Origin of the sequence: uncultured Bifidobacterium sp., assembly GCF_945269915.1 — a bacterium.
GTDB lineage: Bacteria > Actinomycetota > Actinomycetes > Actinomycetales > Bifidobacteriaceae > Bombiscardovia > Bombiscardovia indica.
Genome location: NZ_CALYOY010000009.1, coordinates 1 through 55590, shown reverse-complemented (window position 1 = coordinate 55590; position 55590 = coordinate 1). Strand labels below are relative to the sequence as shown.

Sequence of the window (55590 nt, the reverse complement as noted above, 5' to 3'; positions counted from 1 at the left end):
CCCGCGACCCCTTGACCCCCAGTCAAGTGCGCTACCAAACTGCGCTACGGCCCGAAGTGCATGAGCACCGAGGAGAAATATTAGCACATTGCCGCGGTCCTTCCAAGCGTGGCGAGTCTCGCCCCACTTTGGCCGCCTTCTGCACCTCGAGTGGGGGAGCACGGGCGCGGTTGCTATCATGGAATGTCATATGGAATTACTCCGGAACGGTGTTTCCGAGTAGCACGATAAGCCCGAAAGGGGATTCATGAGCGAACAAGGGTTTGATCTCTCAGCCGCGAAGATGCGTGCCGGGGGTATGAGCGACCTCTCCATTCAACAGTTCAGGCACCTGTACGAAACATGGAGCAGTGGCGATTTCGGGGGCAAGGTCCGTGAATCCGATGTGGTACCACTCAAGAACGTCCCGCGCATCAAGGAGATTCATGACACCATGGACATGGATATGGCCCTGGAAGCCTTCTCCCGGACGGCATTCCTCAAACTCAACGGAGGCCTGGGGACCTCCATGGGGTTGGAGAAGGCCAAGTCCCTGCTGCCGATTCGACGCCACAAGGCACGGCAGATGCGATTCCTGGACATCATCCTGGGGCAGGTCCTGACCGCCCGCAAACGCCTGGGCGTTCCCCTTCCCCTGATCTTCATGAATTCCTTCAGGACATCCAAGGACACCATGCGGGTGATCAACCAGGACAAGCGGTTCACCCCGGACACGGTCCCCACGGAGATCATCCAGCACATCGAACCCAAGATCATCGTCGAGACCGGCGAACCCGTCTCCTACCCGGACCAGCCCGAACTGGAATGGTGCCCCCCGGGTCATGGCGACATCTTCTCGACCATCTGGGAGTCCGGCCTGCTCGACACACTTCAGGACCAGGGCATCGAATATCTTTTCATCTCCAACTCCGACAACCTGGGCGCCAGGCCGTCCAGGACCCTGGCCGGCCACTTCGCCCAGTCCGGTTCCCCCTTCATGATCGAAGTGGCCATGCGGACCAAGGCCGATCGCAAGGGTGGCCACATCGTCATAGACAGGAAGACCGGTCACCTGATCCTGCGTGAGATGACCCAGGTCGACCCCCGCGACAGGGCCTCGGCCATGTCCATCCACAAGCACCCCTACTTCAACACCAACAGCATCTGGGTGAGGGTGGACGCTCTCAAGGAAAAGCTGGAGGAGCATCAAGGGGTGCTCCCGCTGCCGATCATCGAAAACCGGAAGACCGTCGACCCGACCGACCCATCGACCACCCCCGTGGTCCAACTGGAGACGGCCATGGGGTCCGCGGCGACGCTCTTCGAGGGGGCCACCTGTGTCCAGGTGGACAGGATGCGCTTCCTGCCCGTCAAAACCACCAACGACCTCTTCATCATGCGATCCGACCGGTTCCACCTGACGGACTCCTATGAGATGGAGGACGGGAACTACGACTTCCCCGATGTGAAGCTGGACGAACGGTACTACAAGTACATCTCGGACTTCGATGATCGCTTCCCCTACGGGGTTCCCGATCTGGCCGCCGCCAGCTCCGTCACCATCGAGGGGGATTGGACCTTCGGCAGGGATGTCACCCTCTACTCGGACGCCCACCTGAAAGACCCGGAAAGGTCCTCCTACATACCCAATGGGCAGTACGTGGGACCCCAGGGTGTCGAGCCCGACGAGTGGGTCTGAGCCAGGGCCCGGGCAGGGGGGTTCAGCCTGTCAAGAAATGGTACCGTATTTCAGTGTTTGGTACCCACCGGCAGCAAAAAGAATCTATGATAGTGAGAAGTGCGTTTTAGGGCGCACTGGTGTACGAACCATAACGATACGCGAGGACTGATGGCAGAAGGCACGAACGGAAGACGGCGATTCTCGGACAAGTGGGGCAAGCACGAACTTGATGTCCTGGCCGTTTTATCCTCCGCCTTCCCGCAATGGCTGACCTCCCGGCAGATTGCCCAACGGGTCAAGGCCTATGCGGATTCATACGGTGAACTGGCCGACCAGGCCGCCAAGGCCGCCTTCGCCAAGCAGTTCCAGAGGGACCGGGCCAAGCTGGCCGCCATGGGCATCGCCATCGAATCCCGGCAACCCGAATACTCCTCCAAGTCGGAGGGGCAGGATTTCGCCTCCTACCGCCTGCAGCTGGGAGATGAGCCCCGCATCCGTGTGCACTTCGCCCAGGAGGAGATGCCCGTCCTGGCCGCCGCAAACTACCTGGCCCGTTCCATTGCCATGTCCCAGGAGGCCTGCGAGGAACCGGTGCGGCCCCTGTCACGCACCACCCCGCGCGTGCCCCAGGTGCCCATCCCGGGCCTGGGGCTGGACTCCATCGCCCCCGGCCTGGGAACCCAACACCTGCCCGATGACCTCGTCAAGGTCATCGACTCACGCCGGTTCGCCGCCACTATCGACGTGGACGGGGAGAACCTGAACGTGGCCTATGCCGACTCGGATGACCTGGCCATGTTCGTCCTGGAGCACCCGGATGCCTCCATCGTGAGCCCTCAGGAGGCCGTCGACGCCTTCCACCGCAGGCTGGACGCCGCCACCAGGTTCCAACTGGCCGACGAATCCATCAGTCCAGGTGCCGCCACCGTGGTCCCCCCGGAGATCGCACGCTCCAACAAGACCGATCACATCGCCATCGACATGGATGATGATGATATGGACCTGCCCCACGCAAGGCGGGCCAGTGCCTCCTCCTTCCAGACCGGGTCGGAGGTCGACCGCCGCCTCAGGCTCATGCTCTTCCTCTCCGCCCACTTGGGTGAGGAGTTCTCCTTGAGCGAGTTGGCCGAGCGCTTCGTCGGCACTCCCCGGAGCGCCGACGAACTGCGTAAATTCGTCAACATCATCCGCAAGGACATCAACACCCTGACCACGGTCTCGGATGACGGCGAGATGGCCGGCAGCCAGTTCTTCGACATCGACTGGTCCCTCCTGGATGAAAGCGGCATCGTCTCCGCCACCAACTCCCTGGGTCTGGAACGCCTGGCTGGCATATCGCCCCAGTACCTGAGCATGCTGACCGCCTCGCTCAACTACCTGGCCCATTCGCCCCTCCTGCCGGAGGATTCCCGCACCCAGGCCGAATCCCTCTATGAGCGTCTGCGCACCCACGTGGGGCCGGGGGAGACCCCCTGGCTGAGCCTGACCGGGTATGAGACCGAGCCCAAGAGCTTCTCGGTGGTCCGCAGGGCCATCAAGACCGATTCCCTCCTGGACATGGAGTACACCGACGCCGCCGGCAGAACCAGGCGGAAGGTGGTGGCCCCGGCCAAGATCTTCGTGGATGAGGGTGTCTACTATGCCGCCGTCTGGACCGATATCGGCGACGCAGCCAAGGGCACGTCAGCCGAGGATGCCCCCTCCGACTCGGGTTCGGGATCCAAGGGAACGCATCACCTGAAACAGGGGACAGGCAGGAACCGGCAGTGGCAGGTGCTCCGCATCGCCAGAATCGAGCATGCGGATATCGTCAAACCCAGTCACAAGGTCGAGTTTCCCGATGTGCCGGTCAGCGAGCTGCGCAAGTGGAGTTTCGACAACGGCACGGCCGCGGTTTTCATCACCGACAGGCCGGACCTGCCCTACATCAAGTCCCTGCCGGGGGCATCGGTCGAACCGTGCGGCACCGGCCAGAAGGTCCACCTGACCGTCTCCTCGGACTCCTGGTTCGTGGCCTTCTGCATCGCCCACGCCAAGCACATCACCGCCGTGGCGCCCAAGACCATGCGTACAATGATCCTGGCGCGGGCCCAACGGGAGATCACCATCAACGACTTTGCCGGGGACGACCACGGCGACGAGTAGGCACTCGGCGCTTTCAGGCTGCAAAAGGAGCTGATTATGCCGGGATGGGTTTGGATACCGTTGACCCTGTTCATGATTGCCATGCTGGTCATTGGGGCGATCTATGCCATACTCCACGCCATCCGGGCCGGAAAGGCCATCGGTCAGGTTGGGGCAACAATCAGTCGGCACATGCCCCAGCCGCCTGCCGGTGAGGCCGGGCGTCAGGACCAGGCGGAAGGCCCTTTCTTCGCCCAGCCCCTGAGCAAGGCATCCGGCCGATACTCCCAGGCCCATGCGGACCTGCTCAGGCGCAAGGACTCCAGGCGGAGGAACCATGAGGTAGCCTGGGCACGCTGGAAGCACTTCAATCGGTAAGGATGGCCGATCCCGTCCAAGCCATTCAGGGGCAGGCAGTCAATCCGGCTCCATCATCGGAGGAATATGTCAGGTCATCATCATCAGGATAGTCAGGAATCGGACCAGACGCTCAGTCCCTCGCAACGATATGCCAGGTTCAACAAGCAGCGCAGGCGCATGACGGGGGCCTCCGGACGCTTCCAGAACATGCAGCCCTTCCCCCTGGACAGGTTCCAGGTGGAGGCCATCGAGGCCTTGGAGGACGGCCAGAACGTCCTGGTGGCGGCACCCACCGGGGCCGGCAAGACCATCGTGGCAGACTTCGCGGTCTTCCTGGCCCAGGAACAGAACGTCAAGACCTTCTACACCACCCCCATCAAGGCCCTGAGCAACCAGAAGTACCACGACCTGGTGGCCCGGTACGGGGAGGACCATGTCGGCCTGCTGACCGGTGACACCTCGATCAACTCCGAGGCCGATATCGTGGTCATGACCACCGAGGTGCTGCGCAACATGCTCTATGAGCGCTCGTCCACCCTCTCGGCCCTCCGGTATGTGGTATTGGACGAAGTCCACTATTTGGCGGACAGGTTCCGGGGGCCGGTCTGGGAGGAGGTCATCATCCACCTTCCCCGGTCCACCCGCATCGTCGGGCTCTCGGCAACGGTCTCCAATGTGGAGGACTTCTCGGACTGGATCGCATCCGTTCGGGGCAAGACCAAGCTGGTGGTCTCCGAGCGTAGGCCGGTACCCCTGGAACAGCATGTTCTGGTCCAGGCCGACAGGCATACCGAGCCGGAGATCATCGACCTGTACAGGCATGACGGCTCCGGTCGGCAGACCAGCAGGATCAACCCCGGTCTGGCCAACCGACTGGCACAGCTCAACAGGCAAGGCGAGGCCAGGAGGAGCGCACGGGGACAGGATGGCGACCGCCATCGCCGGAACCGCCACGGACGCGGGGGAGCCGGGCGTCAGGACCGCCGTCAGGGGGAGCGCTACCGCCCCAGCCGGGCCGACGTCGTGGATGAGCTGGATTTCATGGGCATGCTGCCCGGCATCTACTTCATCTTCTCCAGGACAGGCTGCGACCAGGCCGTCCAACAGTGCACCCGGGCGGGTCTCCAGCTGACCACCGACAAGGAAGCGTACCGAATCCACCAGATCGTGGACTCCATGGCCGAGGGCCAGCTGAGCCATGAGGACCTGAAGGCCCTGGGGTTCACCCAGTTCAGGTTCGCCCTGGAGCAGGGCTTCGCGGCCCACCATGCCGGGGTGGTCACCCTCTTCAGACAGATAGTCGAACATCTGTTCGAACTTGGGCTGATCAAGGTGGTCTTCGCCACCGAGACCCTGGCCCTGGGCATCAACATGCCGGCACGGTGCGTGGTGGTCGAGAAGCTGGAGAAGTTCGACGGGACCGGCCACGTGGGCCTGACACCGGGGGAGTTCACCCAGCTGACCGGGCGGGCCGGCCGACGCGGCATCGACGAAATCGGACATGTGGTGGTGGTTGACCATCGCGACTTCAGCCCCGAGACCATGGCCGCCCTGTCGAGCAAGCGCGTCTATCCCTTGCATTCCAGCTTCAAACCGACCTTCAACATGGCCGTCAACCTGCTCAATTCCAGTACCTACAGCATGGCCCGCGACACCCTGGACCACTCCTTTGCCCAGTGGGAGGCCAACCAGTCGGCCTCTGAACTGGAGGCCAGAATCCGGACCCTGACCGAGGCCCTGGATGGCTACAGCGAGGCGGCCCAGTGCAGCCACGGCGACCTGATCGAGTTTATGAAGATCAGGGCCGATCTCTCCTCGGCCCAGAAGAACGATCGACGACAACTCAAGAAGCAGCGCTTCCGCAATGAACGTGAGCGCAACCGCGCCTTCAGGAGGCTCGACGAGCACATCGAGCACCTCAAAAAGAAGGAGCGCAACCACCCCTGCCGTCAGTGCCCGGATCTCCCCAAGCACATGCGGTGGGGAAACCGTTGGATTCGCGAGAACAAGGAACTCCAACAGGCCGAGGACAGGTACGAGTCTCGCACCGGCTCGGTCTCCAGGCAGTTCGACAGGATCTGCACCATCCTGACCGACCTGGGGTACATCCGCCAGGTCGACGATGAGAACTATCAACTGACCAGACGGGGGCAGCTCCTGCGGCGGATATACAGCGAACAGGACCTGACCCTGGCCCAGATTCTCGACAAGGGCATCCTGGATGACCTGGAACCCGAGGAACTGGCCGCAGCCATGTCGGGAATGGTCTATGAATCGCGCAGGGGAGTGGGGGACCAGGGTGATCCCGGTCGCCGGTCCTCCCCCCTGGCCGGAGCCATTGCCACCATGAACAGGCAGTGGGAGCTGGTCCGGGACGAGTGCGAGGATGCCGGGCTGGATCTGCCCGACGACCTGGACTTCGGCCTGGGACGGACGGTCTACGACTGGGCCTGTGGAGATTCACTCGCAACCATCCTGAAGGACACGGAGCTGACCGCCGGGGACTTTGTCCGGAACGCCAAGCGCCTTTCGGACGTGCTCACCCAGATCGTCCAGGTCGAACCCTTCCTGGGGTCGGGCGGACACCGTCTGGCACTCCGGGCCGGCATCGCCGCCGACCAGGTCAACCGTGGCATCGTGGCATATACCGGCGTGGAGTGAGGCCCAGGGCCAAGCCCCGGAATAAAAGGCAAGTCAAAGCTGTTCTGTAGCTTGGAAGCACAGGACCTGAACGTAATGGAGGAAGTATGGCAGAGCGCAGCCTTCGCGGCATGAGCATCGGGGCAAAGTCACTGGAATCGGACCAGAACGTGGACTTCGCGGCCCGCAGTGAGGTCGCCTATGTCTGCCCCAAGGGCCATCGGACCATCCTGCCCCTGGCCGAGGGCGCCGAGGTTCCCCAGGACTGGGAGTGCCGTTGCGGTCAGATTGCCCACCTGGAGGGCAACGAGGACGAGGGGATCGGCAAGAACGGGAAGCCGACCAGGACCCACTGGGACATGCTCCTGGAACGCCGTTCCGAGGAGGAACTGCAGACCGTGCTTGACAAACGGCTCAAGATGCACCATGAAGGCTGGTTCCCGGACTATGAGTGAGTCCGCGTATCGCTCTTCATACATTTTTTGACCTGCAGATGAGGTGAAACCGGAATTTGAATACGATGACCCAAACAGCCCGTAAGGTAGTGCTGCTGGATCTGGATGGCACGCTGACCTCATCCCATCCAGGCATACTGGCATCGGTGGTCAAGGTGTTCGAGGAACTGGACCTTCCCATACCTGATGAGGCCGCACTGCGCAGGTTCATCGGCCCGTCCATCGCGGTTTCCCTGAGGCGGAACCATGTTCCTGAAAGCCGGATCCAGCACGGCGTACAGATTTACCGACACTACTATGCCGCTGTGGACGCCTTCCCCGATCCGTCGAATCCAAACGCCCGGGTGCCCGGCTGTCTCTACGCATCCGTTTTCCCCGGAATCATAGACCAGATGGATGTGATGCGGAAGCAGGGATTCATCCTGGCCGTTGCCACCTGCAAGCCCGAATATCAGGCCATTCCCGTCTGCGACCACTTTGGCCTGACGAATCATCTCGATGCGATTTACGGTGCCAGCACCGATGCCAGCCGAGCAACCAAGGACAAGGTCATCGCCTATGCCTTCGAAGGACTGGGATTCTCTCCGGAACGCGGCGACAGGGCGCTCATGGTCGGCGACCGTTGGACAGATGCCGATGGGGCCCGGCGGATGGGTCTGGACTGCCTGGGCTGCGGCTGGGGCTACGCGGAACCTGACGAGCTGAAGAATCACGGGGCCTACAGGATCATCGATCGTATAGATCAGCTATCAGAGGCCGTCGGCGAGTATTTCGCCTAAACCACTGAACACGATCGGATCAAGCGAGAGTATTGTCGTTTCACTTGACGCCGATAATGTACGTTATGTCAAATTGGATATCGATTATGGGATGCCCGCTCATCCAGCACTACCCGTGCGATGTCTGGTCCTCATGGTCAATCAGACTGTCAGGCTCATAACAGCAGAACAGATTCACCTGTGGGTACCGCTGCATACGTGAGTTACATGGAGTTCGGGAATACCTGAATGCGTGCACGCATGTGTGCGCGAATTCGCACGAGAGCGACAAGCCGGAAGGGTCAAGCTTCCTGACGCTGCCTGTGCTGGAGCTCCAGGCGCTTACGCAACCGCATGGCCGTCAGCTCATCAATGGGCCTGTCGGGCAGGCCCGAACGAACCTGGCCACTTTCCAGATCGACATGGTCGCAGGTCTCCAGATCCACATCCATACGATGCCAGATGGCCCCCACGGAAATCGCGAAGACCGCCCTGCCGGACTTCATCAGCGCGAAGACCTGGTCTGGCCCGTTGCACTCGATCACCTGGCCCCCGTCACAGACCACCGTGACATCCTCGAGTTGCGCCGTGGTTCTCCTGGTCAGGTAGGCAACCGTCGCCGTGGCATTGACCAGGTTGACCCCGGCATCCAGCAACCGCTTCAGAACAGCGAGTATGACCACGTCCTTGAAGGAATACAGCCTGCGGGAACCGGACCCGTGCGATGACTTGATGGATGGCTCCACTATCCTTTTCCGGGCCCAGTAATCCAGCTGCCGGTAGGTGATGCCGGCCACCTTGGCCGCCACCGTACCCCCATATCCGCGGGTGATTCCCTCGGCCTGCTCAGGTGTGAAGAGTGCCCCCTGAATCAGATGGTCCGGGCTGCCGAAAGAGACCTCTCCCCCGCCCTCGGATCCCGTCCGATCGGTCATGGTAACTCCTCCTACCTGGTGGAACCGGTCACTACCTGGCGACAACCGCCTTGTTGTCGAAAAAGACCAGCCGGAACTTGCCGATCATGATCTCATCACCGTTGTGCAGATCAGCCTGGTCGACCCGTTCCCGGTTGACATAGGTTCCGTTCAGACTTCCCGTGTCCTGGACCTGGAAGCCGCCCGGAACCCTACGGAAGATGGCATGCGCCCTGGAGACCGTGGAATCATCGAGGAGGATGTCCGCCTTGGGATCCCTGCCTACACTCACCTGGTCCTGGTCGAGCAGGTACCGGGACCCTGAAACCGCTCCCCGGGTCGAGATGAGCAGGGCCGTACCCTCTGGCAACCGGGCCATCGTATCCAGGTCATCCTGGGTCAGAGGGCGGTCTCCATTGGACGTCACCGGAATATTCAGAGCGGGCATACCGATGATGGTGGTTTCTCCCGCAGTTGGAATAGGTTCTGTCATAATGCTCTATTCTACAGTCTTTGCGTACTGATAATCCTGGCCACGACGAACTTGGTCGATTTTTACACTATTGGACTGCTCAACACCGACCGAGGCATGGTATTGGACCTTGATTCTGGACCCCACACCGCCGGCGATCTGGATGGCATTCTGGAGGGCATCGGGGTCGCCTATGGCTCTGATTGTGTAGGGAGCCTTCATCTTTTTCCCATCACATTCCAGACCGGACTTGGTATCCAGGAAATAGGTGCTGGTGACCACCCGCACGTCACCGAAGGAGATGACCTCGGCACCTGCGTTTCGGAGCTCCTCAATCAGATTGAACATGGTGGTGGCGTCGACCCGGTCGGTCTCCTCGGAGATGGTGACCACCACTCCCCTGCCCTGGGCAGGAAGCCGCCCGGACAGGAGGCCCGAGCTCTGCTCGTTCTGCTGGGCGATCCTGGCGGCTTCCTTCTGCTTGTCTGCGGCCGACTTGATCGAGGCGAGCTGCTGGTTGAGCTGGCTCTTGCGCTCCTCCAGCTTATCGACCTGGGTGCTGGTCTCATCCAGGAGCCGAACCAGCTCCTCCTCGGAGAGTGACTGGTAGGAGGATTGGTTGTTGTGGACCTGAACGGCGTAACCGAAACCCAGGAGGGCGCACATCAGCGCAACCAGTACGCTGGTGACCAGACGAGCCCGGTTGGCGTTGGCATTCAGCGATCTGGGTGGTCTGCGGCGCACCACCGGGAAAGCACCGGTCTGGGTGTCATCGTCATTGGCATGCACCCTCCCCTTGGCCTTGGGAGGGATGCTCTTGGGGAGTCTGTCTCCGTTCTTATGCGTGAAAGGCCTCATTTGGTGGTCATCCCCTGAAGATGAAACGACGGATGGATGAGACGTTGGAGAAGATGCGGATGCCCAGGACCACGATGACGGCCGTGGAGAGCTGGGAGCCCACACCCAGCTGGTTGCCCAGGAAGACCAGAAGGGTTGCGGTGATTACGTTGGATATGAAGGAGACCACGAAGACCCGGTCGGAGAAGCTGCGCTCGAAGTAGGAGCGGATGGCACCCACCAGTGCATCAAGGGCCGCCACGACCATGATGGGCAGGTAGGGCTGAAGGCCGATGGGGATGTCCGGTTGCAGGAAGATGCCCGCTACAACGCCGAGAACCAGTCCGAGTACTGCCGTCATATTCACTGACTCCTTTTGGCATAGGAAAGGTTGGGAAGTCCAAGGGCGTTCAGGGTGATTTCACGCTCCTTGGAGATATTGACCGTGATATTGGCCTTTTTGAAACTGCTGAGCCGGCCTTGGAGGTCTTCGCGTTGAAGGATGTCTCCCAGCCGGGACTGGTCGCCGATGGCCTCGATCCGGTATGGGGCCTGGATGGAGGCCGTGCCCACCAGGATGGTCTGTCCTGCCGTCCTGACCGAGGTCTGTGTGCCGATCCGGTTCCCGTTGATGGAGATGGCCTCGGCTCCGGCCGACCAGAGCTTGGCCAGGAACCACTGCAGATCCTGGTCGGTCACGGTCTTAATCGGGTCACCCTTGTCCTGGGAATCCTTGGAGGCAATCGGGTTGGCCAGGGTGATGACGACGCCTTCCCCCCTGACCTGAGAAGACCCGTTGGTCACGTCATCCCGGGCCTGGGACTGACTCAGGGCAGGGGCTCCGGCCTTGGCAGACAGACCCTCGATCTTTCCCCTGAGCGAGGAGATGTCTCGGGAGAGTGCGTCGGAACGCTTGTTCACATCCTCCACCTGGGAGATCAGCTTCTCCCGGACCTTCTGACGGGGATCCTTGTGGAGCACCTGGACAATGCCTGTCCCTGCCAGCCCGACCAGGACGCAGATGGCAAAGACCAGGATGCGGTTGAGCCAGATGCTGAAGATGGAGCGGTCCTCCCTGGGCAGCAGGCGTGCATCCTCGAACATGGGGTCCATGGGCCGGTTGGTCAAGTCATCGATCAGCCGCAGGGACTCGTCGGCAAGCCTCCTGCGATGGACGGCCGCGGTGGCGCTGTCAACCGTCGTGCGGTCCACATACCTGGTCTCCAGGTTGGCCGTCGAATGAGAAAAGACCGCCCTCCGGTGGATCAAGGCACGGTCGGGCGGCACGGGGAATGAAACCGGGGTTGGGCTGGGGTCAGTCATGATCGCTGTCCGACCTGAGGAGGCCTATTCCCTGATAGGCGTATATCAATCCGGCCAGCCAGTATAGGGCCACCCCCCAAATGACGGCGCCCAGGGCCACGAGATGGAAGATACGGAAGAGGGGGGTGCGCCCCACGTCGGCAAAGATCAGGGCGGGTATGGCCAGCATCAGAACAGCCGTCCCCGTCTTCCCTGCAAAGTGGACAGGGAGGGGACCGTAGTCATGCTGTGCCAGGACCAGGGTCAGGATACCCAGAAGGACATCGCGCGCCCCCACCAGTACCATCAGCCACCAGGGCAGGATATCGGCGATGCTCAGGGCCAGGATCGAACAAAGGATCAGCAACCTGTCGGCCACCGGATCAAGAATCTGCCCAAGCTTGCTCACCTGGTTGAACCGCCGGGCGATGATTCCGTCCACCCCGTCCGAAAGGGCCGATATGAGAAGCACCACCAGGGATATGATCAGATGTCGGTTTGCCACCAGGTAGGCAATCAGGGGTATGGAGCAGATACGAAGCAGGCTGATGACGTTGGGGATGGTGAATATCACCGACCTTGGTTCAGGACTGTACCTGCTGCGCGAAATTCGATCAATCAGAGCCATCATGCTACATTCTAGAAGCTTGGAGGGCCGTGACGATAATGGCGCGTGCCCCCACCCCGTAGAGACGGTCCATGAGGTTGTTGACCTGATCCTTGGGGACCATGGCCCTGACCGCCACCCACTGCTTGTCGTGGAGTGGCGAAACGGTGGGTGATTCGAAGCCCGGGGTGATTCCGACCGCTTCGGCGACACGTTCGACGGGGATGTCGTAGTCCATCAGGACATAGCGTTGGGCGGTCAGGACGCCTTCCAGCCTCCGAGACATGACGGCCAGACGCTCATCATCGGAATCCAGATGGGGCGACCTGATCAGGATCCCCTCGGAATGGAGGATGGGATCCCCGAAGATGCGAAGGCCGGCATTGCGCAGGGTGGTGCCGGTGGAGACCACATCGGCAATCAGATCGGCCACCCCGAGTTGAACGGAGGACTCGACGGCCCCATCCAGATGGATCAGTTCCGCCTTGAGTCCCTTACCAGCCAGGTAGTCCTCAAGGAGCCGGTCGAAGGAGGTGCCGATCCGCTTCCCGTCCACATCCTGCAGGGTACGGATGGGACTGGAATCAGGAGCCGCGAAACGGAAGGTCGAGACGCCGAAACCCAGCTTCAGGGCCTCGACGGCCTGCGTGCCGGAGTTCAGCAGGAGATCGCGCCCGGTGATGCCCAGATCGACCGTACCCAAGCCGACATAGACCGCAATGTCGTTGGGCCGCAGATAGAAGAGCTCTATGCCGTTGTCTACGTCTTCGACCACCAGCTGCCGGTCGTTGGAGCGCAGCCGGTATCCCGACTCTGACAGCAACCTCCATGCCGGCTGTGACAGCATGCCCTTGTTGGGTACCGCAACCTTCAGCATGGTGACCTCCTTAGTACGGCAGCGAATCTATGACGGATGGAAGGGTGGCTCACAGATGCCGGTAGACATCCTCCAGGCTGATGCCCCTGTCGATCATCATGACCTGCAGGTGATACAGCAGCTGGCTCATCTCCTCGGCAGTCCGATCCGCTCCCTCGTATTCGGCCGCGATCCAGGTCTCACCGGCCTCCTCGGCGATCTTCTTGCCGATGAAGTGCGTACCCTTGTCCAACTCATCCACGGTAAGTGAACCAACTGTGCGCTCCCTGGCCTTGGCTGAGAGCTCCTTGAACAGCTCATCGAAGGTCTTCATTGGTCATCGTCCCCCGTTCTTTCTGTCCGGACCTGTCAGTCCCTGTACCGTTCCTGGGCGGCCCGCCTGATCTGGTCGATGGCCTTGGCCGGATCATCCGCCCCATAGACGGCTGAACCCGCCACCAGGACATCGGCTCCGGCCTCGGCGACGATGGGGGCCGTGGTTGGGCTGACCCCGCCATCCACCTGGATGTGCGTTCCCAGCCCACGGGCGCTTATCTCGTTGCGGAGACGACGGGTCTTGGCCATCTGGTTGTCCAGGAACTTCTGGCCGCCGAAGCCGGGCTCCACGGTCATGACCAGGATCATATCGAACTCTTCGAGGATGTCGAAGATGGGTTCGACGGGCTCGGCAGGTCGCACGGCCAGACAGGCCTTGACGCCCATATTGTGCAACTGGCGGGCCAGGCGGACCGGGGCATGGACGGCTCCGGTATGGAACGTGACGGATGCGACACCCAGCTTGGCAAATTCCGGGGCCCATCGGTCGGGGTCCTCAATCATCAGATGCACATCGACCGGCAGGTCGGTCACCTGGCAGATCCGTTCCACCACGGGCTCCCCGAGCGTCAGGTTGGGGACGAAGTGATGGTCCATCACATCTACGTGGACCATGTCGGCCGTGGAAATGGCCCTGAGGTCCCGCTCCAGGTTGGCGAAATCGGCGGAAAGGATGCTGGGTGCTATCTGAATGCTCATGAATCTCATTCTATGTTGTACGACAGACCGGTGACCCTAATTCAAGCCCTGGTCGTGCCCATCGTGGTTACCGGCCCGGGCGTCCCTGTCCCGACTGCCCTCGCAGATGGCCTCCTGCCGTTTCTCCAGCTCGGTGATGGTCCGCAGCTTTTCGGCCAGGAGGGAGGTCGGCTTGCCCCTGCGCAGGATGATGACGAAGGCGACAGCGGCCAGGAGGAAGACCGTCATGGAGACCCAGACGTTCACCCTGACCCCAAGGAACTCGTGGGCGAAGTCGATGCGGAGGGCCTCGATCCAGGTGCGCCCCATGGTGTACCACATGACGTACAGGGCGAAGAGGGAACCGGCCTTGAGGATCCTGATGGCCCGGTGACCGATCCAGACCAGGAGGGCCGCCCCGATCAGATTCCATATCATCTCGTAGAGGAAGGTGGGCTGGAAGAGGGTGCCGGTTGGGCAGGTGGCTCCGTCATAGCATTGCTCGCTGCTGCCGATGGCGGAACCTGCGGCATCGATTTTCAGTCCCCAGGGCAGGGTCGTGGGAGCCCCGTAGAGCTCCTGGTTGAACCAGTTACCCAGACGCCCGATGGCCTGGGCCACCAGGAGGGCCGGGGCCACGGTGTCGGCCAGGAGGGCGGTCGGATAGCCCTTGTGGCGGCACCAGGCCCATGCTGCCAGGGCTCCCAGCAGGATGGCCCCCCAGATGCCCAGGCCGCCCTGCCAGATTCGGAGGATGTCGGCAGGGTTACCCTTGGCCCCGAAGTACCGCTCGGGGGTGGTGATGACATGGTAGAGCCGGGCACCGATGATGCCGGCGGGTACCGCACAGATGGCGATGTCCAGGATCTGCTCGGACCGTCCACCGACCTTCCTCCAGCGTCTGGCGGTGATCCAGGCGGCCACGACGATGGCCAGAAGCATGGTCAGAGCATAGAATCTGATGGTGACCGGCCCCATGTGAATGCTGGATATTCCTGGCGATGGAATGTAGGCAAACGTCATAAGACCCACAGTTTAGCCCCTGGACCTTACAGCCCCGTCACCTCTTGACCTGGCTGATGCCCCAGCGCAGGTCGGAGCAGACGGAAGCCAGGTCGTCCAGGGCTCGTTTGCGGTCCTTGCGGGGTCTGCCCTGGTCATCCAGAAGGCAGTGAACCAGGGCGGAACCGACAATGACCCCGTCCGCATAGGCACCGACCTGGGAGGCCTGTTGGGCGGTCGAGACACCGATGCCCACGCAGACGTAAGGAGCTCCGGCACGCCTGACCCGGGCCACCAGTTCCCTGGCCGACCCGGACATACTGGTCCGTTCGCCGGTCACACCCATCCGGGAGGTGGCATAGACGAACCCCCTGGCTGCGCGTGATGTGAGCTCCAAGCGATCATCTGCGGAATCGGGCGACACCAGGTAGATCCGGTCAAGACCATACCGGTCGGACTGCTCGATCCACTCCCCCGATTCATCGACGATCAGGTCAGGGGTGACCAGTCCTGCACCGCCGGCATCGGCCATCCCCTCCGCGAACTCGGCCACCCCATAATGCATGATCAGGTTCCAGTAGCTCATGACCAGGGCCTTGGCGCCATCCTCCTGGACCTGCCGGACGGCATCGAAGACACCTCCGACCGTGACCCCCTGGTCAATGGCGCACTTGGCAGCCGCCTGAATCACGGGACCATCCATGACCGGATCGCTGTAGGGCAACCCTATCTCGACAATATCGACCCCGTTCCGGACCATGACCCGCATGGCCTCCAGGGAGGTGGGTTCGTCAGGGAATCCATAGGGGAAGTACCCGATGAAGGCGGGTCTGCCCTCCTGGCGGAGAGCCTCCAGGGTGGCCGCCACCGGACTGGTCCTGCGGCTGAATCCCCTGGGTTGGGCGGGGGCCGCTGCCTGTCTTGATTGGTCGACCATCATCGGTCCTCCTCTTTCGTTTGACCGCCTTTGTCCTGTCCGCCCTGGGCCTCCAAGGCGCTGGCCTCCTCCTCGGACAGATATCCGAACCACCTGCCCGCCGTGGCCACGTCCTTATCGCCCCTTCCCGAAATGTTGATCAGGATGACGGGATTCTCGACCCCCCTGCCCAGGAGGTCGGCAGCGGCCTTGGTGGCACCGGCCAGGGCATGCGAGGATTCCAGGGCCGGGATGATTCCCTCGGTGCGGCAAAGATCGCTGAAGGCCTGCATGGCCTCCTGGTCGGTGGCATAGTCGTACCGGACCCGACCCAGGTCGTGCAACCAGGCATGTTCCGGCCCTACCGATGCATAGTCCAGACCTGCGGAAATCGAATAGGTGTCCAGGGTCTGCCCCTGGTCATCCTCGAGCAGATAGGACCTGGTCCCCTGGAAGACACCGATCTGGCCCGTACCGGGGGTCAGACGGATGGCGTGCTTACCGGACTTGGGCCCGTCTCCCCCGGCCTCGTAAGCGTAGAGGGAAACACGGGGATCGTCAAGGAAGGTGTTCATGATGCCGATGGCGTTGGACCCGCCACCGACGCAGGCCACCACCCCGTCGGGATGGTCGATGCCGTATGCCGAAAGCTGGTCGGAGGCCTCCTCGCCGATGATCTTCTGGAAGTCCCTGACGATGGTGGGGAAGGGATGCGGACCCGCCACGGTACCCAGCAGGTAGTGGGTGGTCTCCACGTTGGTCACCCAGTCGCGCAGGGCCTCGTTGATGGCATCCTTGAGAATCCTGGTCCCGGTCGTCACCTCGACGACCTCCGCCCCAAGCATCCGCATTCTGGCCACGTTCAGGGCCTGCCTACGGGCGTCGATCTGGCCCATGTAGATGCGGCACTTGAATCCCAGGAGGGCGCAGACCGTAGCCGTGGCCACTCCGTGCTGACCGGCCCCGGTCTCGGCTATGACCCGGTTCTTCCCCATCCGCTTGACCAGAAGGCCCTGGCCCAGGGCGTTGTTGATCTTATGGGCACCGGTGTGGTTCAGGTCCTCCCGCTTCAGGAAAACCCTTACCTGACCGCCCACCCGGCCGCTGATCAACTCGGCGAACCGGGGGGCAGGAGTCAGGGCCGATGGCCGCCCCACATAGACATGGTTGAGTCTGCCCAGCTCCTTCTGAAAGTCCGGATCGGACTTGGCCTGCCCGTATACCCGTTCCAACTCGTTCAGGGCACCCACCAGGGCCTCGGGGACGTACCGCCCTCCATAGGGGCCGAAGTAGGGGCCGTCATGGGTCGAGAGGGGCATGGCCTGGGAGGCCTTGAACCGGTGACCTGCCTGGACCAGCATCCGGACAGTCCCCTCCTGGTCCTGGGATGTGACCAGCCCCTCCCCGATCAGGACCGCATCGGCCCCCGCCTTGGCATACTGCTCAAGTTCAACCGTGCCGAAGACCCCGGATTCAGCCACCTTGACCACATCCTCGGGCAGGTTGGAGGACAGCCTGGCATACTGGTCCACATCGACGCTCAGGTCCTTCAGGTTCCGGGCGTTGATGCCGATCACCCTGGCACCGGCCGCTATGGCCCGATCGATCTCCTTCCGGTCATGGGTCTCAACCAGGGCGGTCAGTCCCAGACTCTCGGCCAGGACCAGAAGATGCCTGAGCCGTGTGTCATCCAGGGCGGCCACGATCAGGAGGATCATGTCGGCCCCGTTGGCCCTGGACTCCCAGACCTGATAGTCGGAGACGATGAAGTTCTTGTTGAGGACGGGGATGCCGACAGCCTCCCTGACCTGGCGTAGGTCGTCGAGGGAACCCAGGAAGCGCCTGCCCTCGGTCAGGACGGATATGGCCGAGGCCCCTCCGTTGGCATATTCCCTGGCCAGTGCGGCCGGGTTCTTGATGTCCGCCAGGAATCCCTTGGAGGGCGAGGCACGCTTGATTTCGGCGATGACGGGAATGCCGGCACTCTCCTTGAGAAGGAGGGCCGCATCCAGGGGCCTGCGCTTCAGCTGACGGACCTCTTTCTTGAGCCTCTCCAGGGGGATTTCCCGCACCCGGGCCCTGGCATCCTCCACGGCACCGGCCACCAGTTCGTCCAAAACGGTCATAGAGCCCTTCCCTCCAGCCTCATGAGTATTCACTCCCTTTACCTTAGCGTCTGTCTGCATCCGCGTCCCCATCCACTTCCTGGGCATCGCCCTGGACCCGGCCGCCCTGGACCGCCTGCAAGGGTCCTCCGGCCTCGAAGCATGACCTGGCACCGGTGTGGCAGGCCGCCCCCACCTGGTCCACTTGCACAAGGAGGGCGTCACCGTCACAGTCCAGACTGACCCCCTTGACATACTGGACGTGCCCGGAAGTGTCTCCCTTACGCCAGTATTCCTGCCGGGACCGCGACCAGAAGGTGACCCTGCCCGTGGTCAGGGTCCGTCTGAGGGCCTCCTCGTCCATGTACCCCACCATGAGCACCTGAAGGCTGTCATACTGCTGGATGACGGCGGCCACCAGACCCTGGTCATCCTTCTTGAGTCTGGCCGCTGTCTCCGGGTCCAATTGCGATTCCTTCTTGCTCGAGGACTGTGACATTGGTCCCCAACCTCCTTGTTGCTTCGGCTCATCCGACCGATCCCGGTCTGTTCTTCCTTGTAGGGTGTGGTGCTCCCGCCCGGCCTGGAAACACCAGGCGGCATGGATTCATCAGGGCTGGTTCAGGCCTGCCATCGAACCGGATACCCGGCCGCTTGGAGCGCCTGCTTGACCTCCTGGACGGACACCTGGCCGAAATGGAATACGGAGGCCGCCAGGACCGCATCGGCCCCGGCCTTGACTGCAGGGGGAAAGTCGGCGACCTTGCCGGCACCACCGCTTGCAATGAGGGGAAGGGAGACTGCCTTGCGCACATCGGCAATCATCTCCAGGTCGAATCCCTGACGGGTGCCGTCGGCATCCATGGAGTTGAGGAGGATCTCACCCGCACCCAGCTCCTGGGCCTGTTTGACCCAGGCTACGGCATCGATCCCGGTGGACTGGTGGCCCCCCATGGTGGTCACCTCATACCCCGAGGTGACCCCCTTTGCAGTGGACCTGCGGGCATCGACCGAAAGCACCAGGACCTGACGACCGAATAGTGCGGCGATATCGCCGATGACCTTCGGATTGACAATGGCAGCCGTGTTGATGCCGACCTTGTCGGCCCCCGACCGCAGGAGGGTGTCGACATCCTCCGGGGTACGCACGCCCCCGCCGACGGTGAGGGGGATGAAAATCTGGTCGGCGGTACGCCTTACCAGGTCCACCATGGTGGACCGGCCGCTCCCCGAGGCGGTCACATCCAGAAAGGTCAGTTCGTCGGCACCCTGGTTGTAGTAGGTCGAGGCCAACTCGACCGGGTCACCCGCATCACGCAGGTTCTTGAAGTGGACCCCCTTGACCACTCGCCCCTGATCGACATCCAGACAGGGAATGACACGAACCGCTACCGTCATGCCACCCACCTTCCTCGCCCGGACCAGTCTTCTTGAGGCACCACCCTAGTGCCGGATCCTACGGCCCATCAACGGGTGTCCACATTACAGAACGGACAGGTCCGCATGAGCCCGACCGGATCAGGCCTGGAGCCTGATGGACTTGGCCGCCAGCTGGCCGCAGGCCCCGTCTATGTCGGAACCGCGCGTATCCCGCATGGTGGCGGCGACACCGGCCCCATGGAGGATATCCAGGAAGCGCTGCTCGTCCTCAGGCTTGGAGGCCGTCCAACGCGACCCTTCGATCGGGTTCAGGGGGATGGGATTCACGTGTGCCCAGTCATCCCCGTAATGGTTGAGCCGCTTGGCCAGGAGGCGGGCGTGCTCGGCCTGGTCGTTGATGCCCCGCATCAGGGCATACTCGATGCTGACCCGCCTGCCGCTGGCCAGATAGTAGTCATGGGCCGCATCCAGGACCTGGGTGGTGTTGAAGCGGCGGTTCATGGGAACCAGCTCGTCACGCAGCCTGTCGCTGGGCGCATGGAGGGAGACGGCCAGACGGACGGGGATCCCCTCCTTGATCAGTTTGCGGATGCCGGGAACCACTCCGACAGTGGAAATGGTGATGTTGCGGGCCGAAATACCGAACCCCTTGGGCGGAAGGGCGCTGATCTGCCTGACGGCGGAAAGGACGGCACGGTAGTTCCCCATGGGCTCCCCCATCCCCATGAAGACGATGTTGCTCAGCCGCCCAGGGCCTCCGGCGACCTGGCCGGATCGCATCATGTGGGAGGCCGCCCTGACCTGTTCGAGGATCTCACCGGTCGACATGTTCCTGGTCAGACCCAGGTGACCGGTGGCGCAGAACGGGCAGCCCATTCCACAGCCGACCTGGCTGGAGATGCAGAGTGTGGCCCTGGTGGGATACCGCATCAGGACCGATTCGATCCTCGACCCGTCAAACAGCTCCCAGAGGGTCTTCACGGTCGTGCCCTGGTCCGCCTTCTGGACGGTCACCGGGGTGATCAGGTCAGGGAAGAACCGTTCGGCCGCCGACTTTCGTCCGGTCGCGGGGATGTCGGTGAAGGTATCGGCATCGGTGGATAGATGGTTGAAGTAATGGTTGGCCAGCTGGGAGACACGGAATTTCGGCAGACCCAGCTCACCACATACCTCCTGGCGTTCCTCCCGGTCCATGTCGACGAAGTGCCGTGGTGGTTTTCCCCTACGCGCATGGTCGGCAGCCAGGACGTCCCTGAAATCACCCTCCCCACCCCCGGGGGTGATACCGGTTTCAGGCTTGGTACCGTCCATCTCTTCGTCTGTCATATCTCGACCCCATCCTGATATCTACCGTTTGAACAATTCCTGGAAACCCTGGACCTGTCGGCAGGCGAACAGACCGTCATCCTGGTCACAGACCAGTGGTCAAAAGGACCAGTGTGATGAAGGGTGCGGACATGAGGATGGAATCCACCCTGTCCAGCACCCCACCGTGCCCCTTGAGGAGGTGGCCCATGTCCTTGATGCCCAAGTCCCTCTTGATCAGCGAGGCACTCAGATCACCGAAGGTGCCGGTGGCCCCGACCATGATGCCCATGACCAGGGCGACCCACCAGATCCGTCCCCAGTCGGCCATGGGATAGGTTGCCGCGAAGATGACCAATGCGCCGACCAGGCAGCAGAGCATGGAGCCGGTCAACCCTTCCAGGGACTTGCCGGGAGAGATGCGGGGTGAAATCTTGTGCCGACCGAAGAGGGACCCGAAGAGGAGCCCTCCGATATCGCTCAGGGCAGGCAGGAAGATCACCATGAAGGCATGTGCGGCAGGGTGCCCCCCGAAGGTGGTGGGCAGGGTGATCAGGCAGGCCAGGAGGGTGATGTAGATGACGGTCAAAATGGTGACACCGACATTGGCCAGGCTGCCGGCTTGTGACCTTCCCCCCTCGGCTTCATAGGAGGCGTCGGCCGTGGTATCAGCGTCCTTGCCCGATAACTTGGCATCGACCGCCTTGACCAGGCGGCCTCCCAGGTGGTGCCTTCGTGTGGCTGCAAGCGCCCCGACCAGGGCCGTGACCAGGACTCCGACCGTCATGACCGCCACATGGTCGGGAGCGTAGAAGGAGGCCAACATGGTGGCGGCTGAGCAGACCCACAGCTCCACCACCGGTATGTGCATACCGACGGTGGCGAAATCCACCCTGAGCTCCCAGAGCCCCAGGGTCATGAAGATGACGATCAGAAAGATGAAGGCATCGATGCGGACCAGGATACAGGCCAGGATGATGACCACCAGGAGGGCGCCGGTGGCCACCGCCTGGGGCATGTTACGACCGGTACGCCTGTTCAGGGATGCGACCGCATCCTGACCTGCCTTCTGGGCGGGGTTTTCCTTAGTACTCATGAATGGCGGACCCTTCCGAGTGCATCAGACCTCGAGAATCTCCTTCTCCTTGGCCTCCAGGAGCTGATCGATCATATCGCTCTTCTGCCTGGTGATGGTCTCCAGCTCCTTCTGCAGCCGGTTGCCCTCATCCTCACCCAGGTCGCCGTCCTTGACCTTGGCCTCCAGATCCTCCTTGACCTTGCGGCGGATGTTGCGAACGGCGACCTTGCCCTCTTCGGCCTTGGTCTTGGCGATCTTGACGTAGTCGCGGCGACGGTCCTCGGTCAGTTCGGGCATGGTCACGCGAATCACGTTGCCGTCACGATTGGGGTTGACACCCAGATCGGAGTCCCTGATGGCCTTCTCGACCGCGCCGGCCTGGGAGGCATCGAAGGGGGTCACCGCCAGGGTCCTGGGCTCGGGCACGCCGATGGAGGCCAGGGCCTTGATGGGGGTGGGTGCACCATAGTAGTCCACCATGATGTCATTGAGGAAGGAAGGATTGGCCCTGCCCGTCCTGATTCCCGCGAAGTTCTCCTTGGTGGCCTCGATGGTCTTGTCCATCTGCGTCTTGGCCTGATCCACCACTGTGGTCATGATCTGCTCCTTGCTGCTGGGTGCATTCCTGCTCACTGCAGGCTCTGCCTGTCAACTACTCTACGGCCTGTGGCCCGCTTGGACCAAGACGGCGGCTGTACGGTCAGCGGGCGGTGTCCTGCCCGTTCATGACCAGTGTGCCGAGTTCCTTACCCTGGAGGGCACCCGTGACGTTGCCGGTCCCCTCAAGTCCGAAGACCCGAATCGGCATGGCATTGTCCCTGGCCATGGACAATGCCGAGGCATCCATGACGGCCAGGTTGTCGACCAGGGCGCGCTGGTAGCTCAGACGGGTGAACATACGGGCCGACGGATCCTTGCGGGGGTCTGAGGTGTAGACACCGTCCACCCCGTTCTTGCCCATGAGCACCTCGGAGCAGTGAATCTCCAAGGCACGCTGGATGGAGACCGTGTCGGTCGAGAAGTAGGGAAGCCCGGCACCGGCTCCGAAGATGACCACACGACCCTTTTCCAGGTGTCGGATGGCCTTCAGGGGGATGTAGGGTTCGGCGACCTGACCCATGGTGATGGCGGTCTGCACCCTGGTGGCCTGACCGGCCTGCTCAAGGAAGTCCTGGAGGGCCAGGCAGTTCATGACCGTGCCCAGCATGCCCATGTAATCTCCCCTGGAGCGCTCTATGCCGGCCTGGCTGAGCTCGGCCCCACGGAAGAAGTTCCCACCGCCGACCACTATGGCCACCTGGACTCCGGTTTTGACGGCCTGGACGATTTCCTTGGCCACGCGCTGGACCACGTCGACATCAATGCCTACCCGGCCGCCGCCGAATGCCTCACCCGACAGTTTGAGAAGCACCCTTCTCGGGGTCGACTGCCCGCCGCTCGTTGCGCCATCCACGACGCTGCGCAGGGAACGTCCTCCGAATGATTCGCTCTCAAGTCTGTCGGATCGGGTCATGCGGGAACCTTCCTTACTGCTGTAAAACCAAGCAAATGGACCGTCTTTCAGGATACCGCTGAAGACCGACAAGCACCCGGCCTCCACCTGGTTTCCCTCCCCCGGACATGACGAGAGGAGGCGACCATATGGGTCACCTCCTCTGAACGGTGAGAATCTACCCGTGCGCAATCGGCACCGGAGCGGATTTACTCCTCCTCGTCACCCTTGCCGACCTCGATGCGGGCGAAGGCCAGGGCCTCGCCACCCACCTCCTTGAAAAGGTCGCCGACGGTCTTGGAGGAATCCTTGACGTACTGCTGCTCGAGCAGGACGCTCTCCTTGAAGAAGGCATTCAGCCTGCCCTCGACGATCCTGGGGATGATCTGCTCAGGCTTGCCCTCGGCCTGGGACTTCTCGGTGGCCACACGACGCTCGGACTCCACGACATCGGTGGGGACGTCATCACGGGAGAGCCACTTGGGATTCATGGCCGAAATCTGCAGGGCCACCTCATGGGCGACCGAGGCACCGGCCTCGTCGGTGGCGATCATGGCCACGATCGACGGGGGCATCTCGACCGACTTGCGGTGGGAGTAAATCTCGACGTGCGGACCTTCGACCCTGGCGACCTGACCGATCTTGACGTGCTCATGGAAGAGGGCACCTGCCTCCTCGACGGTCTCATTGACGGTACCGGCCTTGGAGGGGGCCTTGGCAACCTGGTCGGCATCGGAGGCATCCGCCTTGGCGGCGTCCTCGATGACTTCCTTGCCGAAGTCCACGAACTGGGGGGTCTTGGCCACGAAGTCGGTCTCGGAATTGAGTTCGACGGCGTACCCGATCTGACCCTGGCCGCCATCGATGATGGTGGAGGCGATCAGACCCTCTTGGGCCTTGCGGCCCTCACGGGCACCCGCGGCCTGGATGCCGGTGGCGCGAATGATCTCCTTGGCCCGGGCGATGTCGCCATCGGCCTCGGTCAGGGCCTTCTTGACGTCCATCATCCCAGCGCCGGTCTGGTCACGCAGCTCCTTGATCAGTGCAGCGGTGATCTTTGCCATAACAACTCCTATCTGAACCGTCCCGGCACTCGGTCGGGACGGAAAGAAACGATTTTCTGGTTCACTAAGCCGAAATCACTCGGCCTTGGCGGCCTCTGCCGCAGGTGCAACCGGGGTCTCCTCGGACTTGGGGGCCTCAGCCTCGGCGGCCTCGCCCTCCTTGTTCTCAAGCAGGTTCTTCTCCCACTCGGCCATGGGCTGGTCGCCGGTCTCCTCGGCCTTGGCGGCCTTGCCGGATCGCTCCAGCAGACCATCGGCAACCGCGTCAGCCATAAGGCTGGTCAGGAGTTCCACGCCACGGATGGCATCATCGTTGGCGGGAATCGGGTAATCGACCAGTTCGGGGTCGGTGTTGGTGTCGACCAGGGCCACGACAGGGATACCCAGCTTCTTGGCCTCGGAGACAGCCAGGGCCTCCTTGTTGATGTCGACCACGAAGAGGACGGAGGGGGTGCGGTTCATGTTGCGGATACCGCCAAGCTGACGCTCCAGCTTGTCCTTTTCGCGACGGAGCAGAAGCAGTTCCTTCTTGGTCAGACCGGAGCCGTGGACATCATCGAAGTCCATCTCCTCAAGTTCCTTCAGACGGCCGACCCTCTTGGTCACTGTTTGGAAGTTGGTCAGCATGCCACCCAACCAGCGCTCGGACACATAGGGCATATTCACCCTGGTGGCCTGGGTCTTGATGGCCTCCTGGGCCTGTTTCTTGGTGCCGACGAAGAGAACGGTGCCGTTGTGGGCCACGGTCTCCTTGATGAAATCGTAAGCCTTGTCGATCAGGTCGAGCGACTTGAAGAGGTTGATGATGTGGATCCCGTTGCGCTCCATCAGGATGTACTGCTTCATCTTGGGGTTCCAGCGACGGGTCTGGTGCCCGAAGTGAACGCCGGCCTTCAACATCTCGCTCATGGTGATCTGTGCCATGTCATTGCCTTTCATTGTCGGTTATTGCCTGGCCATGTGCGCCTGCGTGCAGCCCCGAACAGGACCGACCGACACAGGGCGTCGCGGACATGACGCGATGTACGTGTGCCTGGTTGGATACAGGATTGTAAAAGACCACCCGTGACAGTGGCTCTTACCGAATGGCACACGAGTTCCCACTATACCACCTGCAGTTGATTTCAATGCAGGGCCGAACCGGTCTCCGGAGCCACTCACCGACCCGATCGAAGCGCCTGCATGGCCTTCCGCCTGACATCCTTCTCCAGGCGGTCGATGTAGACATGCCCATCCAGGTGATCGCACTCGTGCTGGATCATCCGGCCCATGATCCCCCGCCCCTCAAGTGTGATGGTCTGCCCATCCAGGTTGATGCCATGCGCCTTGGCATACTCGGCCCTCCTGGTCGGGTACCAGAGGTCGGGCAGGGAGAGGCATCCCTCCTCACCGTACTGCTCACCATCGGTCTCGTCGATGACCGGGTTGATCATGTACCCCACCTTGCCGCCGACGTTGTAGGAGAAGACGCGCAGACTCACACCGATCTGGTTGGCCGAAAGGCCGGCCCTGCCCGGGTCGTCCACCGTGTCGACCAGGTCCTGGACCAGGCTTCTGACGGCCGGGGTGATGGTCTTGACCGGGTCGCAGGGGGTGCGCAGCACCGGATCGGGGACCACTCTGATGGTACGGATTGCCACTATTCTTACTCCTTGCCTGTGCTGTCTTCCTGGTCATCCCGGTCGGCCTCGCAGCGGCCCTCGTCGTTCGCGTCAGGCCGTGTATCGGCCCTGGTTTCACGGAGCATGCCGGAGACGTTGGCCAGGGAGTCGCTCACGGTCGACTTGGCCTTGGCCACCAAGGGATTGGCATTGACTGCCGACTTGCCCGAATTCCTCGGAGCATAGAGGACCCTGTCGATCACGTCGGCATACTGCTTGAGAACCTCCGGCCGGACCACTTTCATGCTGGGGGTCAGGGTCTTGTCCTCCTCGCTGAAGTCCTTGTCGAGAATGACGAACTTCCTGACCGATTCGGCCCGGGAGACGTTGCTGTTCGCCTGATCCACATACTGCTGGATGAAGGCTCGGATGGCGTCGTTGCGGCTGGCCTCCTCCATGGTCATGTTGGCATCCAGGCCCTGGGCGGACAACCATGACTTGAGCATCCCCTCGTCCAGGGTAAGGATGGCACCGATGAAGGGCCTGCCATCACCGACCACGACGGCCTGGGAGACGATCGGGCAGGTGCAGATGGCGTCCTCGAGCGGGGCAGGACTGACGTTCTTGCCACCGGCCGTGATGATGACGTCCTTCTTCCGGCCTGTGATGAAGACGAAGCCCTGGTCATCTATCTGCGCCAGATCACCGGTGTGGAGCCATCCGTCCTTGTCCAGAACGGTCTTGTCCAGCTCGTGGTTCTTGTAGTAGCCCATGAAGACGCTGGGACCCTTGACCATGAGTTCGTCATCATCGGTCAGCCTGACCTTGATGCCCGATCCGGGCCGTCCGACGGATCCGACCTCGTTGGCATCCTCGAAATTGACGATGCAGGGGGCGGCCGTTTCGGTCATCCCATAGCCCTGGATGAAGGTGATGCCGTCGATCCCGTTGAAAAAATGGGCCAGGTCGGCATTCATGGGGGCGCCGCCGCAGGCCAGGTAGCTCAGGTTGGAACCCAGGGCGGACTCGATCGTATTGCCGACCGTCCTGGTATAGAAGGTGTGGGCCAGTCGGGTCAGGGGCGAGTGGCCGCGCCCGTCCTGCTCATCCTTGGACCACTTGGTGAAGTGCCGGGTGGCCTTGGCGAAGACCTTGCCGGCCAGACCGGTGCCGGCCTTCTGCGAGGCGGCGTTGTAGACCTTTTCGAAGACCCTGGGCACGCCGAGCAGGTAGGTGGGCCGGAAGGTGCGCAGGTCGGTCAGGAGGTGCTTGGCGTTGGAGACGTATCCGACCACACCCTGGGCGCCTATGGCCACGTACTGGATGTAGCGGGCGAAGCAGTGGGCCAGGGGCAGGAAGAGCATGAGTCTGGACGGGGCCGCCAACATGTGGTAGAGCACATCCCAGCCGACGAAGACGATGTGGACGAAGTTCCGGTTGGAGAGCATGGCCCCCTTGGGCTCTCCCGTTGAGCCCGAGGTGTAGACGATGGTGGCCAGGTCGTCGGCCTTGACCTGGGCGATGGCCCGGTCAAGACGTTCGTCGGTGACGGACTGGCCGAAATCGCTGACGGCATTCAGTCCGCCCTCCTGGAAGTTGAAGACATACTTGAGATTGGGCGAGGATGCTCTGACCTGCTCCAGGATCTGGGCATGGTCGGAATCACCGGCGAAGGCCAGGACGCAGTCCACGTCCTTGACGATCTTCCGGGCCTGGCGGGCCGAATCCGTCTCGTAGATAGGGACCGAGACCGCTCCGATGGCTGCACAGGCGAAGTCGGTCACCCCCCAGTCATAACTGGTTGGTGCATAGATCACCACCGTGCTGCCCTTGGTGACCCCCAGGGCGAGCATTCCCTTGGCCACGGCACGTACCCGTTCCGACATTTGGCCGGCCTTGACGTCGTGCCAGTTCCTGGTCATCGGATCCTGCCATTGGGCCACCAACTCGTCGGGATCCCTGGCCGTGCGTTTGGCAAGGAGTGAATAGATGGTGTCTTCGTCGGTCGTGGGATGCTGAATTTCGACCGTATATTCGCGCAACATAGGTTCCATCATATGGCGGCTACCCGCCAAGAGGACGCCCTACCCCATGTCGAGCTCGGTACAGACCCACCGAGAACCCAATAGCCGCACGACCTCGTTGGCCAGCATCGGCAGATCGCCGACCATGAATCTCAAGGTGACGTTATATGCCTTGGGCGAGGATCTGAAAATCTCCACGCTTTTGGGTATGAGTGGCAGATGTATCTCGGCCCCATCCTCCCCGACCGCAGCCACCCCCAGCCTGGTGGTCCCCAACAGACCGGCAAAAACACGCAGCCGCTGCCTGCATTGATAGGTGCATGCGCGTTCCAGCGGTTTCAACGGAAGCCTCCCCCGAAGGAATTCGAACGATCGGACAACCAGGGAACACAGACTTGATACGAAGGTCTCCATGGTCCGACCGTCAGTGACTTCTTCGGCACCAAAGGTGTTGATCGTCCTTACCTTGACGGGAATCTTCGACTCCCCGATCAGGATGGTCTCCTCGTATCCGCTCCTCCTCGGCACGGACATTCCCGACTCGTCCTGACCGATGGCCGGTTGATTCTGCTTGTCTTCCCAAACCGGAGCAAGATTGATTTCATTTGTCATAGTCATCACGCGTCATATGACGCACTCCTCCCCCGAGGAACGATTTCACCACAAAGCCTCCTGGAGGAGTCCAGGTCGGCCCGAAACTTAGTGTCAACGCTATGGAAGTGAGAGGGAAAAGTAAAGTGTGAGTTAAATCACATTTATTTGACTTGACACTCAGACCTGGGGTGAGGCTTTATCTTGCGTCAAGAGGAATCGGTCTGCCTGCAGGCGTATCACAGCCGGTCAGGACAATCTGAACCCCTGACCGACAACCCCACGAATCAGATCTGGACACCTGCGGTTACGGCGACCTTGCACCGTTGGAAGCTCTTTACGTCCACGTATCCGGTCGAGGCCATGGCACGACGGAGTGCGCCAATCATGTTGAGACTGCCGTCGGTCCTGCTGCTGGGTCCGAAAAGGATCTCATGCAGGTCACCCACCTGGTCGACCTTCACCCTGCGGCCCCTGGGCAGCTCGGGATGATGGGCCTCGGCACCCCAGTGCATACCCCGTCCCGGTGCATCATTCGCCTTGGCCAGGGGGGTGCCCAGCATGACCGCGTCGGCACCCATGGCCAGCGCCTTGACGAAGGAACCGGAAGTACCGGTCTCCCCGTCCGCGATGACCTGAACATACCTGCCACCGGATTCGTCCAGATAATCCCTGCGGGCCTCGGCCACATTGGCGATGGCCGTCGCCATGGGCGCCTGGATGCCGATCGTGGCGCTGTCGGTGGATGAGGCCCCGCCTCCGAACCCGACCAGGACACCTGCCGCACCGGTGCGCATCAGGTGGAGTGCGGCCTGATAGGTGGCCGCACCGCCCACTATGACCGGAACATCCAGATCGTAGATGAACTGCTTCAGGTTGAGGGGTTCATGGGTGGTCGACACATGCTCGGCCGAGACCGCGGTGCCGCGAATCACGAAGAGGTCCACACCGGCATCCACCACGATGGAGTAGAACTCCTGAGTGCGCTGGGGCGACAAGGCCCCGGCCACGGTGACCCCGGCCTGGCGGATCTCATGAAGCCGCTCGGTAATCAGCTCGGGCTTGATGGGCTCCCGGTACACTTCCTGAATGACCTCGGTGGCCTGGTCCGGGTCCGCGTCCGCGATGCGCTCGAACTGGGGTTGTGGATCCTCATACCGGGTCCACAGACCCTCCAGGTCCAGAACACCCAGTCCACCCAGCCTGCCCAGTTCTATGGCGGTGGCTGGACTGGTGACCGAGTCCATGGGGGCGGCCACCAGGGGGATGTCGAATTCATAGGCATCCACCTGCCAGGCGGTCGATACGTCCTTGGGATCGCGGGTGCGCCGCGAGGGGAGGATGGATATGTCATCCAGGGTGTAGGCCACCGTGGCCTTCTTGCCGAGACCGATTTCAGTTTCCTGTGTCATGACTACCAAGGATAGTGCCCCGCAATGACCCCGCAGTAAGCGCCATGGCCATCCCTCCCTCTCCTGCTACGGGCAGGTTACGTCCCTGTGACCGGGGGAAACATTGGGGGTCTACATATGACTGGTGATGATGTGACCGGTGATGTAGCATGCACCATCCATCCCGGTCGGATTGATGTCTCAGTTGCTATGCAGAGGGAAGGTCCCATGAAGAAGATCAAGGTCAAGGGCCGCATCGTCGAACTGGACGGTGACGAGATGACCCGGGTCATATGGAAAATGATCAAGGACCAGCTGATCAGGCCCTATCTGGACCTGGACCTGGACTATTACGACCTGGGCATAGAGCACAGGGACGCTACCGATGACCAGGTGACCATCGACGCCGCCAGAGCCATTCAACGCGAACATGTGGGTGTCAAGTGCGCTACCATAACCCCGGACGAGGCCAGGGTCAAGGAATTCGGGCTGAAGAAGATGTGGAGGTCACCCAACGGGACCATTCGCAGCATCCTGGGCGGGACCATCTTCCGTGAACCGATTGTCATCAACGGGATCCCCCGCCTGGTCCCAGGCTGGACCAAGCCCATCGTCGTGGCACGCCATGCCTTCGGCGACCAGTACAAGGCCACCGACTTCAGGGTCCCCGGCAGGGGGCGCCTGACCGTGACCTTCACCCCGGAAGACGGCGGTCGACCGATGGAACACCTGGTCTACAACTACCCCGGGGCGGGTGTGGCGCAGGTCCAGTACAACCTCGACCAGTCCATAACCGACTTCGCCAGGGCCTGTTTCAACTATGGACTGATACGACACTACCCTGTCTATCTGAGCACCAAGAACACCATCCTCAAGGCCTACGATGGGCGCTTCAAGGACATCTTCGCCATGATCTACCAGGAGGAATACCGGGAACGGTTCGAGCAGAAAGGGCTGACCTACGAGCACCGCCTGATCGATGACATGGTGGCCTCCTCCCTGAAATGGCCGGGCGGTTACATCTGGGCCTGCAAGAACTACGACGGGGATGTGCAATCCGACTCGGTGGCCCAAGGGTTCGGGTCCTTGGGGTTGATGACCTCCGTCCTGATGACCGCGGATGGACGCACCGTCGAGGCCGAAGCCGCCCATGGCACCGTCACCCGGCACTACCGCCGCTGGACCAGGGGAAAGGAGACCTCGACCAACCCCATCGCCTCCATCTATGCCTGGACGGGTGGGCTCAGGCAGCGGGCGAAGCTGGATCGAACCCCGGAGGTTGGGCAGTTCGCCAGGACCCTCGAGGATGTGGTCATCCAAACCGTGGAATCCGGCAAGATGACCAAGGACCTGGCCGCTCTGGTCGGCCCCACCCAGCCCTGGCTGAACACGGAGGACTTCATGCAGGCCCTGTCCCAGGGGCTTGCCAGGCGAATCAGCCAGGGGCTGGACTAACCCGGAAATCCGCCCGGCTGTCGGGAGCGGTTGTGAATAACCGCCGTCTTTGCCATCCCGCCCTGGTCTACCCATACAATGGGAAGCCGGAACCCGATCTCCGTCGGGTTCGAATCGGATCCTAGGGAGCGGATGTGAAACGGTCGGGTGGCAACAATCGCGCAAACGGTGTCCTGGCAGTGTTGACTTCCCTGGCCCTGGTCCTGACGACCGGGGCCTGTGGGATGCAATCCACCGGCCAGACGAGGGCAACCCCTACGGTCTCCGACCCGGGGAATGTGGCCATCTTCACCCCCTCGGACGGCATCACCCTCTCCCAGCACACCCCGTTGAACAAGTGGGCCGCCCTGGTTCCCGAACTCAAGGACGGACTGGCCAAGCATCATATCGACGGAAAGCGGGTCACCACCTTTACCGACTCCAGTCTCGATGATCAGAGCAAGGACCTGCAGGACTATGTGGTCTCGCACCTGGCCGGCGGGAATAAAAGAGGGAAGGCCGTCTCCCCCACCACCCTGGTCATCGCCCCCTTCACCTCCCCCGATTCCATCACCCGACAGTATGGCGACTATGTGACCCAGCCCCAGATCAAGACCGGGCATGACGGGTCCTCCGCGCAGGACACATCCACGGGCGACTCGCCTGAGACGGGATCCTCCGGGACCGGGTCTCCCACGACCGACTCCTCCGACGAGGAAACAACCAAGAAGCCATCCAGCAAATCCTCCTCAGATAAGGAAGAGGGCGAATCCAAGGCCTATGACCGACTGGTCTCCTCGCTGAAGCTCGCCAAGGAGGCAGGGATGCACGTGGTGCTCCTCGCCAATGACATTCCCGAACTGTCGCCGGACCTCTTCGTCGACATGTCGAATGCTCGAAGCATCGGCGAGTTCCAGGCGACGAAACTGGCCAGCAAACTGGAGCTGGACAAGGCCAGCAAGGACAATCCGGTAAGGATCGAGGTACTCCTGCCCAGGCGTCCGGCCGACGAGGAAACGACCGGTACACAACAGGCCCGGAATGACCGGGAGACCAACCAGGAGACGAATTCCTTCCCCCGCCAGGCCTTCGCCGGCATCTGGCAGGTGCTGGGCCCCTACTTCAAGGACGGGCGGGCTGTCAGCCCTTCGGGACTGCTGACCAAGGAGACCACCGATAAGGACTGGATGGCCGTGACCTTCGACCCGGGCAAGGATGCGTCGGCCACCAAGAAGGAGGTCGCCGCCCGTCTGCACATGGACTCGCAGAGCAGGACTCATACGGCAGTAGACGGGATCCTGGCCATGAACGACTTCATCGTCTCGGGCGTCGTGTCCGAATTGGGCGACCTGGGATACACCGGGTCGGCCGCCGACATCAATCCCGAGATCTCCATATCCGGCATCGTCGGATCCATCACCGGCAAGCATGACCTGAACAGGAAAAAGGTCCCCAAGCCCGCCCAGGGCGAGGCACCACGCCAGGATACGGACCCCACACAGCCGGATCAGGGGGCGTCTCCCCAGTCGACGTCCAAGGACGGGACCCGGGCAAAGTCGGATGACAATGCGGACCATTCAGCCTGGCCAATCATCAGCGGATATGGGGCCTACGTGGACAACATCCCGCAGATCGTCGACGGGGAACAGTGGATGACGGCCATCGAAGACAGGAAGGGCCTGGCTGCGGACATTGCCGCCATCTGCGAAAATCTCAACAAGGACGGCACCCTGCCGGGCAACCTTCCGGCCGTGGGTCAGGAAACCCTCTCCGGTCGTAAGGTGAACCGTCTGACACGCCCCCAGGTTGCCGTCTCGGCATCCAACCTCAAGAGCACCCTGATCGACACCAACTACATCAAACCCGCCGAAGCCGGTCTCTGAGAGGTGCTGACAGCGTGTGGTCGCACACCAACCAGAACGAGCCGATTGCATAGGGAACTTCCCGGCCAGGCATCAAGTTCCCGAAGGCGGTTCTCGACGGACCCTACCGGACGGGCAACCGGGGAGAATCAGTGCTTGTTCCCGTATAAATCTCCTTGTCGATCAGATCCCTGTACCGCTCCATCACATCCTTGCGGCGTGGCTTGTAGGTCGGGGTCAGAAGACCATCCTCCTGGGTGAAGTCCTCGTCCAGTATTCTGAAACGACGAATGGACTCGGCCTGGGAAACCTGGGCATTGGCGGCATCAACGGCTCGCTCGACCTCGGTCCTGATGATGGGGTTCGCCACTGCCTCGGTCATGCTCCCGACCGGCTCCGCACCCTCGGACTGGAGCCAGCGGTTGGCCTCATCCAGGTTCAGGGTAATCAGGGCGGCAATGAAAGGCCGTCGATCGCCGATGACCATGCACTGGCTGATGACCGGAGAGGATTGCACTGCGGTCTCCAAGACAGCCGGCGAGATGTTCTTACCGCCCGCCGTGATGATGATCTCCTTCCTGCGCCCGGTCAGCTGGATGAATCCCTGGTCGTCGATGCTGCCAAGATCCCCCGTCATGAGCCAACCATCACGAATCTGCCGTGTGGTGATCTCCGGATGGTTGTGATACCCCAGACAGACGTCGGGGCCCTTGATGCAGAGTTCGCCCTCCTCGTCGATGGCCACGGTGATTCCCGGCATGGGCAGACCAATGGTGCCGATTCGATAACCTTCGGTCGGGTTGACGGCGACGGGTCCCATGGTCTCGGTCATACCATAGCCCTCCAGGAGGGGAATCCCGATGCCGTTGAAGAAGTGGGCGATGCCGTCATCCAGGGGGGCACCTCCGGATATGCCGTATTGGACGTTACCTCCCAAAGCTTCCTGGATGGGCTCGTAGACGGTGCCCGTGTACATGACGTGCTTGGCCCTGAGCGCCATGGGAACGCTGCCGCCCTCCTGCTGGATCCGTGACCACTGCCGGGCCACCTTGACGGCATCCAGGAAGATGCGCCCTCTGGTGCCGGTTCCGGCCTTCTGGGAGGCCGCATTGAAGATCTTCTCGAAAACCCGGGGCACGGCAAGAATGAAGGTGGGCTTGAAGGTCTGCATATCCTGGAGCAGATTCTTGATGGACCCCGTCAGCCCCAAGACCAGGTCGGTACCGATGGCGAAATACTGCAAGCAGCGGGCAAAGGCGTGCGCCAGAGGAAGGCAGAGCAGGAGGCGCCTATCGGGACCCAGGCAGATGTCGGGAACGGCCTGGATGCCTGACCGGATGGTGAAGATGATGTTGCCATGGCTAAGTTCAATCCCCTTGGGGCTGCCGGTTGACCCCGAGGTGTACACGATGGTGGCCAGATCATCACCCCTGACGGCAGCGACACGGGATTGGAAGTCCTCCTCGGACACCCCGTTGCCATAGGCGGTCATGGTGGTCAGAGCCCCCCGGGAAATGACATAGACATCGTCCAGGTAGGCGCACTGGGAACGGACCAGGTCCACCTTGGTCTTCATCTCCTCGTCCTCCAGGAAGGCCATGACGACGTGGGAATCGTTGAGTATGCGCCTGATCTGCGCCGGCGAGTCGGTTTCATACACCGGAACGGTGACGGCACCGATGGACATGATGGCCAGGTCCAGAACCGTCCACTCCCAACGGGTGTGGGAGATGATGGCCACGGAATCCCCGGGCTTGATCCCCCTCGCGATCAGCCCCTTGGACAGATCGACGACCTTGTCTTGAACCTCCTTGGCGGTCATGGTGCACCAGCCCTGCTTGGACCTGTACTGGATGAGGGGGAGGTCGCCTTTCCTGTGGACCCTGTCCTGCAGGACGGAAAAGACGTTGGAATCACTGTCAATCGGTTCTTCCAGGGGACGGGTGAATTCCTTCTGCATGATTGCTCCCTGCTCGTTGCACTATGATTATCGATTCTATCCCGACCGTGTTCGCCATTGCAGAAGGGGCCCATCTTGTTTGCATATTCCCCCCAGTACCTAAACTGATGCATCCGGTATGCCGTTGTCGCCGGACCAGAACCATACCGGCCAGTCATCAACCGGGTTTGAGGAGGATGCGGTGCCGGTCCACCTTGGACATCGGATTCAGATAGTTCCTGTCGACGGTTCGCAACCCCCAGTGCAGACAGACACCATCGCAGTGGTCCGAATGGCCCTGAACCGTTCCCCACACCGCGCCACGTTCGACCCGGTCGCCGGAATGCAGGGATGTTCTTGCCGGTTCAAAGGTGGAGACCAGGCTTCCAGCAGATCCGTGACGTATGGACACCACCGACTTTCCGGACACTGTACCGGCGAAAACGATGGCCCCCGCTTCCGGCGCCAGTATCAGGGCATCTTGATCGGCAGCCAGGTCCACCCCCCTATGCCCGGGAAGCCAGTCATGCGCCGGCCTATCGAATTTCCTGACCGGCTTCGACACCGTACGGTCATCCGTGGTCCTGACCGGACGCACCCACCCTGCCTGGCAACCTCCGAGGTCTGCAGCACCTGCGCTTGTTGGACCGGGACTTGCGGTACCGACCTTGCCGGTCTCAAGTGGTTCCCCGGCATGGACCTCGGGAAGAAGATGACCGAAGGGTACTGTACAGGCGCAAAGAAAGCAACAAATGAAAAGCCTGTGGACACCCTTCCAGACCCTCAATCCTGTTTCCCCTGACAGCTTCGATGCGTTGCCCGGCCTTGCCGCCTTCCATAGGGTTTCACAGCCCATCACACGCCTCCTTTTCATATTTCCTGGAACCAGTCTGATCCACGACATGAGGCATCGACCATTGTTGCGGCCCAATGTGGTCGAGGGTGAATTCTCGATAAGCCCCCCCAAGAGGCAATCGATCGTTTTCCACCGGGAGCAACCACGTGAACTGATAATTGGCCACAGCCCGGAACAATCAACAAGCCCGGTGAATCGTCAGATTCCGAAAAAAAAACAGCCGGTGGTTTTGCGCGCGGAATCATGCCCGGTTCAGACCGGGTCAGGTTGTTGGACCCGATTGATGATTTGTGGAAAACCCCCCACCGGCAAATCGCACACGATACAACCGGGAATCGACTGGTCAGGCCTGCCCAAGCAAGCAATACCGGGCCCCAAGAGCCTGTGTGGTCCGAATACCGAGTGCGGTGGGGAAGGCGAACCAAGCGAGTCACACCAGGTTGGAAACAGTCCACAACAGGCCGCCCCTTCCCCTCACCACGACGGGAAATCGCCCCTATCGTGAATGTCGGTTTGAGGATGAGACAGTGACGAACAGATCACCCGAACCGCACAAGGAAGATAATCCTCGAGGAAGAGAGCAGGTATGGCTACAAGGAAGCGCGAGTCACAGGACCAGGATGCCCGTGTGATCGTCCATGATGAGGATGGACAGTTCCACCTGACCAATGGCCTGATCAGCTACATCATGAAGGTCGACGGGGAAGGCAAGCTGCTCAACCTCTACTTCGGCCAGGCAGTAGCCGACAGGGAGAGCTTCACCCACCTCATCGAACTCCAACACCGCCCCACCGCCACCTGCCGGATCGAGGGCGATATGACCTACTCCCTGGAACACCTACGCCAGGAGTATCCGGAATACGGGACCGGCGACTACCGTCAGCCCGCCATCTCCGTCCGACAGGAGAACGGTTCCACCCTGACCGACCTTCAGTACCTGGACTATGAGACAATCGAGGGCAAGCCCGAACTTGAGGGACTGCCGGCCACCCGGGCCGGCGAGGATGAGGCAACTACCCTCAGAATCATCCTCAGGGACGGACTCACCGGACTCAAAGTAGCCCTGAACTACACCATCTTCGACGGATCCCCCATCCTGGCCCGTTCCGCCCGGATCATCAATGAGGGGAATCAGCATCTTGTGGTCGAGCGGGCCATGAGCCTCAGCCTGGATATGCCCGACAGCGACTACGACATGACCATCTTCTCAGGGGCCTGGGCCCGGGAACGCCACCCGCACACCCACCACCTTCATGAGGGGATTCAGGAGATATCATCCCTGCGCAACGCCAGCGGCCACTTCCTGAATCCGACCGCCATCCTCTCCCGCCCTGGCACCAACGAAACCATGGGAGAGACCATGGGCATCGGTTTCGTCTACTCTGGCAATTTCGATCTCCACGCCGAGGTTGACACCTATCGGGTGACCCGCATCCAGACCGGCATCAACGACGCCAACTTCGCCTGGCGTCTGGCCCCCGGCCAGGACTTCCAGACCCCCGAGGCCCTGGTCTCCTGCACCACAGGCGGCTATCAGGCCATGAGCCAGGCCTTCCATGCCATGGTCCGCGACCATCTGATTCGTTCCCCCTGGAACAAGCGGGCACGTCCGGTCCTGATCAACAACTGGGAGGCCACCTACTTCGACTTCAATGAGGATCGCCTGGTCTCCATCGCCTCCAAAGCCAAGGAGGCCGGCATCGAACTCTTCGTCCTGGATGACGGCTGGTTCGGCTCACGCAATGGCGATACGGCGGGTCTGGGCGACTGGATCCCCAACAAGGAACGTCTCCCCCGGGGCCTGACCGGCCTGGCCAAGAGAATCAACGACATGGGAATGAAGTTCGGTCTCTGGTTCGAGCCGGAGACCGTCAACAAGGACTCAGACCTCTACCGTGCCCACCCCGACTGGGCCATCCACACCCCGGACCGGCACATGAACCACGGCCGCAACGAGTTCCTTCTGGACTTCTCCAACCCCGATGTGGTCGAGAACATCTACCGGCAGATGCATCACATCCTCTCCACGGCCAATATCTCCTACATCAAGTGGGACATGAACCGCTTTGTCTCCGAAGGATTCGACACCAATCGCGGGCCCCAATCCCAGGGCGAGTTCCATCACCGCTACATCCTGGGGGTCTACGACCTTCTCCAGCGTCTCCTGGATGCCTTCCCCGACCTGCTGATCGAAGGCTGCGCCTCAGGCGGCGGCCGCTTCGACATGGGGATGCTCTACTACACCCCACAGATATGGTGCTCTGATGACACCGATGCAGTGGAGCGGATGAAGATCCAGTACGGCACCAGCTTCTTCTACCCGCCCAGTGCCATGGGTGCCCACGTCTCCATCGTGCCCAACCACCAGACCGGCAGGGTCACCCCAATCAGGACCCGTGGCAATGTGGCCCTCTTCGGCACCTTCGGATACGAACTGGATCTCGGCACCCTGAGCGAGGAAGACATGGAGGAGGTCCATCGTCAGGTCGCCTTCTACAAGGAACACCGCCAGGTCCTGGCTACCGGCTCCTTCTATCGCCTGCGGGCGCCCTACGGAAACCACAGGTGCGCATGGATGGTGGTCTCCGAGGACAGACGCACCGTTATCATCGGCGACTACACCATCCTCCTCGAACCCAATGGCCCTTACACCAGTCTGAAACTCCAGGGCCTGGACCCTCAGGCGGACTACCGAATCACCTGCACCGGCCCCTCAACCATCCAGGGTCTGACCCTGCGCGGAGACGAGCTGATGCGGGTCGGCATGGTGGACTCCGATGCTGCCTCCGGCGAGATGGGTGGGGTCAACCCCCTGGGGAGCACCAAGGACTTCGATTCACGTCTCTTCGTCCTTCAGGCCGACTGATCCTGCCGCCTTCGGTCCATGACCCATGGGTATGGACCGTCAAACCCTGTAATTGCCACATCAAGGAGCACAATCAATGAAATCAACCAGTTCCAGCCAGAGCGCCCTAACCAAGGCAGCGATCCTTGGCATATCGCTGATGCTGACCAGCGCACCGGCCATCAACGGAGCCCTGCCGGCCATGCGCCATGACCTGCAGATCGGCACGGCACAGAACGAGCTCCTCTCGACCATTCCCAGTCTGGCCGTCATCGTCTTCATCCTCCTCTCCGGCCTGGTTGAACGTCACTTCGGCACCAAACGGACCATCTTCTGCGCCATGATCCTGGCCGGGGTCGGTGGGGCCGCCCCCATGATCGCCACCACCTACCCGCTCATCTTCATCAGCCGGCTCCTATTGGGGTGCGGACTGGGACTCTACAACTCCCTGGCCGTGAACATCATCAGCGAGCTCTACCAGGGTGACACCAGGGCCACCCTCCTGGGCTACCGCGGATCCATGGAGAACATCGGCCAGTGCCTCCTGACCATCCTGGCCGGGCTCCTGCTCTCCCTGGGCTGGCACTGGTCCTATGCCATCTACCTCCTGGCCTTCCCCCTGGCCATCTTCTTCTATCTGACCGTGCCGGAACCCGATCGGACCGACATTGCCGAAGAGGCCGAGAAGAAGGCGGAGCATGCAGGAACGGTCACCACCGACAAGGACCACCTCCACCCCTTCGTCTGGGTTCTGGTGCTCTTCGCCGTTTTCATGGTTCTCGATTCCCTGTGTTCCACCCTGAGATTCCCCTCCATTGCGGTCGGTATCAAGGGCGAGGGATACAACGCCAGCTTCTTCCTTTCCCTGATGCCCATCCTGGGGATTCTGGCGGGATTCGTGTTCGGGTGGCTGAACAAGCGAATCGGCATCGCCGTGCTCTACATGGGTGTGGCCCTGTACGTGGTGGGCAATGTGCTTATGGCACTGTCCATCCACAACTTCGCCTTCGCCCTTATCGGCATGATGATCATCGGCATCCCCGGTGCCTGGTGCTTCCCCTACATCTATACGACCATCGGGGAGATCATGAGCCCCAAGATGGGCACCATCGCAACCTCGCTGGTCCTGATCGGCTGCAACATCGGCAACTTCGTCTCGCCCATCTTCATGGGCCTGGTCAGCAACATCTTCGGCACCGATTCACTGACGGCCCCCTTCATCATCCTGGCGGTCATCTTCGCCCTGATTCTGGTTGGACTGGGCATCCGAAACCTCCCTCGCACCATCAGACGCGTCTGATTCATCTCTCAGTGGGAAACAGCTGCCCGACCTCTAGGATTGGTCGGGCAGCGAATCGCAAACCCACGACCTTCTTCGCCGACCTCTTCGCAGGGCCCCGGCCGGGAGGAGTGGGCCGTTCATCATCGGGGGTCAACAATGGAGAATGCGGTCTGGTTCATACAACAGCCGGTGGAAAGCGCGCAGAACATCACCTTCGCGGTCTGCGGCATCTCGAGGACCCAACCCGGGCACTCCTTCGGTCCGGCCCTGCGAACCACCGACATCGTCCACATCGTTCTGGGAGGTACCGGGTCCGTCAGGGTCAACGAGACCGAATACCACCTTCACAGGAAGGACGGTTTCGTGGTCGGCCCGGATACCCCCATCGAATACCACGCCTCCGAGAAGAACCCCTGGACCTACCTGTGGATGGGCTTCAACGGTACCACCCAGCGCGATACCCTGACGAAGATCGGCCTGGACACCAGCAGGACGGTCTTCCATGTGGACGAATTCAAGCCCTTCCTCTCACTGGTCACCGATTGCTTCTCCTACACGGATGGCAGCGTCGGTGATGCACTGAAACTCAACTCCCTGGCCTATGACTTCCTCCACCAGCTGGCCCGGCATCTGGTGTCCAGCGGCGGGCTCAAACAGAACGCCGTCACCGGCGACGAGGTGGTCCAGAGGGCCGTCACCTACATAGCCCGCCACCATCAGGACGGTGTAGGCCCCTCGGACGTGGCCGAGGGCTTGCATGTGGATCGCAGTTACCTCTCGCGGCGATTCCACCAGGTCATGGGAACCACCATGCGTGAATACATAGAGGGCATCCGGATGGACGAGGCCTACGATCTGATAGCCATGACCAACATCCCGGTTCAAGAGACGGCCAGGCGCTGCGGCTTCAAGAGCAACGAACAATTCAGCCGAAAGTTCAAGGACCGGACGGGAACCACCCCCTTGGAATACCGACGGGTCCGGACACGCACCCATGATGATCTGAACATCGACATGGATATCCTCAAGGCCCTGCTTGAGCGCTGACCCGGCAAAATGAAACAATGCGGACCATTACCGCCCACCATCACGATATGAAAAAGCCGCCGGAAGACCGGCGGCCATCGAGCTCCCGCAGCTGGGCTTGAACCAGCGACATTTCGATTAACAGTCGAACGCTCTGCCAACTGAGCTATGCGGGAATATCCCGTTCAACTCTCGCTGAACACAGTTTCAATATCTTATTCCCCAGAACGGCTTGAGGCAAATTGGCGTGTCGATTGGTCGACCCGTCCAATCGTGCTACATGACTATTGTATCCATGGGCATCGCCGAGTCTATGGAAAAGCCCGGAGAGGATGGACCGATGCCGGCCTTGACCAGGTTGACGCCCAGCATGGCCACCATGGCCCCGTTGTCGGTACAGAGTTCGATCCGCGGAATCCTGACCTTGATGCCCTCCTGGCCCCCGGCCTCCTGGAGCCTTGCCCTCAGCTGCGAATTGGCGGAGAAGCCGCCCCCCACGACCAGGGTGTCGGAATCGAACCGCCGACAGGCCGCCATGGCCTTCCTGGTCAGGACGGTGGCCACGGAATCGGCCAGGGATGCGCAGACATCGTCCACGGGAATCTCCCGCCCGGCCGCCTCCTGCCCTTCGATCCAGCGGGCTACAGCGGTCTTGACCCCCGAGAAACTGAAATCATAAGGATGTTCGGCGCCGGCCCTCCCCTTGGTCAGGCCCTGGGGCACCTGGATGGCCTTGGGATTCCCAAGACGGGCATGCCTGTCGATGTGCGGCCCCCCAGGATATGGGAAGCCGAGCAGACGGGCGATCTTGTCGAAGCACTCGCCGGCGGCATCATCCAGGGTGGATCCGACCACGTCCACCTGCCGGGATATGTCGCCAACGTGCAGGAGGGAGGTATGACCCCCGGAAACGATCAGGGCCAGGGTGTCGTCGGGGAACGGACCGAACTGGAGCTGGGTGACGGCTATATGCCCGATCACGTGATTGATGCCGTACAGGGGCTTATTTGCGGCCCAGGCCAGGGCCTTGGCACCGGAAACGCCCACGGCCAGACATCCCGCCAACCCTGGTCCGGCGGAAACCGCTATGGCATCCACCTGGGTCAGATCCATGTCGGCCTCCAGGAAGGCCCGGGAGACCACCGGCACGAAGGATTCGGCATGGGCACGCGAGGCTATCTCGGGAATGACACCGCCGTAACGAGCATGCTGATCCATGGACGAAGCCACCACATTGGAAAGCAACCGATCCCCCTGGATCAGGGCCGCAGCGGTCTCGTCGCAGGTAGATTCGATGCCCAGCACCACAGGCTCACTCATTGTCCGTCACACTTTCCTTACCCAGGCCATTCCTGTCGCCACCTACCGGGCCAAGGCTCCTTGGCAGATCCTTGACCATGGTAAAGGCGTCAATCCCCTCCGGCTGGTAGTACCGTCGCCTCAGTCCCATCTGCCGGAACCCCATGTTCCGATAGAGTCCCAGGGCCGGATCATTGTCCACACGAACCTCGAGAAACATCTGTCCCGCGCCCTGTTCCCTGGCCTGGTCGAACAGTTCCGTGAGCAGGGACCGGCCCAGACCACGATGACGGGCCGAGGGGGCAACACCGATGGTCATTAATTCCGCTTCTTCCCCATTGAACCAGAAACCCCCGTAGGCGAGGATGCCCCCCTCCTCCTCACAGGCCAGATAGGTCCTGGCGGGGGCATGCAATTCAGCCTGAAGCACCTCAAGGCTCCATGAGGACCCCTGGAAGATCTCCTCTTCCATCCGGGCCAGGACCGGCAAATCCCGCTCTTCCACCTGTCGGATCATCAGGACTTCACCACGTGCTTGAGCGGGTTGGGCACGGACACGTCGGGCCTGCGCAGGTAGAGCGGTTCGACCGTCTCCCCTTCCGGTCCGTCCGGCTCCCGGCTCCTGGCCGACTCCACCATCAGGGCCAAACCTGCAGCACCGCTGTCCAGGAAGGACTCACCTGAGACGAGGGCCTCGGGCAGTAATGCCCGCCAGTTGTCCTCGTACCGCCTCGCCCCGTGCCCGCTGATGACGACCTGGACCGGTTGATCCGATGCCGTGTACTCGTCGACAATCCCCGCGAGCCGATTGGCTATCGCGTCCGGATAATCGATATCCATGGGGGTAAGCGGGCGACCGCCATGGTCAGCCTGGCCGAAGTCGTCATACAGCCGGAAATACAACTGGTGACGTCGTGCATCATTCACGGCCAGGGACAGAATCCGTGTCTTCATTCCCGCCTGATCCGGCTGATCCGTATGGGAGGTGGTCCCACGCTGGTTCAGGGCCTGCCGGTATGCGAACCGGGCCTGGGGCATCAGAATGTCCTGGCCCAACAATTTCGCCCCTGTGGCATACGCCAGGGCCTTAGCCGTGACTATACCTGCCCTGAGACCGGTGAAGGGGGCAGGGCCCAGTCCGACCACAATCGTGTCCAGGTCCGCGGGAGCCAGACCTGCATCGGCGACCACGGTCGCTATGTTGACCTGAAGATGCTCCACATGGGACTTGGAGTCCGTCTCGACCCGTGGCTCGTGGCCCAGCATGCCGACGGTCGACCCGAAGGAGGTGTCGACCACCAGGACCGATTCGTCCACCTTGCTCTTGGAACCATGACCTTCCTGGCCACTCATGCCTGGACCACCTTCCGCAGGGAGTTCAATCTTGATACCCAGGACGAGCCTACCCCACGCAGGGTAACCAAACGCTGTCCCCGGCTGGTCGGTGGCAGATCAGGGTCCATTTCCCCCTCCAGGGGTCTGTCGATGATGATTTCCAGACGTTGATCGGCCAAGGCGGATGCCATCTGTTCACCCCATTCCATCAGGACGACCGTCTCCTGTCCGGGTTCCTCCAGTTCCTCATCCAGCCCAAGGGATTCCAGTTCATCAAGGAGCCGACCCACACTGTCTTCACCGGGTTCGTATCCTTCCCCGCCCAGGCGGTAGGCATCCACATGAACCAGATCGACCGCTCTTCCATCAGCCAGACTGCCATGGAGTTCACGGGCAATCGTAAAAGTGGGCGAAACCACCGGCCCATCCACCTTCAGGCCCTTGCCCAGCCCTTGGGCCAGGGTGGTTTTCCCCGCCCCCAAGGGTCCTGAGAGCAGGACCACATCGCCTCCGTGAAGATGGGAGGCCACCAGACCACCCAGATCCTGCATATCTGAACTCCGGGGAACGGCAAGGCGCAATTCGCCAGTATCATCACCCACCAGCTTCAGGCTCATACCCTGGCCCTCCCCCTGGAGGCGATGAGTTCAACGGCCCGTTCCAGCGCGTATTCGGGATCTCCGCCATTGGTCTTGCACTCCTCATCAGCGGCGGCGAGTGCTTCGATGCAATCCGCCAGGCCCTGCGAGCTCCAACCACGCAGCTGCCTGCGGGCATCACGCAACTGCCAGTATGCGGACTTGGCCTCTGCGGTGGTGATTGCGCCCGCCTGGATTGCCGCCTGCTTGCCAAGGACCCGCAGCTTCAAGGCCAGGACACCGATCAGGGAGATGGGGTCATTGCCCTGCCCTATCGACGACCTGAGCGCCACGACGGCCCGAGCACCGTGTCCACTCAGGGCAAGGTCCGCCACGACGAACCCGCTGACTGCGGGATTGTCGGTCAGGTAGGAATTGACGATGTCCAGAGTGAGAGGATTCTGGTCGAAGTCATTGCAGAGCTGGGAACACATGGAAGCCAGCTCGGGGGTCCGTTCTCCCAGGACGTCCACCAACCGCTGGGCGGCTCGCGGTTCCACCCGCCGTCCACGCTGTTCGAACTGGGAATAGACGAAGTTGACCCTGGCTTCGAACTTCTTCAAATCCGGCACCTGTTCCTTGACGGCCCCTGCCCTGGCCAACTGGTCCAGAAGACGCCTGGCCCGGTTGCTCCCATCATGTCGGCAGATGACGATGCTGCTGCCCTGCGGATTCTTGACGGCCTCCTTGCAGTAGGCGATCAGAGCATCTCCCAGGGCCTCATCGGCAAGCTGCATATCCTCCATGCGAATCACCGATCGGTCACTGAGCAGGGAGGGACTGACCGCCTCCTCGAAGGTGTAGGAGTCGCAGGTGGCTCCATTGAGTTCCAGGAACTCACAGTCGGGGTTGGCCTTGCAGGCCCGGGCACAGAGTTCCTTGACACGTTGCCCGTTGAGGAAGAGATCTCCGCCGACCACCATCATGACAGGCGCATTTCCTTGTTGAGCTTTCGTCATGGTTCAAATTTCCCCGTATCGCTGGACATTGACAGGTGTCTCCGTCTCTCCTTATCCGGATTCCTCCGGGAGGCGAACCGTGCCGACGATGCCATCTCCTGTGTCTGACGGAACCACCTGCTCACCCTGAACCAGATCGAAGGTCTGAAAGGCAGACCGATTCCATCCGCACCTCCGGATTCCGGATCCAGCACAGCCAATCCCAGCAACCGAATCAGGCGCAGAAAGAGAAGGATGCCGAACTCAGTCAGGACCAGGGCCAACAGGCCCAGGCCTCCCGGCGGCCAGGCCAGCACCCCCATATCCGATCCACCCAGCCAGGTCGCTCCAACCTCCATCACCCCGGTTCCCAGAGAAGACACCCAGGCCAGGCAATGACCCGGACCAGGCCAAACCCATGAGACCATCAGTCCGGCCAGACCGGCCAGGGTGGCAACATCCACCACGGGGGCGACGACCAGATTGGAAATCGGGGAGAAGAGCGATATCTGCGGCGACATGAGAAGCTGAACGGGGAGGGTCCCAGCCTGGGCGGCCAGGGTCATGGCCAATGGTTGGGCAAGGATGGTCGGCATATGATACCCCAGCCGGTCTGAGAGTCCCTCCCCAAGCAAACTGATACCCAACACCGCTGCTGCCGAGAGTGCGAATCCGAAACTGGAGGCCATGGAAGGCTTGGCCATCAGAATCAGGAGCACGCACCAGGAGAGGGCATTTATGGATTGGGACCGACGACCGGCCGTCATTGCCATGGCGGCCGACAACCCCATGGCCTGGGCTCGGAGCACCGAATCAGAGGGGGCCATAATCAGCCCCAAGCCCAGACAGGTCCCCGCCAAGGCCACGCCTGTGAGGAGGGGAGGCGAGCGCAGGGCTCTGAGCAGGCGCGTCAGTACAGCGGCCAGAATCATGAAGTGGCCACCGGAAACAGCCATCAGGTGGATGATACCGGACCGCTTGAAGTTCTCTTTGAGACGGGCCGCATAGACAGGCTCCACCACCTGTTCAGGCCTTGCACCGGACCAATCGTCGGCAACCATTCCCTCATTGCCCAGCATCCCCATGGTCAGACCCGGCACCAGCACACTGCCCTGGTCGCTCAACTGCCGTGTCTGCACCAGAAAGGCCTCCTGCATCCGTGTGACCATTGCGTACAGACGTCCAGGCCGGTCCAATTCCCGCATCGGACCATCCTCGGCCTCGACCCATAGGGGATTACGTCCGAAGGCCGATGCCGTCAGGAGACCCTTGACCAGGTAGCGCCCAGCCTGGCCCATCCGACAGGCTCCTCCCCTGGCATACAGGATGACCTCCTCCCCAGTGGGCATCCCAACCCCACCGGCCAGCATGAAGTCCATATGCAGGGTTGCATGGCAATCCCAACCCAGCCGTTCCGAAGCCGCCATCGGTGACACCAGGCGGCCTTGAACCTCGACCCGGATCTTTCCTCTCATGGCCTGACGGTATGCAGGTCCAGACCGTTCGGCCACCTGGGCGACCAAGGTGATCAGGGACATGATCATGATGGTGGTCCCCACAACCGCCAGACCAGGCAGACAGACCCCGACCTGTCTACACAGACGCCGGAGCGGTTTCCTTCCCCCGGCCGCTGAAGAAGGGGAATCCCGAGTGTCTCCTTTCCTCGGTTTTCCTCTGCCGAGGTAGCGCAGGACCATAAGAACCCCTGAACCGAGGACAATCACCACTACCAAAGCGGCCAAACACCACCAATAGGCACCCAACGAACCAATCTGACCATCATCAGACGCCCGGGGGCTTCCGGAACCTTGCCTGACCAGACCAGGATGATGTCGTCCAAAGAGGTGTTGCACAGCCAGGACCGTTGCCCATGCCGTACAGGCCACGGGAAGAAACCTCCAATCCCGGCTTCCCTGCTCTCGCCCCAGATAGGTGAGTTCGCGGCCCTTATAGGAGGATTCGACCCTTGTACCCAGGCCCGGCTCCCACCTCACCGGACCTCCAGGAAGGCCCGCAGCTTTTCGAGGGTCTTGGGCCCTATCCCCGAGACATCCAGCAATTGATCCACTGATGAGAACCTGCCGATACGGCCACGATGCTCGACAATGCGCCGGGCCATGACCGGTCCTACCCCCCTGACCCCCTGCAACTGTTCGACGGTGGCCGTATTGATATCCACCTGGCCCGTAACAGGACCACCTCCTGCCCCCGAATCTCCCGCACCGGATGCCGGATTCCGGACCTGCGGCGGTGGAAACCCGGACGAGTCAGGTGCGGTCGCGGAACCGGACGCAGGTTGACCAGGCCCGGCATCCTTACCGTCACCGGACACCTTCCCAGAGCCGGACGTGCTTGATTTACCCCCCGATGGGGACTGCTCCTTCTTCCCGTTCTTCTCCCTCTTCCTGTCTGCCGCCCTGCCATCCGCCGCAGTACCGGCAGCCTTGCCCGATTCCCCGAACGACCCAGCCAGGGAGGCTGACTGTTGAATGAAGAGGGTCAGACTCGCCGCCAGGGCAACCATCAGAACCAGGATGGCAGCCAGGGCATGGGCGGGTTTGAAGATCAGGCGGGGCTTATCCCTGACGACGCCTGTCGCCCCCACCTCCGGAAGGGCGGTCATGGCCCGACCGATAAGGGGCGGTCCGGGAGGCGGAGGCGAACACGGTGCCGGAACGGCGCCCGCTTCCCCCTCCCCTGGTTCGGCACGAGGGGCTGGAGGGTCCAGGAAGGCGGTCCAGCTTTCATCCTCGTGGCCGCCATATGGGGAATCTGCACTCATTGGCTCAGACTGGCATGAAAAACCCCTCCCCGGTATCGGGAAGGGGAATGTGGTCAAAGGTGGAATACGTCACGGCAGAGGCGACCGATGTCCATCAGTGCAGGCACCCCGATCCATCATGCATCGAACCGTATGCACCGGTGGCGGGCGCGCAGTCGATCAGGCCGGAACAATGGAGACGATCTTCGGCGCCTTGACGATGACCTTGCGTGGCTCCTTGCCGCCCAGTCGCTCCTGGATGGCGGGCAGGGCCAGGGCCTTGGCCTGCAGCTCCTCGGCGGAGATGTCAGGACCGACCTCCAGCTTGCCGCGGACCTTCCCTTTGACCTGGACGACAGCCGTGACCGTATCCTGCCCAAGGTACCGCTCATCCCAGGTGGGCCAGTCGGCGTGGGCCATGGACTCCTGGTGGCCGAGCTTGTTCCAGAGCTCCTCGCAGATGTGGGGTGCTATGGGCGACAGCATGAGGATCAGGGGCTCGACGGCTGCACGCGGGGTAACCTTCAGCGAAGTCAGGCGGTTGTTGAGCACAATCAGCTTGGAGATGGCCGTGTTGGGCCGCATCCCCTCCATCTCGGCGGTCACGTCATGGATGGTCTGGTTGAGCAGCTTCAGGGTCTTCTCGTCCAACTCACCCTCATCGACCACCACCTGACCGGTGGACTCGTCGACGACGTTGCGCCAGAGCCTCTGCAGGAACCTCATACCGCCCACCACGTTGCGGGTGTTCCAGGGACGGGACTCGTCCAGGGGGCCCATGCTCATCTCATAGAGCCGGAAGGTGTCGGCCCCGTAGGTGCGGTACATGTCATCCGGGGTGATGATGTTCTTCAGGCTCTTGCCCATCTTGCCGAACTCACGGTTGACCCGCTCCCCCTGCCAGGTGTAGATGGTCTTGCCGCCCTCCTCGCTCTCCTCAACCTCGGCGGCGGGTACGTACTGCCCGCGCTTGTCGGTGTAGGCGTAGGCCTGGATCATGCCCTGGTTGAAGAGCCTGTGGAAGGGCTCCTTGGAGGAGACGAATCCCAGGTCGTAGAGCACCTTGTGCCAGAACCGGGCGTAGAGCAGGTGGAGGACGGCGTGCTCGACCCCGCCCACGTAGAGGTCTACACCACCGGACTCACCGGCCGTTGCGTTATGGTTGGGACCCAGCCAGTAGTCGAACTCCCGGGGTTCCACCATGTGCTTGGTGTCGTGAGGATCGATGTACCGCATGTAGTACCAGCAGGACCCGGCCCAGTTGGGCATGGTGTTGGTGTCACGATGGTAGACCTTGGGGCCATCGCCCAGGTCCAGGGTCACATCCACCCAGTCCTGGTTGCGGCTGAGCGGAGCCTCCGGATTGGACTCGGAATCCTCCGGGTCGAAGGTCTTGGGCGAATAGTCCGGCACATCGGGAAGGGCCACCGGCAGCTGGTCGTCGGGAATCAGGTGGGGCAGACCCTGGTCGTCATAGACGATCGGAAAGGGCTCACCCCAGTAGCGCTGACGTGAGAAGAGCCAGTCGCGCAGCCGGTAGGAGACCGTTCCCCTGCCCACTCCCGCCGATTCCAGCCAGGAGGTCACCCGTTCCATGGCCTGGTCCACGCGCAGACCGTCCAGACTGAGGGCGTCACCAGCCTCCTCGGTGGCCTCGATGGACGAGTTGATGACGATGCCGTCATGCGAGACGAAGGGGGCCTTCCCTTCGAAATCAGCCAGGTCCTGACCTGAATCCGGCAGTGGCTTGACCGTATAGATGACCGGCAGTCCGTACTTGGTGGCGAAATCGTAGTCACGCTGATCCCCACCGGGGACGGCCATGATGGCACCCGTCCCGTAGTCCATCAGGACGTAGTCGGCCGTGAAGACCGGAAGCCTGGCCCCGGTGATGGGATTGACGGCATAGAGCCCGGTGAAGAGCCCGGTCTTCTCGCCGGCCTCGTCCACCCTGTCCCTGGCCGTCTTGGCCTCGGCGGCCAGACGGTAGGCCCTGACGGCTGCCGACGGATCGGGATAGCCGCCCTTCCAGTCCTCGGGAACCCCCTCCGGCCACTGATCGGGTACATGCCTGAGAAGATCATGTTCGGGCGAAACCACGGCGAAGGTGGCCCCGAATAGGGTGTCTGGCCTGGTGGTGTAGACCTCCATGGTCCTCTCGCCATCCTTGGCGGGCACCTTGAAGAGGACCGAGGCACCATGCGACTCCCCGATCCAGTTGCGCTGCATGAGCTTGACCTTCTCCGGCCAGTCCAGGATGTCCAGATCCTCGACCAGGCGGTGGCCGTAGGCGGTGATCCTCATGGACCACTGCTTGAGCTCACGCTGGTAGACCGGGTAGTTGCCACGCTCGGAGCGCCCCTCGGCGGTCACCTCCTCGTTGGCCAGGACCGTGCCCAGACCGGGGCACCAGTTGACAGGCGACTTGGAGATGTATGCCAGTCGGTAATCGTTGAGGACATCCGAACGCTCGGCCTGGTCCAGATCATCCCAGGTCCGGTCGGGATAGCCCGGAATCGCCCGGGAACCCGACCTGAAGGATTCCTCCAGCTCGCTGATGGGGCGGGCGGAACCGACACCCCCATCCCTGCGCCGGTATTCGGTGTCGTACCAGGACTCATAGATGCGCGAGAAGATCCACTGGGTCCACCGTACGTAATCGCTGTCGATCGTGGCGAAGGAACGACGGTCATCGAAGCTCAATCCCAGCCGGTGGAGCTGCCAACGCATGTTGGCGATGTTCTGCTCGGTGGTCACCCTGGGATGCTGCCCCGTCTGGACGGCGTACTGCTCAGCCGGCAGCCCGAAGGCATCGTACCCCATGGCGTGGAGGACGTTCTCCCCCTTCATCCTGTGGTAGCGGCTGACCACATCGGTGGCGATGTATCCCAGGGGGTGGCCCACGTGGAGGCCCTTGCCCGAGGGGTAGGGGAACATGTCGATGACGAAGTACGGGCTGCGACCCTCGGCGTTCCTGCCCTTGGAATCCTTCAGGTCACCCGCAACGTTCGCCGCCCAGAAGGCGCCCTCCTGGTCCCATTCCTTCTGCCAGTGCTCCTCTATGGTCTGGGCCATCTGCGCATCGTAGCGGTACCTGGGCTGATCTGGTTCCTGGGACCGATTCTGGCCCCTGTTCTCATTCGCGTTCATAAGCTGAATTATCGCCATTCACATGGACACGGGCCACCCGAGGTCCACTTGGCGAATCAGGCGGTCGGATGAGGACAGCCTGCCCTGCCCCATGCCAGGACCGACCCGGCACCCCTGCCGGATCAGACGGGCCGTCCGACTCCGGCTATTCCTGCGAGGGGGCCCCGTCCAGACGCACAGGCTGACGGGCAGCTGGCTCGGTCTTGAACCCTATGGACCGGGAGGCATGCAGCAGGGCCCGTTCCCAGGATCCATCCTTGAACATCCGCCTCAGTGCCGCATTGATCGTGGCGACCAGCTCCGGGTCGTCCTTGGAAACGGCAATGCCGTAATGCTCCTGGGTGAAGGGGGCACCAACCAGGCGCAGCTGTTCGCCCCCGCGCACCTTGGCCAGACCCGCCAGGGCAAAGTCATCACCACTGGCCGCATCGGCATCCCCGCTCAGGAGGGCGGTGACACACTCGGTGAACTGGTCACGCTCCTGCACCAGGGCCCGGGGCGCCCGCCGTCTGACCACCTCGGACGAGGAGGAACCCCTGGCCACACAGACCCGCTTCGAATCCAGTGTGTTGATACCGCTGATCTCCTCCTGGCCGCGACGGACCAGGAGATCCTGCCCGGCAAGGAAGTAAGGCCCCGCAAAATCCACCAGCTCCTGCCTGGCCCGGGTGATGGAATAGCCGGCAAGGACCATGTCGACCTTGCCCTCGGTGATCATGCGCTCGCGGTCACCGGGCTGGACCTGCTGCCATACGATCTGGCTGTGGGAATACCCCAGTTCATGGACCACATACTTGGCCACATCCACTTCGAACCCCTGGTAATTCCTCGATTGCACGAAGCCCAGTCCGGGCTGGTCAAAGGAGATGCCCACGTGAATCTTGGGGCCGATCGAGCTGACGTCGTACTGGGCCGCGGACTGCCCGCACCCGGCCAGGGGCAGGGACAGCATCAGGGCGGTCAGGGATGCCACCAGCTTGCGCGCTTTCATGGGTCCTCCTACTTGAACATCTTGGACCGGGTGAGGAACCAGGTAACGAGGCCGGTGATCAGCATGGAGGCGATCACCACCACCGCGAACCCCCAGGGCTTGTCCGTGAAGGGCATGCCGAACATGCCGTCATTGAAGTTCATGCCGTACATGGAGAAGATCAGGGTGGGCACCGACATGCTGATGGAGATGATCGTGAAGATCCTCATGACATTGTTCACGTTGTTGGACACAATCGAGGCGAAGGCGTCGGTCATGCCCGAAAGCACGCTCGAGTAAATGTTGGCCATCTCGATGGCCTGCTTGTTCTCCGTGATGACATCACCCAGGAGGTCTTCATCATCCGGGTACTGCTTGATCCGCTCCAGGCTGGTCAGCTTCTCCAGGACGATTTCGTTCGATTTGAGGCTCGTGGCGAAGTAGACCAGGGTCTTGTTCAGTTCCAGGAGCATCAGGATCTCCCGGTTCTGCATGGAATGGCGGAGCTTGAGTTCCAGCTTGTCGGATTCCCTGTCGATGATGCGCAGGTAGCGCAGGTACATGGTGGCGTTCCTATACAGGATCTGCAGGATGAACCGCGACTTCATGAAGGTGTTGAACCCCCGGATGGTGCCCTCCATAAAAGGATGGAGTAGGACGGTATCCTGCATGCAGACCGTTACGATCAGGTTCTCGGTGACGATGATGGAGAGAGGGATGGTCTCGTAGTAGTCGCGCCCGTCACGCTCCTCGGCCCGGGGAATGTCGACGATGATCATCGTGTAGTCATCCTCGACGTCCACACGCGAGCGCTCCTCGTCATCCAGGGGGGCGCGCAGATCGGCCAGGTCGATGCCGGTACTTTGGGCCACGTTGGCCAGTTCCACGTCGGTGGGGGCGGAAAGGCATATCCAGGATCCCTTTTCCCCCTGTTTGATCTGCTCGATCTGACCGTTCATGGTGCTGAATACCCTCATCATCGCCGTCACCGCCTCTCGCTCAAGACCGGGCAACTGTTGCCACGCTTATCCGCAGAACCCGATACCAACAAAGCCGTTCATCGGTACCGATCCCAATTCTTGCAGAATAGTCGCAACCACCCCCATCAGGGGTTCCGGGAGGGTCTTCCCGGGGATGTACCGGCGGCCGCAGGACCGAATTCCCTTCCGGGGGTTTTCTATTGCCTCCACGGTTTCAGAACGGATTGCGGGATCCTGGAGGCGTCAAATCTGTAGTGTCCGGTGATGGGACGGTGCGAGGCGGACCCCAGGTAGTCATTCTCGCGATCTTTCTGGCCCATGTTGTGCAGGAGGAGAGGCACGCCCCGCCCATCACGCCTGTCGGAGACCATGCCGATATGCCATGAGGTGTCGAAAATGACGATGTCGCCTTGCTGCCACTGGTCATGGGCGGCTGTGTCGGTGGTCAGAGACTGGGCGTACCTTCCCAGGAAGACCCCGAGCACGTTGGTCCTTCTGAAGTCGATGTTGGGATCCGGCCTGGATATGGCACCCGCATAGGCGGACGGATTCGCGGCGGTATCCGCGTCCACCATGGCCTTGAGGTCATAACCCGCATGGCTGAAGTCACGCCAGATCTCGTCGGTGCAGGCTCCCCGATCATCAGGGGGATATCCGCCCTGGTAATAGCCGGTGTCATACCTGCGATGCCGTTCGGCACCCTCGTGGGCACCTTGGACCAGGTCGGTGTAGTCATCCACCCCGTCATGATCGTAATCAATGCCGGACTTCAACTTGGGGTAGGCGGCGGTCTGCTTGGGAGAAAAGCCCGGAACGTCCTTCCCCTCCTGTTCGGACGCCCCGGCCTGGCTGGATTGTTCCGTCGACTGGTTGCTTAACCGGCCCCGAGCCCGAGTACGGAGGGCGGGCAGACCCCATAGCAGACCGGCTCCGATCAAGGCGAGGACCACAATGGCTGCCACCCAAACCGCCGGGTGGTGCTTTCGATGCATGGATCGGTCTGTTCCCGGGGTTGAGCGCACGTTCACCTCATTTGGTTGCGAAGTGGTTGACCGGCCCGGAAGCGACGCAGGTTATCCAGGCAGATCTCAATGATCTTATCGACATTCGAAGCCAGATGGGCCCCGCCGGCCACATGCGGGGTAATCAGACACCGCGGCTGGGACCAGAGGGGATGGCCCGCCGGCAGGGGTTCGGGTTCGGTCACATCGAGTCCGGCACCCAGGATCCGTCCCGCCTCCAGGCCCTCGGCCAGGGCCTGGCAATCCACGGCATCCCCCCTGCCGGCATTGATCAGGACCGCTGTCGGCTTCATCAGGGCCAGACGGTCCTTGTTGATGATGTGGTGGGTGGCCGGTGTCGATGGGAGGGCCATGGCCACGATGTCCATGTCGGGCAGGAGCTGGTCTATCCGGTCGAATCCGGCCAGGTGGTCGAACCCCTCGACCGGCTTCTCGGGATGACGGCGGATACCGTATGTCGCACCGCCCACGGCCTTGACCAGGCGGGCGAAGCTGGCTCCCAGGTCCCCGGTTCCCAGAACAAGGGTCTTGGCTCCCCTGGGTGAGTACACGGCCCCGCGGGGCTGCCATAGCCCCTTGTCCTGATTGTCCCGGTAAGCGGGCAGGTCCTTCAGAAGGGCCCACATCATAGCGAACATCTCCTCGGACACAGACTGTCCATACACGCCCGAGGCGCTGGTCAGAGCGGCCCCTTCAGGCAGGATGCCGGGTTTGAGATAAGCGTCCACTCCCGCACTTGAGGTCTGCAACCAGGCCAGGTTCCTGCACTGGGCCACCTGGTCGGCGGGCGGGTTGCCGAAGATGATCGTCGCCTCGGACCTGTTCATCTCAGGCACGCCCATAGGCCACTGCATCTGGTTGCGCATGGCCGGATCCACGATGAACTCCTGCCGCATGCCGTCAGCCGCCTCAACGAACCGGTTGCGCTCCTCCTGGGAGAGTGGCAGGCAGTTCACAATCACCTGTTCGGATTCCCTGCCTCTGGTCTGAGTTTCGTCTTCCATGACCATCGACCCTGCCTTTCCTCACACCTCATCAACGTGTCATGCCCAAGTATCCCGTACACCAGACATCAACCAGTCAGGGCGTGTGCACTGTCTTTCATGCTATCGCAGGAAGACCGGCAGAGGTCTCATTGAGCCCAGGCCCACCCGCTTCACATGCACAACCCTGCCAACCCTTGCAAAATCAAGGCGACACACTGATTTGCCCCTCTCTTGAACCTTGGTGTACTATAAGCAAGGCTTAAGAAGCACGGGGCTATGGCGCAGCTGGTAGCGCGTCTCCATGGCATGGAGAAGGTCG

General features: G+C 61.8%; 49 protein-coding genes and 1 tRNA gene. 11 read left to right on the top strand and 39 right to left on the bottom strand.

From position 1 onward, the window contains the following. Positions 1–247: 247 nt before the first annotated feature. The 6 genes from Q0K62_RS03005 to Q0K62_RS02980 all read left to right on the top strand — a co-directional run bounded on the left by Q0K62_RS03005 (position 248) and on the right by Q0K62_RS02980 (position 8018). The gene (locus Q0K62_RS03005; protein WP_297316499.1) at positions 248–1678 is read left to right on the top strand and encodes a UTP--glucose-1-phosphate uridylyltransferase; all 1431 of its coding nucleotides are present in this window, start codon (positions 248–250) and stop codon (positions 1676–1678) included. 150 nt (positions 1679–1828) lie between these two features. Beyond that, on the top strand, positions 1829–3805 hold the full coding sequence (locus Q0K62_RS03000) for a WYL domain-containing protein (RefSeq protein WP_297316498.1): 1977 nt from the start codon (positions 1829–1831) through the stop codon (positions 3803–3805). A gap of 36 nt (positions 3806–3841) precedes the next feature. Continuing rightward, the gene (locus tag Q0K62_RS02995; RefSeq protein WP_297316497.1) at positions 3842–4162 is read left to right on the top strand and encodes a hypothetical protein; all 321 of its coding nucleotides are present in this window, start codon (positions 3842–3844) and stop codon (positions 4160–4162) included. Between the two features lie 66 nt (positions 4163–4228). Next, on the top strand, positions 4229–6805 hold the full coding sequence (locus tag Q0K62_RS02990) for a DEAD/DEAH box helicase (protein ID WP_297316496.1): 2577 nt from the start codon (positions 4229–4231) through the stop codon (positions 6803–6805). 86 nt (positions 6806–6891) lie between these two features. Next, positions 6892–7239, top strand: a complete 348-nt coding sequence (locus Q0K62_RS02985; RefSeq protein ID WP_297316495.1) for an RNA polymerase-binding protein RbpA — start codon at positions 6892–6894, stop codon at positions 7237–7239. 65 nt (positions 7240–7304) lie between these two features. Further along, positions 7305–8018, top strand: a complete 714-nt coding sequence (locus tag Q0K62_RS02980; protein WP_297316494.1) for an HAD hydrolase-like protein — start codon at positions 7305–7307, stop codon at positions 8016–8018. 281 nt (positions 8019–8299) lie between these two features. Here the strand turns inward: Q0K62_RS02980 and Q0K62_RS02975 are convergent, their stop codons facing one another. The 24 genes from Q0K62_RS02975 to Q0K62_RS02860 form a co-directional block, all read right to left on the bottom strand. After that, a complete protein-coding gene (locus Q0K62_RS02975) occupies positions 8300–8932 on the bottom strand; it encodes a MerR family transcriptional regulator (RefSeq protein WP_297316493.1) in 633 nt (210 codons plus the stop codon). 31 nt (positions 8933–8963) lie between these two features. Beyond that, positions 8964–9404, bottom strand: a complete 441-nt coding sequence (locus Q0K62_RS02970; RefSeq protein ID WP_297316492.1) for an FHA domain-containing protein — start codon at positions 9402–9404, stop codon at positions 8964–8966. A gap of 6 nt (positions 9405–9410) precedes the next feature. Further along, on the bottom strand, positions 9411–10241 hold the full coding sequence (locus tag Q0K62_RS02965; protein WP_297316491.1) for a DUF881 domain-containing protein: 831 nt from the start codon (positions 10239–10241) through the stop codon (positions 9411–9413). Positions 10242–10248: 7 nt separating this feature from the next. Continuing rightward, a complete protein-coding gene (locus tag Q0K62_RS02960; RefSeq protein ID WP_297316490.1) occupies positions 10249–10581 on the bottom strand; it encodes a small basic family protein in 333 nt (110 codons plus the stop codon). 2 nt (positions 10582–10583) lie between these two features. Next, a complete protein-coding gene (locus tag Q0K62_RS02955) occupies positions 10584–11543 on the bottom strand; it encodes a DUF881 domain-containing protein (RefSeq protein ID WP_297316489.1) in 960 nt (319 codons plus the stop codon). Continuing rightward, positions 11536–12150, bottom strand: coding sequence for a CDP-alcohol phosphatidyltransferase family protein (locus Q0K62_RS02950; protein ID WP_297316488.1), 615 nt, complete (start codon positions 12148–12150; stop codon positions 11536–11538). Before Q0K62_RS02950 ends, Q0K62_RS02955 begins: the two co-directional genes overlap by 8 nt. A 4-nt stretch (positions 12151–12154) precedes the next feature. Beyond that, positions 12155–13006: an ATP phosphoribosyltransferase gene (gene hisG / locus Q0K62_RS02945; RefSeq protein WP_297316487.1), complete on the bottom strand. Its 852-nt coding sequence runs from the start codon at positions 13004–13006 to the stop codon at positions 12155–12157. Positions 13007–13055: 49 nt separating this feature from the next. After that, positions 13056–13319, bottom strand: a complete 264-nt coding sequence (locus tag Q0K62_RS02940) for a phosphoribosyl-ATP diphosphatase (RefSeq protein ID WP_297316486.1) — start codon at positions 13317–13319, stop codon at positions 13056–13058. 35 nt (positions 13320–13354) lie between these two features. After that, entirely contained in the window at positions 13355–14029 is a 675-nt protein-coding gene (gene rpe / locus Q0K62_RS02935; RefSeq protein WP_297316485.1) for a ribulose-phosphate 3-epimerase, read from the bottom strand. A 27-nt stretch (positions 14030–14056) separates the two neighbouring features. After that, positions 14057–15022 (bottom strand): prolipoprotein diacylglyceryl transferase, encoded by a 966-nt coding sequence (gene lgt / locus Q0K62_RS02930; protein WP_297316503.1) that lies wholly within the window; start codon positions 15020–15022, stop codon positions 14057–14059. A gap of 37 nt (positions 15023–15059) precedes the next feature. Further along, positions 15060–15938, bottom strand: coding sequence for a tryptophan synthase subunit alpha (trpA, locus tag Q0K62_RS02925; protein WP_297316484.1), 879 nt, complete (start codon positions 15936–15938; stop codon positions 15060–15062). Beyond that, positions 15938–18043 carry a tryptophan synthase subunit beta gene (gene trpB, locus Q0K62_RS02920; protein ID WP_297316483.1) on the bottom strand — a complete coding sequence of 702 codons (2106 nt, stop codon included), beginning with the start codon at positions 18041–18043 and terminating at the stop codon, positions 15938–15940. Before trpB ends, trpA begins: the two co-directional genes overlap by 1 nt. 43 nt (positions 18044–18086) lie before the next feature. Continuing rightward, positions 18087–18521, bottom strand: coding sequence for a phosphoribosyl-AMP cyclohydrolase (gene hisI / locus Q0K62_RS02915; RefSeq protein ID WP_297316482.1), 435 nt, complete (start codon positions 18519–18521; stop codon positions 18087–18089). 122 nt (positions 18522–18643) lie between these two features. Next, positions 18644–19420, bottom strand: coding sequence for an imidazole glycerol phosphate synthase subunit HisF (gene hisF, locus Q0K62_RS02910; protein ID WP_297316481.1), 777 nt, complete (start codon positions 19418–19420; stop codon positions 18644–18646). Between the two features lie 120 nt (positions 19421–19540). Next, positions 19541–20728: a 23S rRNA (adenine(2503)-C(2))-methyltransferase RlmN gene (gene rlmN / locus Q0K62_RS02905; RefSeq protein WP_297316480.1), complete on the bottom strand. Its 1188-nt coding sequence runs from the start codon at positions 20726–20728 to the stop codon at positions 19541–19543. Between the two features lie 85 nt (positions 20729–20813). Next, entirely contained in the window at positions 20814–21803 is a 990-nt protein-coding gene (locus Q0K62_RS02900; RefSeq protein WP_297316479.1) for a phosphatidate cytidylyltransferase, read from the bottom strand. A 24-nt stretch (positions 21804–21827) separates the two neighbouring features. Then, positions 21828–22382 carry a ribosome recycling factor gene (frr, locus tag Q0K62_RS02895; RefSeq protein ID WP_297316502.1) on the bottom strand — a complete coding sequence of 185 codons (555 nt, stop codon included), beginning with the start codon at positions 22380–22382 and terminating at the stop codon, positions 21828–21830. A gap of 103 nt (positions 22383–22485) precedes the next feature. Beyond that, positions 22486–23298 carry a UMP kinase gene (gene pyrH / locus Q0K62_RS02890; RefSeq protein WP_297316478.1) on the bottom strand — a complete coding sequence of 271 codons (813 nt, stop codon included), beginning with the start codon at positions 23296–23298 and terminating at the stop codon, positions 22486–22488. A 188-nt stretch (positions 23299–23486) separates the two neighbouring features. Next, the gene (gene tsf, locus Q0K62_RS02885) at positions 23487–24341 is read right to left on the bottom strand and encodes a translation elongation factor Ts (RefSeq protein WP_297316477.1); all 855 of its coding nucleotides are present in this window, start codon (positions 24339–24341) and stop codon (positions 23487–23489) included. A 75-nt stretch (positions 24342–24416) separates the two neighbouring features. Then, positions 24417–25265 carry a 30S ribosomal protein S2 gene (gene rpsB / locus Q0K62_RS02880; RefSeq protein WP_297316476.1) on the bottom strand — a complete coding sequence of 283 codons (849 nt, stop codon included), beginning with the start codon at positions 25263–25265 and terminating at the stop codon, positions 24417–24419. A gap of 233 nt (positions 25266–25498) precedes the next feature. Then, positions 25499–25981, bottom strand: coding sequence for a peptide deformylase (locus Q0K62_RS02875; protein WP_297316475.1), 483 nt, complete (start codon positions 25979–25981; stop codon positions 25499–25501). Positions 25982–25986: 5 nt separating this feature from the next. Next, positions 25987–27987: an AMP-dependent synthetase/ligase gene (locus tag Q0K62_RS02870; protein WP_297316474.1), complete on the bottom strand. Its 2001-nt coding sequence runs from the start codon at positions 27985–27987 to the stop codon at positions 25987–25989. 39 nt (positions 27988–28026) lie between these two features. Further along, positions 28027–28584, bottom strand: a complete 558-nt coding sequence (locus Q0K62_RS02865; protein WP_297316473.1) for a hypothetical protein — start codon at positions 28582–28584, stop codon at positions 28027–28029. A 260-nt stretch (positions 28585–28844) separates the two neighbouring features. Next, complete coding sequence (locus Q0K62_RS02860) at positions 28845–29969, bottom strand: GuaB3 family IMP dehydrogenase-related protein (protein WP_297316472.1); 1125 nt, start codon at positions 29967–29969, stop codon at positions 28845–28847. 207 nt (positions 29970–30176) lie between these two features. Here Q0K62_RS02860 and Q0K62_RS02855 point away from each other — a divergent pair, with 207 nt between their 5' ends. Both Q0K62_RS02855 and Q0K62_RS02850 read left to right on the top strand, forming a co-directional pair. After that, the gene (locus Q0K62_RS02855; protein WP_297316471.1) at positions 30177–31403 is read left to right on the top strand and encodes an NADP-dependent isocitrate dehydrogenase; all 1227 of its coding nucleotides are present in this window, start codon (positions 30177–30179) and stop codon (positions 31401–31403) included. Positions 31404–31537: 134 nt separating this feature from the next. Next, complete coding sequence (locus Q0K62_RS02850) at positions 31538–33265, top strand: hypothetical protein (protein ID WP_297316470.1); 1728 nt, start codon at positions 31538–31540, stop codon at positions 33263–33265. Positions 33266–33368: 103 nt separating this feature from the next. Here the strand turns inward: Q0K62_RS02850 and Q0K62_RS02845 are convergent, their stop codons facing one another. After that, on the bottom strand, positions 33369–35204 hold the full coding sequence (locus Q0K62_RS02845) for a long-chain fatty acid--CoA ligase (RefSeq protein WP_297316469.1): 1836 nt from the start codon (positions 35202–35204) through the stop codon (positions 33369–33371). A 157-nt stretch (positions 35205–35361) separates the two neighbouring features. Next, positions 35362–35748 (bottom strand): peptidoglycan DD-metalloendopeptidase family protein, encoded by a 387-nt coding sequence (locus Q0K62_RS02840; RefSeq protein WP_297316468.1) that lies wholly within the window; start codon positions 35746–35748, stop codon positions 35362–35364. Between the two features lie 877 nt (positions 35749–36625). On the opposite strand from Q0K62_RS02840, the gene Q0K62_RS02835 reads away from it, so the two are divergent. The 3 genes from Q0K62_RS02835 (at position 36626) to Q0K62_RS02825 (ending at position 41213) form a co-directional block, all read left to right on the top strand. Then, on the top strand, positions 36626–38905 hold the full coding sequence (locus tag Q0K62_RS02835; RefSeq protein ID WP_297316467.1) for an alpha-galactosidase: 2280 nt from the start codon (positions 36626–36628) through the stop codon (positions 38903–38905). Between the two features lie 76 nt (positions 38906–38981). Continuing rightward, a complete protein-coding gene (locus tag Q0K62_RS02830; protein ID WP_297316466.1) occupies positions 38982–40184 on the top strand; it encodes an MFS transporter in 1203 nt (400 codons plus the stop codon). A gap of 138 nt (positions 40185–40322) precedes the next feature. Then, a complete protein-coding gene (locus Q0K62_RS02825) occupies positions 40323–41213 on the top strand; it encodes an AraC family transcriptional regulator (RefSeq protein WP_297316465.1) in 891 nt (296 codons plus the stop codon). Positions 41214–41295: 82 nt separating this feature from the next. Here Q0K62_RS02825 and Q0K62_RS02820 read toward each other — a convergent pair. From Q0K62_RS02820 to Q0K62_RS02760, 13 genes are all read right to left on the bottom strand, one after another. Then, positions 41296–41368: transfer RNA gene (locus tag Q0K62_RS02820), tRNA-Asn, on the bottom strand. A 100-nt stretch (positions 41369–41468) separates the two neighbouring features. Next, complete coding sequence (gene tsaD, locus Q0K62_RS02815) at positions 41469–42512, bottom strand: tRNA (adenosine(37)-N6)-threonylcarbamoyltransferase complex transferase subunit TsaD (protein ID WP_297316464.1); 1044 nt, start codon at positions 42510–42512, stop codon at positions 41469–41471. Next, positions 42505–43008, bottom strand: coding sequence for a ribosomal protein S18-alanine N-acetyltransferase (rimI, locus tag Q0K62_RS02810; protein ID WP_297316463.1), 504 nt, complete (start codon positions 43006–43008; stop codon positions 42505–42507). Before rimI ends, tsaD begins: the two co-directional genes overlap by 8 nt. Continuing rightward, positions 43008–43844: a tRNA (adenosine(37)-N6)-threonylcarbamoyltransferase complex dimerization subunit type 1 TsaB gene (tsaB, locus tag Q0K62_RS02805; RefSeq protein WP_297316462.1), complete on the bottom strand. Its 837-nt coding sequence runs from the start codon at positions 43842–43844 to the stop codon at positions 43008–43010. The genes rimI and tsaB overlap by 1 nt, the downstream gene beginning before the upstream one ends. Beyond that, positions 43841–44443, bottom strand: coding sequence for a tRNA (adenosine(37)-N6)-threonylcarbamoyltransferase complex ATPase subunit type 1 TsaE (gene tsaE, locus Q0K62_RS02800; protein WP_297316461.1), 603 nt, complete (start codon positions 44441–44443; stop codon positions 43841–43843). The genes tsaB and tsaE overlap by 4 nt, the downstream gene beginning before the upstream one ends. Then, positions 44440–45387, bottom strand: a complete 948-nt coding sequence (gene holA, locus Q0K62_RS02795; protein ID WP_297316501.1) for a DNA polymerase III subunit delta — start codon at positions 45385–45387, stop codon at positions 44440–44442. Before holA ends, tsaE begins: the two co-directional genes overlap by 4 nt. 32 nt (positions 45388–45419) lie before the next feature. Next, entirely contained in the window at positions 45420–46829 is a 1410-nt protein-coding gene (locus Q0K62_RS02790) for a ComEC/Rec2 family competence protein (RefSeq protein ID WP_297316500.1), read from the bottom strand. Between the two features lie 563 nt (positions 46830–47392). Further along, complete coding sequence (locus Q0K62_RS02785; protein ID WP_297316460.1) at positions 47393–48025, bottom strand: helix-hairpin-helix domain-containing protein; 633 nt, start codon at positions 48023–48025, stop codon at positions 47393–47395. 318 nt (positions 48026–48343) lie between these two features. After that, positions 48344–51313: a leucine--tRNA ligase gene (leuS, locus tag Q0K62_RS02780; RefSeq protein WP_297316459.1), complete on the bottom strand. Its 2970-nt coding sequence runs from the start codon at positions 51311–51313 to the stop codon at positions 48344–48346. Between the two features lie 145 nt (positions 51314–51458). Beyond that, the gene (locus tag Q0K62_RS02775) at positions 51459–52304 is read right to left on the bottom strand and encodes a glutamate ABC transporter substrate-binding protein (protein WP_297316458.1); all 846 of its coding nucleotides are present in this window, start codon (positions 52302–52304) and stop codon (positions 51459–51461) included. A gap of 8 nt (positions 52305–52312) precedes the next feature. After that, positions 52313–53263, bottom strand: coding sequence for a magnesium transporter CorA family protein (locus Q0K62_RS02770; protein WP_297316457.1), 951 nt, complete (start codon positions 53261–53263; stop codon positions 52313–52315). A 197-nt stretch (positions 53264–53460) separates the two neighbouring features. Then, complete coding sequence (locus tag Q0K62_RS02765; RefSeq protein WP_297316456.1) at positions 53461–54225, bottom strand: DUF1287 domain-containing protein; 765 nt, start codon at positions 54223–54225, stop codon at positions 53461–53463. Between the two features lie 62 nt (positions 54226–54287). Next, positions 54288–55289 carry a D-2-hydroxyacid dehydrogenase gene (locus tag Q0K62_RS02760; protein ID WP_297316455.1) on the bottom strand — a complete coding sequence of 334 codons (1002 nt, stop codon included), beginning with the start codon at positions 55287–55289 and terminating at the stop codon, positions 54288–54290. Positions 55290–55590 lie beyond the last annotated feature (301 nt).

Excerpts from the sequence above, each read along its gene's own strand:
- Q0K62_RS03005 (WP_297316499.1), top strand. The coding sequence starts at position 248 with ATGAGCGAACAAGGGTTTGATCTCTCAGCCGCGAAGATGCGTGCCGGG.
- Q0K62_RS03000 (WP_297316498.1), top strand. The coding sequence starts at position 1,829 with ATGGCAGAAGGCACGAACGGAAGACGGCGATTCTCGGACAAGTGGGGC.
- Q0K62_RS02995 (WP_297316497.1), top strand. The coding sequence starts at position 3,842 with ATGCCGGGATGGGTTTGGATACCGTTGACCCTGTTCATGATTGCCATG.
- Q0K62_RS02990 (WP_297316496.1), top strand. The coding sequence starts at position 4,229 with ATGTCAGGTCATCATCATCAGGATAGTCAGGAATCGGACCAGACGCTC.
- Q0K62_RS02985 (WP_297316495.1), top strand. The coding sequence starts at position 6,892 with ATGGCAGAGCGCAGCCTTCGCGGCATGAGCATCGGGGCAAAGTCACTG.
- Q0K62_RS02980 (WP_297316494.1), top strand. The coding sequence starts at position 7,305 with ATGACCCAAACAGCCCGTAAGGTAGTGCTGCTGGATCTGGATGGCACG.
- Q0K62_RS02975 (WP_297316493.1), bottom strand. The coding sequence starts at position 8,932 with ATGACCGATCGGACGGGATCCGAGGGCGGGGGAGAGGTCTCTTTCGGC.
- Q0K62_RS02970 (WP_297316492.1), bottom strand. The coding sequence starts at position 9,404 with ATGACAGAACCTATTCCAACTGCGGGAGAAACCACCATCATCGGTATG.
- Q0K62_RS02965 (WP_297316491.1), bottom strand. The coding sequence starts at position 10,241 with ATGAGGCCTTTCACGCATAAGAACGGAGACAGACTCCCCAAGAGCATC.
- Q0K62_RS02960 (WP_297316490.1), bottom strand. The coding sequence starts at position 10,581 with ATGACGGCAGTACTCGGACTGGTTCTCGGCGTTGTAGCGGGCATCTTC.
- Q0K62_RS02955 (WP_297316489.1), bottom strand. The coding sequence starts at position 11,543 with ATGACTGACCCCAGCCCAACCCCGGTTTCATTCCCCGTGCCGCCCGAC.
- Q0K62_RS02950 (WP_297316488.1), bottom strand. The coding sequence starts at position 12,150 with ATGGCTCTGATTGATCGAATTTCGCGCAGCAGGTACAGTCCTGAACCA.
- hisG (WP_297316487.1), bottom strand. The coding sequence starts at position 13,006 with ATGCTGAAGGTTGCGGTACCCAACAAGGGCATGCTGTCACAGCCGGCA.
- Q0K62_RS02940 (WP_297316486.1), bottom strand. The coding sequence starts at position 13,319 with ATGAAGACCTTCGATGAGCTGTTCAAGGAGCTCTCAGCCAAGGCCAGG.
- rpe (WP_297316485.1), bottom strand. The coding sequence starts at position 14,029 with ATGAGATTCATGAGCATTCAGATAGCACCCAGCATCCTTTCCGCCGAT.
- lgt (WP_297316503.1), bottom strand. The coding sequence starts at position 15,022 with ATGACGTTTGCCTACATTCCATCGCCAGGAATATCCAGCATTCACATG.
- trpA (WP_297316484.1), bottom strand. The coding sequence starts at position 15,938 with ATGGTCGACCAATCAAGACAGGCAGCGGCCCCCGCCCAACCCAGGGGA.
- trpB (WP_297316483.1), bottom strand. The coding sequence starts at position 18,043 with ATGACCGTTTTGGACGAACTGGTGGCCGGTGCCGTGGAGGATGCCAGG.
- hisI (WP_297316482.1), bottom strand. The coding sequence starts at position 18,521 with ATGTCACAGTCCTCGAGCAAGAAGGAATCGCAATTGGACCCGGAGACA.
- hisF (WP_297316481.1), bottom strand. The coding sequence starts at position 19,420 with ATGACGGTAGCGGTTCGTGTCATTCCCTGTCTGGATGTCGATCAGGGG.
- rlmN (WP_297316480.1), bottom strand. The coding sequence starts at position 20,728 with ATGACAGACGAAGAGATGGACGGTACCAAGCCTGAAACCGGTATCACC.
- Q0K62_RS02900 (WP_297316479.1), bottom strand. The coding sequence starts at position 21,803 with ATGAGTACTAAGGAAAACCCCGCCCAGAAGGCAGGTCAGGATGCGGTC.
- frr (WP_297316502.1), bottom strand. The coding sequence starts at position 22,382 with ATGACCACAGTGGTGGATCAGGCCAAGACGCAGATGGACAAGACCATC.
- pyrH (WP_297316478.1), bottom strand. The coding sequence starts at position 23,298 with ATGACCCGATCCGACAGACTTGAGAGCGAATCATTCGGAGGACGTTCC.
- tsf (WP_297316477.1), bottom strand. The coding sequence starts at position 24,341 with ATGGCAAAGATCACCGCTGCACTGATCAAGGAGCTGCGTGACCAGACC.
- rpsB (WP_297316476.1), bottom strand. The coding sequence starts at position 25,265 with ATGGCACAGATCACCATGAGCGAGATGTTGAAGGCCGGCGTTCACTTC.
- Q0K62_RS02870 (WP_297316474.1), bottom strand. The coding sequence starts at position 27,987 with ATGTTGCGCGAATATACGGTCGAAATTCAGCATCCCACGACCGACGAA.
- Q0K62_RS02865 (WP_297316473.1), bottom strand. The coding sequence starts at position 28,584 with ATGACTATGACAAATGAAATCAATCTTGCTCCGGTTTGGGAAGACAAG.
- Q0K62_RS02860 (WP_297316472.1), bottom strand. The coding sequence starts at position 29,969 with ATGACACAGGAAACTGAAATCGGTCTCGGCAAGAAGGCCACGGTGGCC.
- Q0K62_RS02855 (WP_297316471.1), top strand. The coding sequence starts at position 30,177 with ATGAAGAAGATCAAGGTCAAGGGCCGCATCGTCGAACTGGACGGTGAC.
- Q0K62_RS02845 (WP_297316469.1), bottom strand. The coding sequence starts at position 35,204 with ATGCAGAAGGAATTCACCCGTCCCCTGGAAGAACCGATTGACAGTGAT.
- Q0K62_RS02835 (WP_297316467.1), top strand. The coding sequence starts at position 36,626 with ATGGCTACAAGGAAGCGCGAGTCACAGGACCAGGATGCCCGTGTGATC.
- Q0K62_RS02830 (WP_297316466.1), top strand. The coding sequence starts at position 38,982 with ATGAAATCAACCAGTTCCAGCCAGAGCGCCCTAACCAAGGCAGCGATC.
- Q0K62_RS02825 (WP_297316465.1), top strand. The coding sequence starts at position 40,323 with ATGGAGAATGCGGTCTGGTTCATACAACAGCCGGTGGAAAGCGCGCAG.
- tsaD (WP_297316464.1), bottom strand. The coding sequence starts at position 42,512 with ATGAGTGAGCCTGTGGTGCTGGGCATCGAATCTACCTGCGACGAGACC.
- rimI (WP_297316463.1), bottom strand. The coding sequence starts at position 43,008 with ATGATCCGACAGGTGGAAGAGCGGGATTTGCCGGTCCTGGCCCGGATG.
- tsaB (WP_297316462.1), bottom strand. The coding sequence starts at position 43,844 with ATGAGTGGCCAGGAAGGTCATGGTTCCAAGAGCAAGGTGGACGAATCG.
- tsaE (WP_297316461.1), bottom strand. The coding sequence starts at position 44,443 with ATGAGCCTGAAGCTGGTGGGTGATGATACTGGCGAATTGCGCCTTGCC.
- holA (WP_297316501.1), bottom strand. The coding sequence starts at position 45,387 with ATGGTGGTCGGCGGAGATCTCTTCCTCAACGGGCAACGTGTCAAGGAA.
- Q0K62_RS02790 (WP_297316500.1), bottom strand. The coding sequence starts at position 46,829 with ATGGCGGCTTCGGAACGGCTGGGTTGGGATTGCCATGCAACCCTGCAT.
- Q0K62_RS02785 (WP_297316460.1), bottom strand. The coding sequence starts at position 48,025 with ATGACCGCCCTTCCGGAGGTGGGGGCGACAGGCGTCGTCAGGGATAAG.
- leuS (WP_297316459.1), bottom strand. The coding sequence starts at position 51,313 with ATGAACGCGAATGAGAACAGGGGCCAGAATCGGTCCCAGGAACCAGAT.
- Q0K62_RS02775 (WP_297316458.1), bottom strand. The coding sequence starts at position 52,304 with ATGAAAGCGCGCAAGCTGGTGGCATCCCTGACCGCCCTGATGCTGTCC.
- Q0K62_RS02770 (WP_297316457.1), bottom strand. The coding sequence starts at position 53,263 with ATGATGAGGGTATTCAGCACCATGAACGGTCAGATCGAGCAGATCAAA.
- Q0K62_RS02760 (WP_297316455.1), bottom strand. The coding sequence starts at position 55,289 with ATGGAAGACGAAACTCAGACCAGAGGCAGGGAATCCGAACAGGTGATT.